The 57671-nt window shown below is 63.0% G+C and carries 47 protein-coding genes (2 of these 47 cut by a window edge); 10 read left to right on the plus strand and 37 right to left on the minus strand.

Annotated elements, in window-relative coordinates:
- From J2S71_RS00250 to ptcA, 4 genes are all read right to left on the minus strand, one after another.
- Positions 1 to 1148, minus strand: partial view of an ATP-binding protein gene (locus J2S71_RS00250; RefSeq protein WP_307388016.1) — the 5' portion only. 262 nt of this gene lie to the left of the window's left edge; only the first 1148 of its 1410 coding nucleotides appear in the window; its start codon is at positions 1146 to 1148; its stop codon lies off the left edge, out of view.
- Positions 1149 to 1367: 219 nt separating this feature from the next.
- Entirely contained in the window at positions 1368 to 2582 is a 1215-nt protein-coding gene (locus tag J2S71_RS00255; protein ID WP_307388017.1) for an agmatine deiminase family protein, read from the minus strand.
- Between the two features lie 94 nt (positions 2583 to 2676).
- Positions 2677 to 4113, minus strand: a complete 1437-nt coding sequence (locus J2S71_RS00260) for an APC family permease (RefSeq protein WP_307388019.1) — start codon at positions 4111 to 4113, stop codon at positions 2677 to 2679.
- A 116-nt stretch (positions 4114 to 4229) separates the two neighbouring features.
- Complete coding sequence (gene ptcA / locus J2S71_RS00265; protein WP_307388020.1) at positions 4230 to 5288, minus strand: putrescine carbamoyltransferase; 1059 nt, start codon at positions 5286 to 5288, stop codon at positions 4230 to 4232.
- A 267-nt stretch (positions 5289 to 5555) separates the two neighbouring features.
- Between ptcA and J2S71_RS00270 the strand changes: the two genes are divergently transcribed.
- Positions 5556 to 6539 (plus strand): helix-turn-helix domain-containing protein, encoded by a 984-nt coding sequence (locus tag J2S71_RS00270; protein ID WP_307388021.1) that lies wholly within the window; start codon positions 5556 to 5558, stop codon positions 6537 to 6539.
- 72 nt (positions 6540 to 6611) lie between these two features.
- Here J2S71_RS00270 and arcC (J2S71_RS00275) read toward each other — a convergent pair whose 3' ends face one another.
- The 7 genes from arcC (J2S71_RS00275) to nifJ form a co-directional block, all read right to left on the minus strand.
- Positions 6612 to 7580, minus strand: a complete 969-nt coding sequence (gene arcC, locus J2S71_RS00275; protein ID WP_307388022.1) for a carbamate kinase — start codon at positions 7578 to 7580, stop codon at positions 6612 to 6614.
- Between the two features lie 16 nt (positions 7581 to 7596).
- Complete coding sequence (gene arcC, locus J2S71_RS00280; RefSeq protein ID WP_307388024.1) at positions 7597 to 8565, minus strand: carbamate kinase; 969 nt, start codon at positions 8563 to 8565, stop codon at positions 7597 to 7599.
- Positions 8566 to 8860: 295 nt separating this feature from the next.
- On the minus strand, positions 8861 to 9853 hold the full coding sequence (locus tag J2S71_RS00285; RefSeq protein WP_307388025.1) for a helix-turn-helix transcriptional regulator: 993 nt from the start codon (positions 9851 to 9853) through the stop codon (positions 8861 to 8863).
- A 181-nt stretch (positions 9854 to 10034) separates the two neighbouring features.
- Complete coding sequence (locus tag J2S71_RS00290; RefSeq protein ID WP_307388026.1) at positions 10035 to 11660, minus strand: amidohydrolase; 1626 nt, start codon at positions 11658 to 11660, stop codon at positions 10035 to 10037.
- A gap of 67 nt (positions 11661 to 11727) precedes the next feature.
- Entirely contained in the window at positions 11728 to 13122 is a 1395-nt protein-coding gene (locus J2S71_RS00295; protein WP_307388027.1) for an MATE family efflux transporter, read from the minus strand.
- Between the two features lie 164 nt (positions 13123 to 13286).
- Positions 13287 to 14669 carry an MATE family efflux transporter gene (locus J2S71_RS00300; RefSeq protein WP_307388028.1) on the minus strand — a complete coding sequence of 461 codons (1383 nt, stop codon included), beginning with the start codon at positions 14667 to 14669 and terminating at the stop codon, positions 13287 to 13289.
- Positions 14670 to 14945: 276 nt separating this feature from the next.
- Positions 14946 to 18503, minus strand: a complete 3558-nt coding sequence (nifJ, locus tag J2S71_RS00305; protein WP_307388029.1) for a pyruvate:ferredoxin (flavodoxin) oxidoreductase — start codon at positions 18501 to 18503, stop codon at positions 14946 to 14948.
- A gap of 475 nt (positions 18504 to 18978) precedes the next feature.
- On the opposite strand from nifJ, the gene J2S71_RS00310 reads away from it, so the two are divergent.
- Positions 18979 to 19602, plus strand: coding sequence for a histidine phosphatase family protein (locus tag J2S71_RS00310; protein WP_307388031.1), 624 nt, complete (start codon positions 18979 to 18981; stop codon positions 19600 to 19602).
- A gap of 113 nt (positions 19603 to 19715) precedes the next feature.
- Here J2S71_RS00310 and J2S71_RS00315 read toward each other — a convergent pair whose 3' ends face one another.
- From J2S71_RS00315 to J2S71_RS00360, 10 genes are all read right to left on the minus strand, one after another.
- Positions 19716 to 21428: a dihydroxyacetone kinase family protein gene (locus tag J2S71_RS00315; protein WP_307388032.1), complete on the minus strand. Its 1713-nt coding sequence runs from the start codon at positions 21426 to 21428 to the stop codon at positions 19716 to 19718.
- 82 nt (positions 21429 to 21510) lie between these two features.
- Positions 21511 to 22161: a dihydroxyacetone kinase family protein gene (locus J2S71_RS00320; protein WP_307388034.1), complete on the minus strand. Its 651-nt coding sequence runs from the start codon at positions 22159 to 22161 to the stop codon at positions 21511 to 21513.
- Between the two features lie 54 nt (positions 22162 to 22215).
- Positions 22216 to 23208 carry a dihydroxyacetone kinase subunit DhaK gene (locus tag J2S71_RS00325; protein ID WP_307388036.1) on the minus strand — a complete coding sequence of 331 codons (993 nt, stop codon included), beginning with the start codon at positions 23206 to 23208 and terminating at the stop codon, positions 22216 to 22218.
- 13 nt (positions 23209 to 23221) lie between these two features.
- Positions 23222 to 23812, minus strand: coding sequence for a hypothetical protein (locus J2S71_RS00330; protein ID WP_307388038.1), 591 nt, complete (start codon positions 23810 to 23812; stop codon positions 23222 to 23224).
- Between the two features lie 102 nt (positions 23813 to 23914).
- The gene (locus J2S71_RS00335; protein ID WP_307388041.1) at positions 23915 to 24583 is read right to left on the minus strand and encodes a class II aldolase/adducin family protein; all 669 of its coding nucleotides are present in this window, start codon (positions 24581 to 24583) and stop codon (positions 23915 to 23917) included.
- A 120-nt stretch (positions 24584 to 24703) separates the two neighbouring features.
- The gene (locus tag J2S71_RS00340) at positions 24704 to 26092 is read right to left on the minus strand and encodes a PTS galactitol transporter subunit IIC (protein WP_021726679.1); all 1389 of its coding nucleotides are present in this window, start codon (positions 26090 to 26092) and stop codon (positions 24704 to 24706) included.
- Between the two features lie 84 nt (positions 26093 to 26176).
- Positions 26177 to 26467 (minus strand): PTS sugar transporter subunit IIB, encoded by a 291-nt coding sequence (locus J2S71_RS00345; protein WP_021726642.1) that lies wholly within the window; start codon positions 26465 to 26467, stop codon positions 26177 to 26179.
- A gap of 66 nt (positions 26468 to 26533) precedes the next feature.
- A complete protein-coding gene (locus tag J2S71_RS00350; protein ID WP_232204502.1) occupies positions 26534 to 26986 on the minus strand; it encodes a PTS sugar transporter subunit IIA in 453 nt (150 codons plus the stop codon).
- Positions 26987 to 27422: 436 nt separating this feature from the next.
- Positions 27423 to 29528, minus strand: coding sequence for a BglG family transcription antiterminator (locus tag J2S71_RS00355; protein WP_307388044.1), 2106 nt, complete (start codon positions 29526 to 29528; stop codon positions 27423 to 27425).
- A gap of 231 nt (positions 29529 to 29759) precedes the next feature.
- Positions 29760 to 30629 (minus strand): HAD family hydrolase, encoded by an 870-nt coding sequence (locus J2S71_RS00360; RefSeq protein ID WP_307388045.1) that lies wholly within the window; start codon positions 30627 to 30629, stop codon positions 29760 to 29762.
- A 352-nt stretch (positions 30630 to 30981) separates the two neighbouring features.
- On the opposite strand from J2S71_RS00360, the gene J2S71_RS00365 reads away from it, so the two are divergent.
- The 3 genes from J2S71_RS00365 (at position 30982) to J2S71_RS00375 (ending at position 33898) form a co-directional block, all read left to right on the plus strand.
- Positions 30982 to 31965: an ABC transporter substrate-binding protein gene (locus J2S71_RS00365; protein ID WP_307388047.1), complete on the plus strand. Its 984-nt coding sequence runs from the start codon at positions 30982 to 30984 to the stop codon at positions 31963 to 31965.
- A gap of 170 nt (positions 31966 to 32135) precedes the next feature.
- The gene (locus tag J2S71_RS00370) at positions 32136 to 33104 is read left to right on the plus strand and encodes an ABC transporter permease (RefSeq protein WP_370873228.1); all 969 of its coding nucleotides are present in this window, start codon (positions 32136 to 32138) and stop codon (positions 33102 to 33104) included.
- A complete protein-coding gene (locus J2S71_RS00375; RefSeq protein ID WP_040652004.1) occupies positions 33104 to 33898 on the plus strand; it encodes an ABC transporter ATP-binding protein in 795 nt (264 codons plus the stop codon). The genes J2S71_RS00370 and J2S71_RS00375 overlap by 1 nt, the downstream gene beginning before the upstream one ends.
- A gap of 509 nt (positions 33899 to 34407) precedes the next feature.
- On the opposite strand, the gene J2S71_RS00380 is transcribed toward J2S71_RS00375, so the two are convergent.
- From J2S71_RS00380 to J2S71_RS00415, 8 genes are all read right to left on the minus strand, one after another.
- Positions 34408 to 34806 (minus strand): hypothetical protein, encoded by a 399-nt coding sequence (locus J2S71_RS00380; RefSeq protein WP_307388052.1) that lies wholly within the window; start codon positions 34804 to 34806, stop codon positions 34408 to 34410.
- Between the two features lie 8 nt (positions 34807 to 34814).
- Positions 34815 to 35087 (minus strand): hypothetical protein, encoded by a 273-nt coding sequence (locus J2S71_RS00385; protein ID WP_307388054.1) that lies wholly within the window; start codon positions 35085 to 35087, stop codon positions 34815 to 34817.
- 68 nt (positions 35088 to 35155) lie between these two features.
- Complete coding sequence (locus tag J2S71_RS00390; RefSeq protein WP_307388056.1) at positions 35156 to 36076, minus strand: hypothetical protein; 921 nt, start codon at positions 36074 to 36076, stop codon at positions 35156 to 35158.
- Positions 36069 to 36971 (minus strand): hypothetical protein, encoded by a 903-nt coding sequence (locus J2S71_RS00395; RefSeq protein WP_156901043.1) that lies wholly within the window; start codon positions 36969 to 36971, stop codon positions 36069 to 36071. Before J2S71_RS00395 ends, J2S71_RS00390 begins: the two co-directional genes overlap by 8 nt.
- Positions 36972 to 37831: 860 nt before the next feature.
- Positions 37832 to 38503 (minus strand): hypothetical protein, encoded by a 672-nt coding sequence (locus J2S71_RS00400; protein ID WP_307388058.1) that lies wholly within the window; start codon positions 38501 to 38503, stop codon positions 37832 to 37834.
- Positions 38504 to 38944: 441 nt separating this feature from the next.
- Positions 38945 to 39157 (minus strand): CsbD family protein, encoded by a 213-nt coding sequence (locus J2S71_RS00405; RefSeq protein WP_040652014.1) that lies wholly within the window; start codon positions 39155 to 39157, stop codon positions 38945 to 38947.
- A 211-nt stretch (positions 39158 to 39368) separates the two neighbouring features.
- Positions 39369 to 39881: a hypothetical protein gene (locus J2S71_RS00410; RefSeq protein WP_307388060.1), complete on the minus strand. Its 513-nt coding sequence runs from the start codon at positions 39879 to 39881 to the stop codon at positions 39369 to 39371.
- A gap of 779 nt (positions 39882 to 40660) precedes the next feature.
- Positions 40661 to 41905 (minus strand): alpha-amylase family protein, encoded by a 1245-nt coding sequence (locus J2S71_RS00415; protein WP_021726683.1) that lies wholly within the window; start codon positions 41903 to 41905, stop codon positions 40661 to 40663.
- Positions 41906 to 42094: 189 nt separating this feature from the next.
- Here J2S71_RS00415 and J2S71_RS00420 point away from each other — a divergent pair, with 189 nt between their 5' ends.
- Positions 42095 to 42694: a TetR/AcrR family transcriptional regulator gene (locus tag J2S71_RS00420; RefSeq protein WP_021726726.1), complete on the plus strand. Its 600-nt coding sequence runs from the start codon at positions 42095 to 42097 to the stop codon at positions 42692 to 42694.
- 384 nt (positions 42695 to 43078) lie between these two features.
- Here J2S71_RS00420 and feoB read toward each other — a convergent pair whose 3' ends face one another.
- From feoB to treP, 5 genes are all read right to left on the minus strand, one after another.
- Complete coding sequence (feoB, locus tag J2S71_RS00425; protein WP_021726696.1) at positions 43079 to 45751, minus strand: ferrous iron transporter B; 2673 nt, start codon at positions 45749 to 45751, stop codon at positions 43079 to 43081.
- Positions 45751 to 45987 (minus strand): FeoA family protein, encoded by a 237-nt coding sequence (locus tag J2S71_RS00430; protein WP_021726693.1) that lies wholly within the window; start codon positions 45985 to 45987, stop codon positions 45751 to 45753. Before J2S71_RS00430 ends, feoB begins: the two co-directional genes overlap by 1 nt.
- Before the next feature lie 104 nt (positions 45988 to 46091).
- Positions 46092 to 46379 carry a FeoA family protein gene (locus J2S71_RS00435; RefSeq protein WP_021726743.1) on the minus strand — a complete coding sequence of 96 codons (288 nt, stop codon included), beginning with the start codon at positions 46377 to 46379 and terminating at the stop codon, positions 46092 to 46094.
- 550 nt (positions 46380 to 46929) lie between these two features.
- Positions 46930 to 48606 (minus strand): alpha,alpha-phosphotrehalase, encoded by a 1677-nt coding sequence (locus tag J2S71_RS00440; protein WP_307388062.1) that lies wholly within the window; start codon positions 48604 to 48606, stop codon positions 46930 to 46932.
- Positions 48607 to 48688: 82 nt separating this feature from the next.
- Entirely contained in the window at positions 48689 to 50662 is a 1974-nt protein-coding gene (gene treP, locus J2S71_RS00445) for a PTS system trehalose-specific EIIBC component (RefSeq protein WP_307388064.1), read from the minus strand.
- Between the two features lie 229 nt (positions 50663 to 50891).
- Between treP and J2S71_RS00450 the strand changes: the two genes are divergently transcribed.
- The 4 genes from J2S71_RS00450 to J2S71_RS00465 all read left to right on the plus strand — a co-directional run bounded on the left by J2S71_RS00450 (position 50892) and on the right by J2S71_RS00465 (position 55656).
- Positions 50892 to 51611 carry a UTRA domain-containing protein gene (locus J2S71_RS00450; RefSeq protein ID WP_307388066.1) on the plus strand — a complete coding sequence of 240 codons (720 nt, stop codon included), beginning with the start codon at positions 50892 to 50894 and terminating at the stop codon, positions 51609 to 51611.
- A gap of 252 nt (positions 51612 to 51863) precedes the next feature.
- Positions 51864 to 52733, plus strand: a complete 870-nt coding sequence (locus tag J2S71_RS00455; RefSeq protein ID WP_307388068.1) for an Mrp/NBP35 family ATP-binding protein — start codon at positions 51864 to 51866, stop codon at positions 52731 to 52733.
- A gap of 3 nt (positions 52734 to 52736) precedes the next feature.
- Positions 52737 to 53987 carry an aminoacetone oxidase family FAD-binding enzyme gene (locus tag J2S71_RS00460; protein WP_307388071.1) on the plus strand — a complete coding sequence of 417 codons (1251 nt, stop codon included), beginning with the start codon at positions 52737 to 52739 and terminating at the stop codon, positions 53985 to 53987.
- Positions 53980 to 55656: an NAD(P)/FAD-dependent oxidoreductase gene (locus J2S71_RS00465; protein WP_307388072.1), complete on the plus strand. Its 1677-nt coding sequence runs from the start codon at positions 53980 to 53982 to the stop codon at positions 55654 to 55656. Before J2S71_RS00460 ends, J2S71_RS00465 begins: the two co-directional genes overlap by 8 nt.
- A gap of 223 nt (positions 55657 to 55879) precedes the next feature.
- Here J2S71_RS00465 and J2S71_RS00470 read toward each other — a convergent pair whose 3' ends face one another.
- The 3 genes in view from J2S71_RS00470 to accA are tightly spaced (each overlapping or abutting the next) and all read right to left on the minus strand, a layout consistent with a single transcriptional unit that may run on beyond the window.
- The gene (locus J2S71_RS00470) at positions 55880 to 56716 is read right to left on the minus strand and encodes a biotin--[acetyl-CoA-carboxylase] ligase (protein WP_307388075.1); all 837 of its coding nucleotides are present in this window, start codon (positions 56714 to 56716) and stop codon (positions 55880 to 55882) included.
- Positions 56706 to 57548, minus strand: a complete 843-nt coding sequence (locus J2S71_RS00475; protein ID WP_307388076.1) for a DegV family protein — start codon at positions 57546 to 57548, stop codon at positions 56706 to 56708. The genes J2S71_RS00470 and J2S71_RS00475 overlap by 11 nt, the downstream gene beginning before the upstream one ends.
- Positions 57542 to 57671, minus strand: partial view of an acetyl-CoA carboxylase carboxyl transferase subunit alpha gene (accA, locus tag J2S71_RS00480; protein WP_307388078.1) — the 3' end only. 1682 nt of this gene lie beyond the right edge of the window; only the last 130 of its 1812 coding nucleotides appear in the window; its start codon lies beyond the right edge, outside the window — the gene reads right to left on this strand; the stop codon is at positions 57542 to 57544. The genes J2S71_RS00475 and accA overlap by 7 nt, the downstream gene beginning before the upstream one ends.

A 57671-nucleotide genomic window follows, 5' to 3' on the forward strand; every position in this document is an offset into this window, starting at 1 on the left:
ACGGGGTCGGTCCTCCACCACGAGCCGACATTGGTCACCGTGAGGGGCAAGGCACCCTTTCGCGCCTGTCTCACCACCCATTCGCGACAGATCCGCTCGAAGACATGCCCCTCGTATTCGAGGCGTCGACTGCCCGAGAGCAGGCGCTCCGCCACCTGAGAGCCAAGGCCGTTCTCCACCGTCGTGACATAGGGCGCCACAAATCGGTACCAGAACGAGAACGCTGGGTCTGCTATGCGATAGATGCTGCGACGGCTCTTGGATGGTTCCCCGTGTGGCACGACCCGCTCCACTATCCCCAGGTCAATCAGCGTCTTGAGGTAGGCGGTTATGCTCGAGGGCGACACTGAGGCACGGTCTGCGATCTGGTTGGAGCGCGTGGCGCCATTCGCGAGGGCCCGCATGACCGAGCTGTACACCGCAGGATCACGCAGCTCCTGCCTCAGCAGCATGGACGGTTCCTCGAACATCAAGCCGGTACGATCAAAGAACAGCGCAGTCATGTTCTGCACATAGCCCTTGGTGGGGTCCAACGCCGCCAGATAGTAGGGTGTGCCGCCAAGACCTGCGTAATAGCTCATCCGCTCCTGTGGAGGGCAGGCAGGCATCATACGCGCGGCATCGAGATAGTCAAAGGGCAAGAGCTTGAGCTGAGCGCTGCGCCGGCCATAGAGGGGGCTCTTTTCGCCCAGGACCTTGCTTTTCATAAAGCCCTGATCGCTGCCGCACAGGACCATGAGGCAGTTGGTCCCCTTGAAGTCATGATCTATCGCCACCTGGAGGGCAGAAGGCAGGCTCGCGTCCGACGCCGCAGCATAGGGAAACTCGTCAAAGACGAGCAGCAGGTGATCACCTCTGGCCGCCTGTGCGACAAAGCGCAACGCATCACGCCAGCTGGCAAACGAGGGCATGGAGTCGGGCAGACCAACGTGGGCCGCCACTGCCGCCGTGAAGTCCCGAAGGTTGTCCACGTCGGACTGTATCTGGGCAGTGAAGAAGAGCGTCGGCTTATCGCCAGAGAAGCGCTCAAGCAAGGCGGTCTTCCCCACGCGTCGACGCCCATAGACCACCGCTAGCTGAAAGCCGCCCCGTGCCTTGTCGTACAGCTCCTGCAATATCCGCAGCTCTTCATCACGTCCGACGAACATCACGCACCTGCTAACATACTTACTGTAATAATACTTATCGCAACAAGTATGCTAGCACGAATACTTCTTTCTACGGTTCATCAGAGGTGCCATTCGTTCGGGCGGGCAGTCCTCCCTATCGTGCAGCGCGCAGGCCAACACAGAGCAAAGAAAGTAGGGGCCTCGCGTCGGAAAGGAGGAAAGGACGTAAGACCCCTTGAAGGCTGACGCAGAGCGCAGCTACTTGGTCTTGGAAGCGGGCTCCTGCTGCGTGATGCAGTGGACATTGCCACCACCGTAGACAATCTGCTCGGACTGGACGCCAACGACCTTGTAGGCACCTGCGCCCCAGGTCTCGTCATAAATCCTCTGCAGGGTCTCGACGGCGAGCGCGTCATTGGCGTCACTGTACTGTGGGGTGATGACGCCACCATTGGTAACGAGGTAGTTCATGTATGAAGCAATCAGCGGCTCATCGGCAACGCGAGGCTCGGCGTTCTCGTCGATGTCGATGGTGTCGCATGCCTCCTGGCTCATGTACAGCGGCTTAGCGGGCATCGGAAGCTTGTAGACCTTGAGCTTGCGGCCCTTGGCGTCAGTCGCATTGGAGAGGGTCTCGTACGCGGCATGGCACTGGCGGTAGAATGGATAGCTGAGATCGTCGGCCCAGATGACGGCAACGACGCCAGGGGCGATGAATGTGGCGACATCATCGATGTGGCCGTTGGTCTCCTCGGGATCGATGCCCTCCTTGACCCATATGACCTTCTCAACACCTAGATACTCCTTGAGGTGCTCGGTCATGTACGCGCGAAGCTCCTCGCTCCAGGGCTCGAACTTCAGCCGGTAGGTGGGCCAGATGGAATCAGGGTCCTCCTCCCTCTCGCGCACGGCAGAGGCGGTGCGGCCTGGGGAGAGCAGGCACTGGTCGGTGACGATGACCGTGCCCTCGCCGTCTACGGTGATGGAGCCGCCCTCTAGGATCATGTCATCGGGACGGTAGCGACGCACGCCGGAGAGCTCGGCCATCTTGAGCGCAATCTGCTCGTCCTTGTCCCAGGGGAAGTAGAGGCCGTCGACCATGCCGCCGTAGGCATTGAAGTGCCAGTGGTTGGCACGGACCTCGCCCTCGTCGTTGATGACGTAGGTGGCCCCCGTGTCTCGGAACCAGGCGTCATCGGTGGTCATCTCGATGACGGTGACGTTCTCATCCTCCTCGAAGACCGCCTTGCAGTTGGCGTAGTCGACCTGGTTGGCGCACATGTACACTGGAGTGAACGCAGCAATAGCGCGGGCGATGGCGGTATACTGCCTCTGTGCGGGCTTGGCGCCGTTCTGCCAGGTGTCGGTGCGGTGCGGCCAACCCATCCAGACGCGCCTCTGGGGAGAGAACTCCGCAGGCATGTAGAAACCATCGGACTTGGGGGTAGAGTCGGACTCGTAGATGGTGCGCATGGGATATTGCCTCCTTTTTGTGTGGGGTGGGAATGTCTTCCGCCCCAACCTATGGACAGCCAAGAACAGAATGCCTTCGAGGTAACGGGGCCGACTACCCTTGCGCCTCTGTGGCCGCCTCCTCGACCAAACGCCGCGCTGCAAGCTCAGGGGTGAGGCCCTTGTACTCTTCCTTGCGGTCGCGGGCAGACCAGATGCGAACGACCTCGCCGATGGCAAGCAGGACGAAGAAGCCAATGAGCATCGGAACCTTATCGCCAACCTCGCCGGCATTGAGCGGCACGATGGTCGCGACGATGGTGAGGACGAGAAGCACGGCGGGGACGATCAACGCCACCTTCATCATGGTGTCCTTGAAGGGGAACTCGAAGACGCGCTTGCGGCTTGGGTCGTTCTTGCGGAGGTTGATGAACGCCGGGAACATCGGGATGTAAGTCAGGAGCAGGAAGACCACGGAAAGGCCAAAGAGCATCCAGAAGATGTTGTTGGAGATGAACTCATTGGGGATGAGCTGGATGCAGAGAATCAGCGAGGAAACGACGCCATTGGTGATGGCGGCACCATCGGGCATGCCGGTCTTCTCGTTCATCTTGCCAAAGCACTTGGGCATGTTGCCGGTCTGGGCAGCGTAGGCTGCGACGGAGTTCACACCAAAGGACCATGAGGCCATGTTGGCAAAGAGCGTGATCAGGAACGCCACGCAGATGACCTTGAAGAGGACGGAGTCGCCCACCATGGTCTGGACTGCCACAATCATGCCATAGTCGGGGTCGATCTGATCAGCAGGGATGGCCGCACCGATGCCATAGCCTGTGAACAGGTAGATGATGGCAATGGTGGCGCCGCCTATGATGATAGCGCGGGGAATCTCAGTCTTGGGATTCCTCATGTCATCGGTCATAGTGCAGATGACCTCGAAGCCCATGAAGTTGAAGATGATGATCGAGAGGTATCCCAACGCCCCAAAGTTGGAGAGGTCGGGCAGGAAAGTCGCAGGGCTCATGTCAGTCGCGAAGCCGTGCTGGGTGGCATACCAGATGCCGAGGACACCAACGATGACGGCAACGGCTACCTTGATGATGGCGCCCCCATTGAGCACGATCTGGGAGTCGGATACCTTGGAGAAGGCCATGAAGGTAACGACCCAGGTGAAGGCAAGCTCCACGGCAATCGCGGCAAGGAGGTTGAACTCGATGCCAAACGCCATGTTGATGATGTCGGGGAACATGGTTGCTAGCGACGCAATCCAGAACGGGTAGTTGACCCAGTAGTAATAGGATGCGCGGGCGGCCCACTTGTCGCCAAGGCCGTCACGAATCCAGTCGATGATGCCACCCTCGCCATCGTAGGTGGTACCAAGCTCGGCGACAGCGAGGCCATAGGGCAGCAGGAAGGTGACGATCAAGAAGATCCACCAGAAGAACTGCTGGTTGCCGATGGCCGCGGCCGGCGCTGCTGCCTCGCACACAAAGACGACGCAGATGACGGTCGAGATGATGGTGAGAAACGAGAGTCCCTTCCTCTCACTCATGACGGCTCCTTTCCTTTACGGGTGCTGGGCCCTCCCAGCATAAGAACCTCCCCCGAGGCACTGGCCCACCGGGAGCACGCCACCTCAGGCTCTATCCAGCCCCATGCGCCATCCACCTAGGCCTGAAGAGCCTCGATGTGAGCGAGCGCGGCGTGCAGCTCCTCTTTGGAGGAGTAGTCCACGCCCTCGTCGTTGAGCGGGGTGCGCTTGCCAAAGGTGGCGAGAAGGGCACGGATGGAATGCTTGCGGTTCTCGGCCTCGTCCCAGCACAGCGAGCGCTCGGAGTCATCCATAACCTCGTCGGTTACCTCCTCGCCGCGGGTAGCGGGCAGACAGTGCATGAACTTAGAGTTGGGGCCGGCATAGTTCATGAGGTCCATGTTGACCTGGTACTTGGGATAGAAGACATCCATGTAGGACTCGCCACCCTCCTCGGCGTCGTAGAGGCCGTACCAGACGTCGGTGTAGACGAAGTCGGCACCCTTGATGCACTCGATGTCATCAGAAATCACGATGGTGCCACCGGACTCCTTGCAGTTGGCCTCGCCGATGGCAAGGAGGTCAACCTTGTTCTCAACCTGAAGGCCACCGTCGGTGATCTGGTGACCCTTGGGTCCGAACTGGACGAAGTGCATGCCGATCTTGGAGCAGATGAACATCAAGGACACGCAGACCTGGGTCGCGTCGCCGATGAAAGCGAGGGTGCAGTCCTCGATGCGTTTGCCCTCGGGGACATTCTCGAGCATAGTGAGAAGGTCGCCAATCTCCTGGGTTGGGTGGTTGTACTCGGACATGCCGTTGATGACGGCGACGGCAGAGCCCTCGGCCAGGCCCTGAACGTCCTTGTGACGGTTGACGCGGGCCATCATGATGTCAAGTAGGGACCCCATGACACGGGCTGTGTCGCCGAGGGACTCGTGGCCGCCGAGCTGGATGGTGCCGGGGCCGTAGAACTGGGCGTGGCCGCCGAGATCGGTCATGGCAGTCTCGAAGGAGAGACGGGTACGGGTGGAGACTTGCTGGAAGATCATGCCGAGGGACTTGTTGCGTAGGAGATGGGGGTAGTAGCCATTCTGCTTGATGGCCTTCTTCATTGCGATGGCGAGATCCTCGATCGCGAGAATCTGCTCCTTGGTAAAGTCGTTGGAATCAATGAAGTCCTTGACCATTGCCATGGCGCAACTCCTTTCCTGCCGGATCGCCCGGATCGCGTGGGGTGCGTCCTGCACCCCTCAAACGCCTTGGTGCACCCACTATCCAGAACTCCAGGGAACAGATCCAGCTTATTTGGGTTTAACGGGCATTTGTCGAAATACAACTCGGCTAAACTTGCGTATCGGTATTTTGGCCGCATAGCGTGCGCCTTGCTTCTCCCGATCACCCTATTATGGTAGGGGACAGGGAGCGTTCGAGACCGGTGCCGCTGTTTGGGAGGCAAGCGAGTGAGTGGCGTCATGTTCGCCTATACGATTGCATTGATCTTGGTCTGCGCCTGCGCAGCATTCCTGTCACTTGCCGCCTACTACGTCTCGCGCCGCCGCGCCCTCCTGGCACGCATCGGCTTTTTCGTCTTCTACATCCTCGACACAGTAGGCATCTTTGGTTCCGAGTGGATGATTCTCAGCCTCGAGCAAGACCCCTCCTTTTACTATGGCATCGAGAGTCCCGTGCTGAAGGTCCTTCTCTCGACGGGCGTGCTCCTGTGCTATTGGCTCATCGTCGCTCACGTCATCGACGAGCACGACCGTCGGGCACTCCTTGTCCCCACAGTGGCATATGTCGCCCTTGCCATCCTCGTCATCGCAGTCATGCCCTACGGCAAAGGCCGCCAGTGGTCGTACTACTCGCTGAGACAGGCCTTCCTCTACTTCACACAGGTCTATGCGTACCTCCGCTACCGCAGGTCCTGCGATGACGTCTATCGGACGCGCATGGCACGCCATTGCAGGACTTGGATCGTCATGTGGATCATCATCACGGCTATCCTCGTCGAAGACTCGTTGGTCATCCTTGTAGCGCCCATACCCAGCACCACGGACAGCTGGGCCATGTTCCTGTTCCTGTCCGCACGCAACGTCAGCGAGAACGTGATGGCGTGCTACGTGGCATATATCTGCACCAAAGACGCCGTCAAGCAGTTGAACCTCCGCGCGGAGAAGGCGCCCGAGGCCAGGCCTGACGCCACTGGCAAGGATGACCTCAAGTCCCACATCGACGAGCAGCTTCTGGGCTACGCGAGCGAGCACGGGCTCTCAAACCGGGAGTGCGAGATCTGCGCCATGGTCCTCGAGGGCAAGAACAACCGCAGCATCGCGCAGGAGCTCTACCTTTCCGAAGGCACCGTGAAGACGCACGTGCACAACATCATGAGGAAGACCCACACGGGCTCGCGCGACGAGCTCAAGAAATCGTTCTGGCAGCACTAGGGATACCGCCCCACACGTCTGTCGAAAGCTGCACCAAAGGTACGTGGTACCTTTGGTGCAGCTTTCATCTAGCTAGTAGTGGATACGGGTGCAGTTCCTGCCCTGGATGACGTCCTCGATGTCGTCAAGAAGGCCAATGTAGCACTCCCGGTCCGGGCGACACTCGAGGAAGCGCAGCGCCGAGCGGACCTTGGGTTCCATGGTGTCTTTCCCAAACTGACCCGCATCGGCGAGCCTGTGGAGTTTGGACACACTGATGTCACCGATGGCCTCCTGGTTCTTCCTGCCAAAGTTTTTGTAGACGTGGTCGACGTCGGAGAGGAAGACGAGAACGTCGGCATCGCAGTTGTCGCCAAGGAGCTCGGCGGCGTAGTCCTTCTCGATGACAGCTGGGATACCCTTGTAGCAGCCGTAGTCATCGGAGTCGCGGATGACGGGGATGCCACCGCCACCACAGGCGATGACAATGAAGTCGTTGTCGAGAAGGTTGAGGATGGACTCGGACTCCACAATCTTGCGGGGACGCGGCGAGGCCACGGTGCGACGGTAGCCACGCTCGTCCTTCGCGAACCTGAAGTCGGGGTGCTGCTTGGCCTGAGCATCCCTCTGGTCCTTGGTGAGGTGAGGACCCACACCCTTGGAGGGGTTGGCGAGTGAGGGATCATCGGGTTCCACCTCGATCTGGGTGACGACGGTGGCAACGTGCCATTTCTTGTCACCCTTGTGCATCTCGGCACCGAGGGCTTGCTGCAGGTGGTAGCCGATGTAGCTCTCGGTCATGGCGCCGCACTCAGGGAGGTCGGCGACGGGAACCTTGGGGTCCTCCGAGGCAGCAACGGAGAAAGCCCGCTGGATCATGTTGATCTGGTGGCCGTTGCCGTGGGTGATGATGACCTCCATGTCGTTGTTGATTGCCCTGAGCAGCGCGGGAGCTATCTCACGCATACGGGTGAGTTGGCGATCGAGCGCGTTGTCGAGGGCAAGACCTCCGAGGGAGATGACCACGCGCTTGAAACTGGTGCTCTTGTCAGTGACAGGCATGCTCTTCTCCCTGGGCCTAGTAGTGGATACGGGTGCCGGAGAGGCCACGAACAGCCTCGGGGGCCTTTTTGAGCGAGCCGATAATGGCCACGCGGTCGGGGCGGCCCTCGCAGAAGCGAATCGCCGCGCGCACCTTAGGCTCCATGGAACCCTTGCCGAACTGGCCCTCATCGGCATAGGAGTGGGCCTCGGAGACGGTGATGTCGATGAGGTCCTGCTGATCAGGTTTACCGAAGTTAATCGCCACATGGTCGACCGCAGTCAGGAGGACAAGCATGTCGGCGTCGCAGTCCTCTCCGAGAAGGGCGCCTGCCATGTCCTTGTCGATGACGGCGGGGACGCCCTTGTAGCAGCCGTAGTTGTCCGTGTCGCGGATGACGGGGATGCCACCGCCACCACAGGCGATGACGATGAAGTCGTTGTCGAGAAGGTTGAGGATGGACTCGGACTCCACAATCTTGCGGGGACGTGGCGAGGCAACAACGCGGCGGTATCCCCGGCCGGAGTCCTCGACGAACTTGAAGGAGGGATCCTGGGCGGCCTGGGATTCTGCCTGCTCCTTGGTGAGGAAGGGGCCGATAGGCTTGGTCGGAGCCTGGAAGGAGGGATCGTCGGCATCGACCTCAATCTGGGTGACGACCGTGGCAGCGTGATACTTCATGTTGGTCTTGTGCATCTGGGCACCGAGGGCCTGCTGCAGGTGATAGCCAATGTAGCCCTGGCTCATGGCACCACACTCCGGGAGGTCCATGACGGGGACCTTGGGATCCTTGGTCGAGGAGATGGCAAAAGCCTTCTGGATCATACCGACCTGAGGGCCGTTGCCATGGGTGATGATGATCTCAGTGTTCTCGTCAATCACGTCGAGAAGGGCGGGGGTGGCATGCCGGACGCGCTCGATCTGCTCCTTGGGCGTGTCGCCAAGGGCGTTGCCACCAAGGGCGATGACGACGCGCCTGCACCTACCTGGGAACTCTGCAGCCATATGACTCTCCTTGGTCCGTACCGCGTGACTTGGAACGCACGATATGAGTCGATGGTATTGCCCGGCAAGGGAAAACTGCACAACCAGGGTCAGCGGTCGAAGTTTCGCCGATTGTGGTAGATTTCCATATTTAGCTATATTTTTATAATTTTATGCCTAATATATATATTTATAGAGCTATATATGCTTATCCATCCATGCTAAACTGGGGCGGCAGGGATGGGGATTTTGGTTTATGGGACCCCTCGGATACTCACTCTGGCGCGAGGACGACCGGAAGTTGCTCCTTTTGGGCCTAGAATCGCCAGAAGGAGGTGACGAGGTCCTTGCGGGTACCTACGCCGGCCTTGGTGTAAATGCGGTGCAGATGTGCCTTGACCGTGCCAAGCGATATGTAGAGCTCGCTGGCGATCTGCTGAGAGCTCCTGTCCTGCAGGACGAGGCGGAGAACCTCCTTCTCACGCTCGCTCATCCCATGCTCGTCGCAGTAGCGCGGCAGGCGCGTGTCAATCGAGTCGGCGATTGCATGTTCCCGCATCTCGATCTTGTTCTCCGCAGGGTGGCGCGAGAAGACCTTGGCAAGCTCCCTGACATTCGTGACGAGGAAGTATGCGCAGGTGAAGACAATCACACACTCGGATATGTTACGCTGTGTGAGATGCCAGAAGAAGGCATGCCACAGGGAGTCCGCAGCAACGTGAGGGCGGAAGACCGCTATGAAGAAGACGTCCTCGAGGAGCATGACGCACATCATGACGAAGATGGTCCTGAGCCTACCTGCGCTACGCTCGATGTCGCTTCTCTCGATGTCGCTCGCACGTCTCGCGTACCACCAATGACCATAGACGAGGGCCCCGATGAGGAGAAGGTCCCTGCCGCCCCAGTAGAGCAGGTTGTGCGTGACGTCACCATTGGCGCTGCTGGGTGCGGCCACCACCAGGGCGACCGTGACCACGACCACGAAGGCGACGATGCGACGCGTGCCGAGCGGCGCATACACCCGCATGCAGACCCAGATCCACCAGAGGGTGACGAGGGCAACGCACAGGACAATCGACAAGGGTATGTAGGAGAGTCCCTGCTTGAAATAGTCGTCAAGATAGGGTTTGTCACCCGTGTACTCACTGAAGAAGATAATCGCCTGCTCGAAGGCATGCGCCACGAACGCCGCGGCCGAGACGAGCCACTGCCTGCGACCGGTCAGCGTCCAGGCCATGAGGCTCATTGAGCACGAGACGACATCCGCCACGAGGACAGCGATGGAGAACAGATACCATGCCAGACTCAAACCCTACCCCTCCTTACTCCTCGCGTCGATGCAAGCACCGATGATACGTTGGCGGAGCCGCGCGCTGGCGGGTCGTTCGGCAAGTTGGCGTTCCTGCCACACGATCGAGACAAGGTGCGGACGGCCATCACCGTCCGCACCCCCCAAAAAAGGCAATCGCCCATCTGTTCAACTTCGACCCCTAGGCCTCGTAGACGACCTCGCCACCGATGATAGTAAGTGCGGCCTTGGTCTCAAGCACCTCGGCAGGAGTGCAATCGAAGAGGTTATGGTCGAGGACGGTGATGTCGGCCAGCTTACCGGCAGACAGGGTGCCCAGACGATCCTCGACACCCATGGCGTACGCCGAGCCATAGGTATAGCCCCTCAAGGCCTCCGCCATCGTTATCCGCTCTTCGGGGAACCAGCCATCAGGGTTGGACTGATCCTCGAGCATGCGGTAGACGGCACCGTAGATCTCCTCGGTGGGGTCGATGCCCACGACGGGAAAGTCGGAACCAAGGTGCACGTTGGCCCCCGAGGCCGCAAGGCTGTGAAGCGGCCAGGAGAGGGCGGCACGCTCGGGGCCGACGGCTGCGTCCTTGGCAAGGTCGGCCATGTCGAGAAGCATGTGCCACGGCTGCATGGCAGGGCTCACGCCCAGGCGGGCGTAGCGCAGCAGGTCCTCGGGCTGGATGGTCTCGTTGTGCTCGATGCAGTGGCGCAGGCCCTGCCTGCCGTAGAGCCTCTCCCCCTCCTCGAAGCAGTCGAGCACGTGACGTATGGCCCTGTCTCCTATCGCATGGAGACGGACGGGCACCCCTTGCTTGCAGGCCTCAAGGATGTTCTTGCGAACGCGCTCGGGATCTTCGGCGGGCTCGCCCGTGGTCGAGGGATCGTTGGCGTAGGGCTCGATCATCCAGGCGGTGTGGTCGGAGCAGACGCCATCGAGGAACTGCTTGAGGCCACGCCATTCGATGGTGGTGTCGGGAAAGTCGTACTCCGCCCTGATCTGGTCGAGCGTCTTGGTCTCCAGGTCGAAGAGGTCAGTGTACATGAAGACGCGCAGGGGGAAGTTGCCCTCACGGCACATGTCCGCAAAGACGGCGTAGGGGTTCTTGAGACTCACGAAGGTGGGGTGCACGGCACCAACCGAGGTGATGCCGCACCTGTTGGCGTATCTGACGGTCTTCTCAAACGACTCCCGCGCACGCTCCAGGGGCGGGTTGTAGATGGCCTCCATGAAGACACCGGCGGCGTTGTTGGAGAGGACGCCGGTGAGGTCACCATTCTCGTCGCGGAGGAACCTGCCGCCCGAGGGGTCCTGGACGTCTCGGGTGATACCCATCTTCTCCAGGGCGCGGGTGTTGACGCTGAAGGTATGGAGATCCACCTGCTGGAGAAAGACCGGCCGATCGGCGATGTAGGCGTCGATCATAGCCGCAGTCGGCATCTCGGGTGTGGCCCACTGGAACTGGATGACCTGGACGCCGAGAATCCACTCGTTGTCGGGATGAGCGTCCGCGAAGGCCACGACACGTTCCATGCACTGCTCGAAGCTCGTGCAGTCGATGAGGTTGACGCAGAAGTCGGCGTCGGTCGTCATCGAACCCTGCGCGAAGTGGGTGTGAGAGTCAATGATGCCGGGCATGACGAGCTTGTCGCCAAACTCGCGGACCTCGGTGTCCGTTCCGATGAAGGGGGCGAGGTGACGCTCGTCACCACACGTCAGGATCTTGCCATCCGCAATGGCGACACCACCCTTGAAGGGGGGCATGCCGGTGCCGGTGAAGACGTTGTCGGACCTTACGACCAGCTCTGCGAACATGAAGATACTCCTTCCTTGCCAGAGGGACCCACACCAGGAAGGACCAGGCATGGGCCCGAGGGACTTCCTAGGCAGATGAGAGGGTGGCGAGGCGCCTGTTCTCGACGGCCACGATCGCAAGGCAGATGGCACCACAGGCGATGTCGGTGATGAGGAGGCCATACCAGACGCCATCGGCATTGCCTACCATGTTGCCGACGAGGGTCATGATCGGGCAAGCGAGAATGACATAGCGCAGCAGCGAGACAACCGTCGCGAAAAAAATCTTCTCGACCGCCTGGAGGTAGGAGCTGACCATGGTGGCCATGAAGCCGAGGCAGGCAGCGAGGATGAAGATCCTCAGCGCCTGGGCAGAGATCTGGGTCAGGACAGGGTCACCGCCGTCGAAGAAGCTGGAGATGGGGGCACCGAGGGCGAAAACCGCGACCGAAAGGACCGCCGTGACGACGACCTGGACGATGACCGACCAGTTGAGAGCCTCCTTGAGACGGCCATAGCTCTTGGCGCCGTTGTTGACGGAAGCAAGGGGCTGCAGACCGTAGGAGAAGGCGTTCACGAACATCATGATGATGTAGACGATGTAGCCGTTGATGACGGCGAAGGCGCCGATGTAGCTGGAGCCGTTCTCGCCACCAAGGTTGCCGAGCAGGTTGTTGGCCACGGTGTTGTAGATGAAGGTACCGGCCTGCGTCAGGAAGAAGGGGAAGCCAATCTTGAAAATCTCACCATAAACGACGAGGTCGGGCACCATCTCGTCGGTGGTAATCCTGTATTCAGCCTTAGGGCCAACAAAGTAGATGAGACCTGCGGCCCAAATGCCGATAGAGAGGCCATAGTAGATGCCCGCACCGATGGTTCCCAGGTCAAGCACCAGGACCGAGACGGCAAGCCAGATGATGGCGATGACGGCCGAGATGGTCATGAGGTTGGCGGATTCCTGCGGCTTGCCGATGACGCGCAAGACGCCGGTGAGCATTTGGCCCATGATGGTGAAGACGAGAAGGACGCCAAAGGCCCGGATGCCGAGGACGGAGTCGATCAGGATGTCCTCGGTGGCCCCGAAGAAGATGGCAAGCGGCTCGGGGAAGACCTCGAAGACGATGGCGACGATGAGAGCAACATAGGTGGTGAACCAGAAGCCCTGGCCAAAGACGTGCTTAGCGGCCGTGGTGTCTCCAGCGCCAAGGCGGTTGCCGATGACGGTGGGAATGCCGGTACCGAAGAGGTTACCAAACGATAGGTTGATGTACTCGACGGACATGATGATCGAGACGCAGGCGAGCCCATGCGCGCCAAGGCCGATGCCCATGATGACGCCCTCAAGAACGACCATGATCACCTGGGCGAGCATGCCCTGCATGGTGACGAGCGCGTACTTGTTGAACGTCTTCTTGACAGGTGCGCTGAGTAGCTCAAGGTCCTCAGCAGACTGCTCTGCGGCTTGAGTCGCTTCCTCTGCCATGTTCCCTCCAGTTTGGCCCATATGCTTCTTCAGGTGCCATGTCGCCGGTCCTTGAGTCACATTGTGCAGCCAAGGTCTCGAGCTTGAGCAGTATCCAACGGGTTTACCGTACGCCAAGCGAGGGTTTAATGGTGATTACAAAGCGTTCACCTGCCCATCTTGCCCTACCCCAGGCCTCGAAGCTCCCTGAACCTCCGCAGCTCGCAAAGCATGAGCACCAGCACCAGCACGCCCGTGAGGAGGTTTGCCACGGGCTGAGCAAACCACACCCCCTCGACGCCCATGACGGGACCCAGCACATAGATGAGCGGTATGGTGAACATGAGGTAGAGGGCGCACCCGCAGACAACGGACTTGACTATGGCGCCTATGCACTCGAAGTAGCTGGAGAGAAGCTGCCCGAGGTATCCAAGGGCGCACAGGGAGACGACGATGCGGACGGGGGTGGCGGAAGCCTCCGCCAGTACAGGGTCGTCGAGGGCGAACAGCTGGCAGGCCGCCTCGGGGAACAGGCAGACGAGGGCCGACGCCACCACCATGAACGCCGTCTGGATGAGGGCCCCCTTCACAAGGAGCTCAGAGAGGCGATCATAGCGCCTAGCGCCGATGTTGAACGAGCTGATGGCCTGCATGGCGAAGCCGAATGCCATGACCACTAGCATGAGCACGTAGACGATGTATCCGTTGACGATGGCGAACGCCGCGATATCCATCGAGCTTCCCAGCACCCCAAGGCGGTTGTTCACGACCATCGTGTAGGCGGAACTCGCGACCTGCAGCACGAAGTATGGGAGGCCAATCTTGAGGACGCCGCCAACGACCTTGGCACCCAGCCTCATGTCCTCGCGGCGGATTCGCAGCACCGAGGTGCCACCGGGGAGAAAATGCCTCACCCCGAGCGCCCAAAGCCCGATGGTGAACCCAAAGTAGATGCCTGCGCCGGTGACACCCCACCCAAGCACGAGCACAGTAAGTGCCAGGATGACGATGGCGACCACCGATGACAGAATCTGCAGATTGGCTGCCACCTGGGGCTTCTCATCCACACGAAGGACCGCATTGGTAACCTGTCCGACAATCGTGAACGGGAAGAACGCCACAAAGCACCTGACGCCAAGGAGTGCATCGGCATAGATGTCATCCGTTGCCCCCAGCAGATGGACGAGATGGGGAGAGAGGAGCTCAATGGCCACCGTCATCCCTGCGGCAACATAGACCGTAAGCCAAAAGCCCTGGCCAAAGGCCCTCTGCGCACCGTTGTCATCGCCCGCGCCAAAGCGGGTGCCAACAAGCGCGGAAATGCCGATGCCCAGGGCACCTCCCGTGGCCAGGTTGAGGAACTCGACCGAGATGATGATGCTGACACACGCAAGGCCATGGGACCCGAGCCCGTATCCCATGATGATTCCCTCGAGTATGACCATGACTATCTGGGCCACCATACCGGACAACGAGATGAGGCTGTACTTCACAAACAGCTTGCCTATTGGCAGCGTACCAAGCTCGCGCCCCTCTTTGGCGCGTCCTGCTTCGACCACATCGCCCATGTGACCCCCACTTACTTGTATTCGACGTTCCCCAAAACATACGGCTCTGTCCACCCCCGCTAAGGTTTATTCGGGTTTATGCCAGCCTGCTTTCGGCATGTGGTGCGCCTCGGCTGACACGCGGACCCACTTGCCCGTGTTTTTGCGTCTGTGATAGGTGGTACCATCCGAGCCTCGGGGAGACAGGAGACGCCGTTGGCGTCGCAAAAAAGAGGCGCCCACCTGATGTGGACGCCTCAGCCGTACGTGGTTTGAGACAGGAGTACTGTGTGAGCCTTACGCGTCGGCGTACATGGCCTTCAGCTTGAGGAGGTGCTGGTAGCGATCCATGGCCGCCTGCTCGCTCTCGGCGAAGAGCTCCTCGGCGCGATCGGGGAAGCTCTGGGTGAGGCTGGCGTAGCGGGCCTCGTTCATGAGGAAGTCGCGGTAGCCGCCCTTCGGCTCCTTGGAGTCCAGCGTGAACTTCTTGCCCTCCGCGGCCTCGGGGTTGAAGCGGAAGAGGTTCCAGTAGCCGCACTCGACGGCCTTCTTCATCTCCTCCTGGCAGTGGATCATGCCACCCTTCTTGATGGAGTGCATCTCGCAGGGGCTGTAGCCGATGATGAGGGACGGGCCGTCGTAGGCCTCGGCCTCGGCGATGGCCTTGAGCGTCTGGGGCATGTTGGCACCCATCGCAACCTGGGTGACGTAGACGTAACCATAGGACATCGCGATCTCGGCGAGGGACTTCTTCTTGGTCGTCTTGCCGGACGCCGCGAACTGGGCCACCTGACCGAGGTTGGACGCCTTGGAGGCCTGGCCGCCGGTGTTGGAGTAGACCTCGGTGTCGAACACGAAGACGTTGACGTCGTTGTTAGACGCCAGGACGTGGTCGAGACCACCAAAGCCGATGTCATAGGCCCAGCCGTCGCCGCCGAAGATCCAGAAGGACTTCTTGGAGAGGTAGGACCTGTCGGCCAGGATGGACTTGGCAGCGTCGGAGCCGTCCTCCTGGAGCGCTTGGACATAGGCGGCGGAGACGTTCTGGGAGACGCCGCTCTGGTTGCGGCCATCCAGCCAGGCCTGGGCGGCCTCCTTGAGGGAGTCGCTCACGTTGCCGGAATCGATGAGCTGCTGGGTAGCGGTGGCAAGCCTGTTCTGCTCGGCCTCATAGCCCAGGAACAGACCCAGGCCGTGCTCGGCGTTGTCCTCGAAGAGGGAGTTGTTCCACGCGGGACCGTGGCCCTCGGCGTTCACGGTGTAGGGCGCGGTGGCCGCGGGGTTGCCCCAGATGGAGGAGCAGCCGGTGGCGTTGGAGATGTACATGCGGTCACCGAAGAGCTGGGTCACGAGACGCGCGTAGCTGGTCTCGGCGCAGCCGGCGCAGGAGCCGGAGAACTCGAGCAGCGGCTTGTGGAACTGGCTGCCCTTGACGTTCTTGTCGCTGATGAGGTCCTTCTTCTCGGAGACCTCGTTGACTGCGTAGTCCCAGACCTCAGCCTGCGCGGCCTCTTCCTCCTGCGGAACCATGGTGAGCGCACCGCCGTCGGCCTGCGTGCTCTTGGGACACGCGGTGAGGCAGTTGTAGCAACCCATGCAGTCCAGCGGGGAGACGGCGATGGTGAAGGTGTAGCCCGTGCCCTTGGGGACCTTGAGCTCCGTGGTCTTCATGGCAGCGGGCGCCGCGGTGGCCTCCTCGGGGGTCATCGCAACCGGGCGGATCGTGGCGTGCGGGCACACGTAGGCGCAGCTGTTGCACTGGATGCAGAGGTCCGGGTTCCAACGGGGCACCATGACCGCCGTGCCGCGCTTCTCGTACGCGGAGGCACCCAGCTCCCACTGGCCGTCCGGGTTGTCCTTGAAGACGGAGACGGGCAGGCTGTCGCCCTCCATGAGGTTGATGGGACCAAGCAGCTCCCTCACCTGCCTGACGATGGCGTCGCGACCCTTGAGGTCGGGCACCTTGGGCTTGTCCTCGGCCGTTGCCCAGTCGGCAGGCACCTCGAACTTGTGGAACGCGGTGGCGCCGGCATCGATGGCCTTCCAGTTGGACTCGACGATGGCCTGGCCCTTCTTGGCGTAGGACTTCTCGGCGGCATCCTTCATGTACTGGATGGCCTCCTCGGCGGGAAGCACCTTGGCCAGCGCGAAGAACGCGGACTGCAGCACCGTGTTGGTGCGCTTGCCCATGCCCACCTTGGCGGCGAGGCCGATGGCGTCGATCAGGTAGACGTTGATGCCGTTCTTGGCGATGTAGCGCTTGGCGACCGCCGGCAGGTGGTTGGCGAACTCCTCGTCGGACCACTGGCAGTTGACCAGGAAGGTGCCGCCCGGCTTGAGGTCGCGGGCCATGGCGAAGCCCTTGATGATGTAGCTGGGGTTGTGGCAGGCCACGAAGTCGGCCTTGGCCACATAGTAGGGCGAGCGGATGGGAGAGTCACCGAAGCGCAGGTGCGAGATCGTGACGCCACCCGTCTTCTTGGAGTCATACTGGAAGTAGGCCTGGACGTACTTGTCCGTGTGGTCGCCGATGATCTTGATCGAGTTCTTGTTGGCGCCCACCGTGCCGTCGCCACCAAGACCCCAGAACTTGCACTCGATGGTGCCGGGGGCAGAGGTGTTGGGGGCATCGGGATCCATGGGCAGCGACAGGTTGGTGAGGTCGTCCACGATGCCGATGGTGAACTCGCGCTTGGGGGCATCCTTCTTGAGCTCCTCGAACACGGAGAAGGCTGCCGCGGGCGGCTCGTCCTTGGAGCCGAGGCCGTAGCGGCCGCCGGTGACGGTGAGGTCGGACGCGCCGGACTCGAACAGAGAGCTCACGACGTCCTGGTAGAGGGGCTCACCGATGGAGCCGGGCTCCTTGGTGCGGTCGAGCACGGCGACCTTCTTGACCGTCTTGGGCAGCGCCGCCATGAAGTCCTCCACGGACCAGGGGCGGTACAGGCGCACCTTGACGAGGCCGACCCTCTCGCCGTGGGCGTTGAGGTAGTCGACAACCTCCTCGAGCGTGTCACAGAAGGAGCCCATGCAGACGACGACGCGATCGGCGTCATCGGCACCGTAGTAGTCAAACAGGTGATAGTCGGTGCCCAGCTTGGCATTGACCTTGTCCATGTAGGACTGCACGATGGCGGGCAGTGCCGTGTAGCGGGCGTTGCAGGCCTCGCGGTGCTGGAAGAAGATGTCGCCGTTCTCATGGGAGCCGCGGGCGCTGGGATGCTCGGGATTGAGTGCGTGGTCGCGGAACCTCTGGAGGGCCTCGGTGTCCACCATGTCGGCGAGATCATCGAAGTCCCAGGTGGCAACCTTCTGGATCTCGTGCGAGGTGCGGAAGCCGTCGAAGAAGTTGAGGAACGGCGTGCTGCCGGCGAGGGCCGCCAGGTGCGCCACGGGCGAGAGGTCCATGACCTCCTGCACGTTGCCCTCGGCGAGCATGGCGAAGCCGGTCTGACGGCAGGCCATGACGTCGGAGTGGTCGCCGAAGATGTTGAGCGACTGCGTGGCCACGGTGCGCGCGGACACGTGGAAGACGCCGGGCAGGCCCTCGGCGGCGATCTTGTACATGTTGGGGATCATGAGGAGCAGGCCCTGTGACGCCGTGTAGGTGGTGGTGAGGGCACCGGCACCGAGGGAGCCGTGCACGGTGCCGGAGGCGCCGCCCTCGGACTCCATCTCGACGATCTTGACGGGGTTGCCAAAGACGTTCTTGACACCCTGCGCGGCCCACTGGTCGACGTGGTCTGCCATGGGACTTGACGGGGTGATGGGATAGATGCCCGCCACCTCGGTGAACGCATACGAGACCCAGCCTGCGGCCTCGTTGCCATCCATGGACTTGAACTTTCTCGCCATATCCTCTCCTTAGAAAAGCGATACGGTCCGTAGGCGTCTGTCTACGGCTGATACCTATAGACAAGCGTGGGCCGCGCCGGCTCCCTTGTGTCCCCGCAGGGCGCGTCCCCGCCACCTCAATAGTACCGCAACGGGACGTCATCGCAGGGCTGGTCGCCGTGCGGTGGCCATAGCCTGTGGGGCGGAGCCACCGAGAATCCCTAGAGACGTAGGCGTAGGCGCCCCATCAATCCAGCTGCATCAGGTTGCAACCGCGGTGCATGTCCCGCATCCCGTAGTCGGCAAGGGCGACAGTTCGCTTCGCCCCCTTGAGGTACTGCAGGATGTCTCCAGCTGGAGGCGCAGCTCCTCGACTGAGTCGACAATCCGCTGCGCCACGAGCGCCGGCCTCATACTCGACCTTGTGCCCCAGACACGCAATCGCAAGTGCGATGATGAGTAGAATCGGGACGGGCAACGTCGCCACGGAGGACTTATGGGATGCAAGGTCATACTCATTCGCCATGGGCTCACCTACTGGAACGCCAGGAAGATGATGCAGGGTCAGGTCAACATTCCCCTCAACGACGTGGGAGTCCGACAGGCAAGGGGCCTTGCAAGGCAGATCTCTCCATTTCCGCTTGACGTCTGCTACGCCAGTCCCCTGGGACGTTCGCTCAAGACGGCACAGCTCGCCCTCGAAGACCGCGACATACCCATAATCAAGGACGAGCGCCTGATCGAGCATGGCTACGGTCTCCTCGAAAGCACCAGCTATCGCCGGACACCCTGGTTTCGGCTCACCTCACAGGCATATAACTACGAGTGCCACCCCGAACGCTACCGCGCGCCCATTGGCGGGGAGACCTTCGAGGACGTCTACGCCCGCGCACGCAGCTTCATAGACGAGGTGCTCCTGCCGGAGGCGGAACGACACGACGGCATCCTGGTGGCGGGACACGGCGGGATCAACTGCGCCATCATGGGATGCCTGTTTGACATACCTCTCAAGGACTTCTGGAGCGTCAAGCAGGCCAACTGCGGCTACACCGTCATCGATGTCGACAACGGAACCCCCGCCATCGAGTACTCGACTCCCGTGGAGGTTAATGCGAGGTAGGTCGAGGTGGGCCGGATGGCCCAGTCCAATGCCCCGTCGGTCTGCTGTCGGCCGGGCCCGGCGTGCACACGATTTCGAGACGCATGCACGCGATCCTCGTCACGCGCGCATTGTCAGGCAGAACGGCCTAAGCCTAGGACGGCCCTTATGCAGAGGGCCATGGAGACGGCACCTGCGTCGGGCGTGCCCAGGCTCCGCTCGGCTGCGGGACGGGCGCGGCCGACCTTCGGGACCAGGTCCGCGGTCTCCTCAGCCGACTTCTGCGCAACCTCGGCAGCCACAGACCAGGCGTCCCTGAGGGACCTGCCCTCGACGGCCTGCGCCTCAAGCTCCTCGCCAAACGGAATCAACACATCGAGCATGGTCTTGTCGCCACGATGGGCACCACCTAGGGAGAGCATCCTCTCGTAGGCGGCCTTGACGGCCTTTGCGGCCAGACTTGCGTCGTAGGACTCGGCCTGGTCACCCACGACCTCGCCGGCAGCCTCGAGGGCAGAGCCCCACAGGACGCCAGAGGTGCCACCGGCCTTGGCTGCCCAGGCCCTGCCAGCCTCCTCGAGCACGGAACCTGCGGCAGCGCCCCTTTCGCGCGCGGCCTTGGCGGCGTCGGCGGCGAAGGTGGAGCCCTTCACCATGCCACGGCCGTGGTCACCATCACCGGCGACGCCATCTATCCTGGCAAGGTCGTCCTCGGCATCGACAATGGCGGCCTGCATGCGCGCGAACGCGTCGACGATGCAGTCCGCTGCGGCGTTCGAGGCCTCGGAGCCCTCCTCGAAGGTCTCGGCAGCCTCGACAGACTCGGCATAGACCTTGCGCTCGCCAGCAGCCATGGAGCTTGCGCCCTTGCGGAACGAGGCGGTGTCACAGGGGGCGCTCCAAAAGGTCTCGAGCTCATCGTCCAGAAACTCGACGGCAAGGGCGATACCCTCCATGTCGAGGGATGTCACGTATTCGCCCACCAGCGGCTCGACCAGCGTGTAGCCCCTGTCCTCGAGGAGCCCGCGCACGGTACCCCAGACCACGAAGAGCTCCTCGTACTTGGTGGAGCCCAGGCCATCCAGGATGACGGCGATGCGCTTCGAGTCGTCGGCAGGCGCCTCGGCCAGGACGCGGTCGACCAGGATCCGGGCAACCTCGGCGGCAGGCCTCAGGTCATCCTCGCCTACGCCAGGCTCCCCGTGGATACCCTGGCCGATCTCCATCTTGCCCTCGGGAACGTGGAACAGCGGTGCCGCCTCGCCAGGCAGCGTGCAGCCACGGAAGCCCATGGACATGGTGCGCGTGCGCTCGTTGGCCTTCTCGGTGATGCGGACGAGGTCGTCGAACGAGACGCCGGCTGCCGCAGCGGCACCGGCGGCCTTGAAGACCATGAAGGTGCCCACGTTGCCGCGACGCTTCTCCTTCTCTTCGGCCTTGGCGGCCGCGACGTCATCGGTGATGTAGAAGGAGCGGCAATCGACGCCCTCCCCAACAAGGCGGTCGCGGGCCATGTTGAAGTTCATCTTGTCGCCCGCATAGTTACCGCCGACGATGAAGATGCCCCTACCGTTGTCGACGGAGCGAGCGACCCCCAGGACGTCCTCGGTGGAAGGAGAGGTGAACACGTTGCCCACCACGGTCCCGTCCATGAAGCCATCGCCCACGATGCCGCAGAACGCGGGATAGTGGCCGGAACCACCACCGTTGATGACGGCGATCTTGCCTTCGGGCATCTTGGTCGCACGGGCGACCCCACCGGGGACCTCGACGACATAGTCAGGATACGCAGCGACATAACCCCTGAGCATGTCCTCGCGGAAGGTCTTGGGATCGTTGTAGAGCATGCGAGTCTCCTTTCGACTGGCTGAGAAGCGGTAGAACGGCACAGGGAGACGCTATCCCACCTACGCCGCTAGGGTTGGTACGCTACTGTTGGTCGGCGAAGTAGTTCTTCAGGCCCTCAAGCATGTACTTGCCTGCAAGGGCACCCTGGTCGACGATACCCTTGGCCTTGGCTGAATGGACGGCCGCCTTGCCGAACTTCGGGAGCATACCCTTAGTGGCCTCACAGCCCTCTTCGGCACCTTCGACGGCGGCGGTCAAAACATCTAGGAAACTGGCCGAGGCATCGGACTCAACCAAGGCAGCTGCCCGCTTCGCCCCCGCATCGACGGAATCTAGGATGGTGCGGTCGCCAAGCTCGCATTTGCCACGCTTCCTGATGCCGATGGCAAACTGGGTTACGTACGTGACCATGTCAGCAGGGACAAGCTCGGTCTTGCCCCTGAATGCCTTGCCAGCCTCCATGATGCCCGAAGACATCAGAGTTCCCATGGTAGAGGGTACGGTGTTCTGCATCTTCATGGCACCCTTGAGCATCATCTTGCCGATGTCACCCTCTCCCGTAAGGTCACGCAGGAAGGCAGGAAGAGCACCATAGCCCTTGCTCATCGTGAGACCGAGGTCACCGTCACCCATGACAGCATCCATCGCGCAAAGCTCGTCTCTTTTCTCGGCAAAGAGGATGCCGACATAGTCAAACATCTGCGGAATGTTTTCAATCGTAAGCTTATCCATCACTCAAGCCCTCCAAGCTCAGTGCCCACCAACCCCTTTGCGAGCGCACAAAGACTACTTCTGGCACAGGAAGGGGGTATCGATGGGGTAGTCAAAGTAACCCTTGAGCTCATCGTCGACCTTGCAGATGGAGATGGAGGCACCCATCATCTCCATGGAGGTGGCGTACTCTCCGGTCCAGGAGCGATAGACACCGATGCCCTTGGCCTCGAGCTGCTTGCGAACCGAGTTGTTGAGGATGTAGAGCTCCTCGACAGAGGTGGCTCCAAGGCCATTGACGAGCAGCGCGACCTCATCACCGTCAGCGAGAGGCATGTCGGTCAGAATCTCGTCCACAGACTCATCGGCAAGCTCATCTGCGGTCTTGACGGGGCCGTTCCAGACACCGGGCTCACCATGGATGCCCATACCGAATGCCATCTCGTCCTCGGCGAGCTCGAAGTTGGCATGACCGACCTCGGGGACGATGCAGGGGGTGAGCGCAAAGCCAACGGTGCGGACGTTATCGCCAGCCTTCTTGGCTGCAGCAAGGACCTCGCCTAGGGTGCCCATCTGGTCAGCCCTGGCGCCAGCCGCCTTGTACATGAAGAAGATCCCAGCGACACCACGGCGAGCCTCGGGATTCTTGTTCGAGAGGACGTCATCAGCGCCCACTATGGACCTGGCCTCGATATCGTCCATCTCGAGCATCTCGGCAGCCATATCGAAGTTCATGATGTCACCAGTGTAATTGCCGTACAGGAAGAGGACGCCGGCACCAGCCTCGACCTCAGTGGCGATGTTGTAAATCTGCTCGGCCGAGGGAGACTGGAACACACCGCCCACACCACAGCCGTCAAGCAGCCCCTCGCCAACATAGCCAAGGAAGAGGGGCAGATGGCCCGTGCCTCCACCAGTGATGATGGCGACCTTGCCCTCCTTCTTCTTGGCGGTACAGTAGCAGCGCAGGTCATTGGCCGCATACGTTACCTGATCCGGATGTGCGGCGTAGATGCCAGAGAGCATCTCGCCCACGTAGCTCTCGGAACTGTTGATGATTTTCTTCATGCTTGCAGTCCTCTCAACCAAGGAAGTAAACGATGTAGTTGGTGACCACGGTCAGAAAGAGGTAGACGGTCTCCATGTACTGGAAGGGCAGGTGCTCCTCTCCCTTGTACTTGGCCGTCCAGATATATCCGAGATAGAAAGCCGTCGCGATATCAATACCAACCATGTCAAAGTTCGGGCTCGGGAAGAGCCAGCGCATGACAACGAACACCGCGAAGAACGACATTCCTATGTAGAGGGACCACTTCTGGTCTCCCTTGATCATCTGGTTGTAATAGAGCAGCGCGTCCTTGTCGGTCCTGCCGTAGCGCCGTTTGGCCTCAAGCGCTGCGCGGACCACATACATGGAGAGTGCCCCCACAAAATACAGGACGGCAACAAGAGCTGTCGTGAGCAGAGTCCCTCCCACGAAGAGAACGCGGGCCGCCAGAACCCAGACGGCGCAGACGGCCGCGAGCTCAACAAGTGATGCAACACGTGATCCCGCGGACACCGGCTCCGGATGCCTGCGCTCAGAAACCTTAGGGAGCGAAAAGCCCTTGCGGTTGGCCTGATTCGGGGCGTTGCCCTCTGCCGACTTCTTCCTTGGATTCTTCTTACTCATCTCACAGCTTCATTCTTCTTGGCCGTCCATGTGTATCCGTCATCCAATCATGTTGTCAGAGGGCTCACCCCCCAAGGGGGTGAGCCATGATCATGAAGACGATTACGCATTGGGGAACTTGATCTCCTTCGGGTACTCCCACTTCTGAAGCTCCTCGACGGGGAAGGACTTGGGCTCCTGGCCGCCATTTGCAGTAAGGGCGTGGTAGTAGAGCTCGGCAAGCTCCTCGATGTAGCAGACCTTGAGATAGGCCTCGTCGATGTTGCCCTCATCAACGGCGACGGATCCATGCCCCTGGAGAAGGAGGACGTCAGCTTCCTTGACAGAGTCGACAACGGAGTCCGCAAGGGCGGGGGTGCCGGGACGGCCATAGGGAGCGACCGGGATACGAGCCTTGGAGCAGTTCAGGTTTGCGATCTCATAGACGACCGCAGGGATGGGCTTCTCGAGGACGGCGAAGGTTGTCGCAAACTGGGAGTGGGTGTGGGCGATTGCCCTTACGTCCGGACGGGTCTGGTAGATCTTGAGGTGCATCAGAGATTCCGAAGTCGGACGAAGTCCCGTCTGGTTCTCGACGACGTTGGCATCAAGATCCATGACGACCATATCGGGAACGACAAGGTCCTCGCGGTCAACGCTCGTCGGCGTGATGACCACGAGACCGGTCTCCTCATCACGGGCAGAGAAGTTCCCGGACTTATGCTTGCACATGCCTTCCCTCTGTGCCTGCTTTGCGACGTTCATGACCCTGAGCTTGAGATTCTCCAGCATTTGATACCTCCATCTAAAGGTGCTTCCCCTAAAAAAGGGACCGACAGGCGCACCCTGACACCTGCCGGCCTGGAACAGCTGCGCAGAGCGTTGTCCACGCCGGCCCGAACTGCCTTTCGCTTACTCGGCCTGTGCCTCGGCAGCGGCTTTCCTGGCCTTCCGCTCCTTGGTGAGGTCGTGATACATCAGAGCATAGCCGCCAATCCAGACAATCAGCATGCCCAGTGGCAGGACGTTTCCGTCCTGGACGGCAAGGAACTGGGAGAACGCGTAGGTAAACCAGGGGCCGTCAATCGAGGAGTTGGAGATGAGGCCGGAGGCACCCAGGGCGTCAGCGGCAACGGCACCCGTAGAGGTCGCGAGTTCGGAGATGAACGGGGCGAAAGCGGTGCCCACGAGCAGGAAGATGGGTACGCCGATGGTGGACAAGATGATCATGCGGGGCAAGTTGCCCTTAGTGACCAAGTAGGCAGGGACGGCCAGGGCGATGTTGACGATGCCGGCGAAGGGAAGAATCTGGTTCTGTGGGAGGATGAACGCAAAGAGGACGGTCACGGGGATGCCGTAGATGACCGCAAGCCAGATCTCGTTGGAGCCACCAAGGAACGGCCAGTCAAGACCAACGACCAGCTGACGACCCTCGAACTTGCCGTGCATGTAGTCTGAGACCGCCTCGGAGATCGGGGACAGCGACTCCATGAAGTACTTGGAGATAACGGGGAACAGCGTCAAGCACATGGCGCATTTGACGCCGAGGGTGAGGAGGGCGCCGAGGTCGTACTGGCCGAGGACGCCGAAGAAGCAGCCCAGAATGAAGCCGAGGACATGATTCTCCGCGAAGATACCGACCTTCTCATGCAAGGCCTCGGCATCGGCCTTGTGGTTGAGAGCCGGAATCTTACGGAGCAGCTTGTCGATCGGATAGTAGATTGCAGACAGGAAGACCATCTTGTGGGTGCAGGTGACACCAGGGATGCCGGTAAGCTCACAGATCTCGTCCGAGAAGAGGTCGGCTGTCTTAAGCTCGAAGGCAATCTGGATGGCGGCGATCACGAAGGCAAGAACGATGTTGCCGGTAAGTCCAACGACACCCACGGCCGTGAAGATCTTCCCCCAGACGTTCCAGAGGTCAGCGTTGAAGGTGTCGGTCTTGTTTGCGACGAGCATGATGATGTTGATGACGATCATCAGGGGGAACATCAGAATCGCATATGGCCAGGACCAGGCGATTGCCGCCATGGTTGTCCACCCACCGTCGAGGATTGGCAGGTTGATACCGATGTTCTTCAGCATTGCCTCGCCGACGGGCGAGATGATCTCACCCATATAGCTGATGAGCATCGACATGCCCGTGAAGGCCACGCCGAGCAAAATGCCGGAAGAGATTGCGTCCTTTGGCTTCATCCGGACGACGAGACCCATGACAATCATGATGATGGGCACAAAGACGGCTGCTCCCACCGAGCTTAGGAAGCCGTTAATCCATGCACTTGCGGCTGCGAAGTCCACGCTTCTCACTCTCCTTCAACCATGTTTCTTCTCGCTTGCCTACCTGTCGCGTCCACGGTCGCAAAAATCGACTCGAGAGAACACCTAGCCCCGGTAGCTCTTGATCGCATCGAGCAGCTTCTCGTACTGCTGCTTCTGGCCGACGCCAGTCAGAAACGCAATGCCATCGATGACAGGCAGGTCGTAGGTCTTCTTGTCCCTCACGATGGTGATGTAGGCGGCAGCATCCTTGAGATGGCGGTCGACGGACTTGAGGTCAACGGCCTCGACCTTTGCGTCGACCTTGTCGGCAGCAAGAAGACGATTGACCTTGGATGCAACCGTCTGGGAGGTGGCGACACCACTACCGCACGCAACGATCACCTTGACTGACATGTTCTCCTCCTTTTTGTGTTGCGGGCCCCTTTTGGCACGCACGGCTAAGCCAAGTGGTCAGACGCACTATTCGTGCGCCCATTCCATGCTGTTGAACGCTTCGAAGAATTCGTCCTCGGTCTTCGCAGAGAAGAGCGGATTGGCCCACTCGGACTTCTGGAAGTTGTGCATGAGAATCTGGAGCAGCTCGATATGCTCACCAGGGTCCTTGAACCCGAGCATGCAGACGAGCTTCACATCAAACTTGTTGTCTGGATCGGACATATCGCCCCACTTAACCGTATTCTTCAGGCGCACGGGGGCTATGAAGGGTTTGAGGATGGCGTCTGCCATGGTATGGGGAATGGCTATGGGATACGGCTCGACCGGAAGCGCGGTCGGATACTGCGCCTCACGCTCCTTGATGGTGGGAAGGTACCTCTCATTGACATAGCCCTTTTCCAGAAACCTGGCCCCCATGATGTCGAACACCTGCTCACAGCTCTTCGCGTCAAGATCGAGAGCGGTCAGGTCGCGCATGATGATTTCTTTTCCTAGCATGAAATGCTTCACACCCATTCCGCATCTACATGGTCATATGAACTGCTACGTGCTCAAGGACAGCCTATCGTCCACGAAACCGCCACACTAGCCAAAGGTCTTTCACGAGGAGGCGAAGCATATATACTGGTCGATTCTTTTTCATGTTCTTGTGAAGCCAGGTGGTCTAATGGTCCTCAGAGCCCCCACACCTGCGATCCGCGCGTCAGGACGGCAGACCCGCTCGATTCAACATCTTGGCAAGCTTCCAAAATGCGGGGCTACCTCTGTATGACGAGATACTCATAGCGTTCTATCAGGCTCGCGGCCTCAAGGGGATCGGCGGCCTTGCGCATGTCATCCAAAAACGAGTTCCTCGGCATCACAATCATGTCAAGGAGATCGGCAAACGCCTTCAGATGGGTCTTAACACATGCTACTGAATCACCCGATACTCGCAGCGCTCGATGACGGCCGCCATCTCCTCGGGCGTCTGGGCACGACGGAGCTGCGCGACGAAGTCGACCTCGGGCCTAAAGAGCATGTCCAGCAGGTCGGCAAAGGCCCTGAGATGCATCTTCGCATCCACGGCGCTCAGGGTGCACACGAACTCGATGGGGTCGTTCCCCTCGCTGCCAAAGGCCACGGGCGTCTCGAGCCGCACGAGGCTCATGCCCATCTTGATGGCGCCGTCCTCGGGCGAGCTGTGCGGGATGGCAAAGCCGGGGGCCAGCGCCATGTAGGGACCATGCTCCTCGGCTCCCCGTATCATCGCGTCCACATAGCGCGGCTCTATATAGCCCATCTCGAGCAGGGGCTGGGCTGAGGCGCGTATGGCCGAGCGCCAATTCTCGCACGCCACGCCCTTGCGTATGTGGCTCGCCGGCAGCAGCTGGTGCAGGTAGGGTGCGATGATCTGGTCTTCAAGCTGCTGGGCCTCCCGGAAGAAGCGTCGAACCTCAAGGCGCACCTCCTGCATCAGACAGTCATCGTCGGGCACGCGCCACCGCATGATGGGCTCCAGCCTGTCCAGCAGCTCCTGGGCAGAGAAGTGCTCCGGGTTGGTGTCGAGCAGCCGGACCGTGGACTCGATGGAGCTGAGCTTGGCATGGATCCCCTGGCACTCGCGATCGGTGAGAGGCAGCCGTATGACGATGTGTTCCACGGGGCAGTTGTCCAGGGGTACCGTCGAGATCACCAGATCCGCCTGGTACGTCTCTATATAGGGCACGTCATGGGCCGGCATCACCTTGACGATCCTGATGTCGAAGTGTCCCCGGAGATCCTCGGCGAGCAGCTGAGAGGTTCCTATGCCCCCGTCACACACCACCACGACACGAGGTCGCACTCCCCGATTCTTGCGTCGCTCCAAGGCGGCGCAGATGTGGAGCGCCACATACAGGATCTCGACATCCGTGATTGTGCGTCCCGCATACTCCTCGAGCGGACCGAGGTTGCGCCTCACCGCATCGATGACCTCGGGATAGTCGTTGATGACCTCCTCAAGGTCCGGACTCTGCGGGAAGCGGGACGGCTCGGTCGAGAACATCGACTCGAGATGGTTGGAGAGATACTCGAAGAGGTCGTAGTCGTGGTTGAGGTCGATGCCTATCTCGTGGGACATCCGCCGGATGAACGCGCGTGAGACCTTCTGAATCTGCATCGTATCGATGTTGATGTGCAGCTCGTTGTGGTACCTGAGCGTCCGCTTGAGCGCTGCGAGCGCCTCGACCTCACCCCTTCCCAGGCTGACGTTGCAGTACTGGGTGACAAGCTCTATGACGCTGCGCTCGAAGCCGTGGCCTGTCGCGCATGTCTTTGCCGTCTCGCCCGCGCATCCCTGGCGCCCCTCGAGAGCGGCACCCTTGCGTACCCTGTCCACGGCAATGCACAGATGGCTTGCAATGATGCCAAAGCTCTGATCAGGCATGTTGATGCCATGAGCATGGCACTGCTCGTTGAGGATCTTTCGGATGACGATGGCGTCTTCCTTGACATGCTCGTTCTCGGGGAAGTGCATCCACTGATCGACGACAGGGGTATGTCGGCAGATGAAGCCCGTCAGAAACACCCGTCTGAGCTCCTCTGGCCCCTCGACCATCAACCCGTGGCTCGACTTCGAAACCACCCGCAGGCCCGCCTTCACCACAAGGGCCTTTATGCCGTCAAGGTCATTGAGGACGGTCGCACGGCTCACCGAGAAACGCTCGGCGATCTCCGCCAGGGTCACATAGTCCATCGAACCCACGAGGATTGCGGTGCTGAGTTCCTTGCGCTCCTCGCTTGACATCTTGTAGGCAAAGGTGTCCCGCACGGGAAGCCGACCCATGGCCTGCGAGAAGTCCTCGGGCCGCCGAATGACACCGCCGCGCAGGAACTCGAGCTGGCCCAGCCCCTCCTTCCCGAGGAAGTGGTTCAGCGACTTGATGTCGTTGCGTATCGTCCGCTCAGATACGCCAAACTGCTTGGCCAGGCTCGCGAGGCTCCATTCGTCACCAGGGCGAGAAAGCCTCTGCACTATCAGAAACGTTCGCTCATTCACGACACGTCAGCCCTCCCCGAGACACGCGCGATGGCATCGCGACGAGAACAGGGGTCACAGACGCGCGGTGATGTAGAGCATGGGCGCCCTGCCGGTTGGTCGCCCTCGACCACTCGGGCGGTCAACCACCCTGTGGGTACCGCGCGCGGGCGCAAAGCGCTACACGCCCTGCGCTGCCCCTCCCTACCTACGGTAACCCATGGAATCAGCATCCGTTAAGCCAAAAGGGCTTCACTCATGTGTGAAGTCCTTTGACATGAAGGAGGGCCGACGCCCCTCGGCATTCGCCGCAAGGATGTCCTCGAACGCCTGTGCCACGGCATCGTCCCGCGAGAGGCCTATGTGCCAGGCGGCAGCCTGCTGCACGCTCTCGTCGGCATTGGCGACGGCAACGGAGTTGGGCAGGGCCCGAATCATCGAGAGGTCGTTCTCCGAGTCGCCGAAGGCGCAGGCTTCCGTGGGATCTATACCCAGCTCGTGCGCGATGAGCAGGACCGCGTCGGCCTTGCTCCAACCCAAAGCACTGACGTCGATGACCCTTGCCACCAGACTTGGCATGACAAAGCCCAGCTCTGGGACGCGCAACCGCAGGAGGTCGCGCACCTTCGTCATCTCCTGGCGGCTGCAGGAGCACTGGAGGTTTGCCTTCACGTAGCTGCCTGTGGGAACGCGGGGAAGGATGCACTGCGTGTGCCCGTCCCAGGTATCCGGTGGGTTTGCGAGGAGGCGGTCGGGATGGGGGCTCACCAGGCTCACATGGGCGGGGTCGGTAAGGCCATAGAGCGCGAGCCAGACGTTGAGGCACTCGCCATCGAGAACGTCCACCACCTGCTGCAGGAGCTCAGACTCGATGGCAACCCACTTCACGGTGCGCCCATCGACGCGCACGACCTGGCCGTTGGCGAAGGCCCCCGTCGCGTAGCATGTCTCATCGTCCCCGAACATCCAGCTCATCGCCGCCGGGACCCGTCCCGTCACCGGTGCAAAGTGCACACCCGCCACCTGCAGGGCACGGATGTCCTTGAGGGCGCGCGCACTGGCACGCGGTGCCCCAAAGGGAATGAGCGTGTCGTCGAGGTCGCTCAGCACAAGCTTGATCATGACATCATACCTTTCGACGACGAGTCCCTTCGATGGGCGAATGGGGCCATGCACATCCCAAGGGCATGGTAGCGGAACGGCCAGCACCCCACCATTCTGACGTACCTGTCCCTCTCGATATCATCCACCTGCGTGAAGCCTCCCAAGCCTAGTGCGACAACGAGAAGGGTGACCTGGAATCGCCCGACCCCGCAGCCCTATTAGACCGAGACAACACCTCGCCCGTTACAAAAGTGTAAGCAAGCGGCCACACCGCTCCGCTCTTACGAGCCAACCCATAGTATGAGAAAGCATCCGCATCGCGCAGCGCTGTACCGCATTGCCGGACGGCATGCCGTTCTAAGGAGTTCTCATGAGCAAGAACATCACGCGCCGCGAGACCATGGGCCTCTTGGGACTGGCCACGTTCGGCCTTGCCGGCTGTTCGGGCGCCGGATCCACGAGCGGCACGGACAAGACCTACAAGATCGGCGTGCTCCAACTCACGGAGCACGACGCCCTCGACAACGCCAACAAGGGCTTCGTGAAGGCATTGGACGAGAGCGGCATCACGTACACCATCGACCAGCAGAACGCCCAGAACGACCAGTCCGCCTGCCAGACCATCGCCACCAAGCTCGTGAACGATGGCGACGACCTCATCCTGGCCATCGCCACGCCCGCCGCGCAGGCCGTGGCCGGTGCCACCACGGACATCCCCATCGTGGGCACCGCCATCACCGACTTTGCCGCCTCCGGCCTCGTGAGGGACAACGACAAGCCCGCCACCAACGTCACGGGCACCTCGGACCTCACGCCCGTCTCCGACCAGTTCGACCTGCTCGTGCAGCTCTTCCCCAACGCCCAGGACGTGGGCATCCTCTACTGCACCGCGGAGTCCAACTCCGACGTGCAGGTGCAGCTCGCCGAGGAGGCGGGAACCAGCCACAACCTCAGGACCAGCCGCTACTCCGTCTCCAGCTCCAATGAGATCCAGCAGGTGGTGGAGTCCATGGTCGGCAAGGTGGACGTGCTCTACTGCCCCACCGACAACACCGTCGCCGCGGGCATGCAGACCGTATCCATGGTCGCCAACGACAACAATCTCCCCACCATCGTGGGCGAGCAGGGCATGGTGGAGAACGGCGGCCTAGCCACCTACGGCATCGACTACGAGCAGCTGGGCAGGATGGCCGGCGAGATGGCCGCCAAGATCCTCAAGGGCGAGTCCAAGCCCCAGGACATGGCCATCGAGCACGAGGATGCCAGCGAGTGCGCCCTCGTCACCAACAAGGCGACGGCAGACAAGCTGGGCGTGGACCTCTCCGTGCTGGGGGACACGCAGACACAGGTCTAGCGAGCCGCCGCCGCAATGCAGAGTCCCTGGTGCCATAATCAGACAGGCCGACGGTCGCGCGCCCCTCGGCCTGTCCTCCTTTTTGAGGAACCACGACCAACACGCAACGGAGGGAACGCCATGTCACGGAGTATGCCATGTTGATGAGCCTGCTGACCGTCTTGCTAAGCCTGCTGACCGTCTTGCCGGGAGCCGTTTCCCAGGGAATCATCTGGGGCATCATGGTGCTGGGCGTCTTCATCACCTTCAGGATGCTCGACATCGCCGACCTCACCGTGGACGGCAGCTTTGCCCTGGGCGGCTCGGTGGCTGCCGTCGTCTCGGTCAATTTGGGGCTCGACCCGCTCGTGGCCATCCTGCTCGGCATGCTTGCGGGCGTCGCCGCCGGCTTGGTGACCGGCATCCTGCACTCCGTGCTCGACATCCCCGCCATCCTCGCGGGAATCCTCACGCAGATCGCCCTGTGGTCCATCAACCTGCGCGTCATGGGCAAGTCGAACACGCCGCTGCTCAACGTGGACACCGTGTTCACCCGCCTGGCGTCGCTGCTGGGCGTGTCGCAGGTGATGGCCACGCTCATCATCGGCATCGTGTGCGCCACCGTGGTCATCCTGCTCATGTACTGGTTCTTTGGCACCGAGATCGGCTCGGCGCTGCGCGCCACCGGCAACAACGAGGACATGTGCCGGGCCCTCGGCATCGACGTGCGCGTGACCAAGCTCATCGCGCTCGCCTTCTCCAACGGCCTCGTGGGCCTCTCCGGCGCCCTCATCTGCCAGAGCCAGAAGTATGCGGACATCAACATGGGCACGGGCGCCATCGTCATCGGCCTGGCGGCCATCGTGATCGGCGAGGTGCTGGGGTACTTTGCCAAGGCCTTCGGCAGCAAGCTGGTGGCCGTGGTGGGCGGCTCGGTCATATACTTCCTCATCCGCGCGCTCGTGCTGCAGATGGGCCTGGACGTCAACGACATGAAGCTGCTCTCCGCCGTGATCGTCGCCTTCGCCCTCGCCATCCCCGTCATCGCGAAGCGACACAGGATACGGAGCGGGTACCGAAGGGACACGGCGAGTGCCATGAGGGAAGCGCCCGACGCGCCCGCCATGCCCGAGCAGGCCGATGAGGGAGGTGAGCGGTGATGCTGGAGCTCAGGCACGTCACCAAGACGTTCAACCGCGGCACCGCCAGCGAGAAGCCCGCCCTCACGGGCGTGGACCTCACGCTCGACGACGGGGACTTCGTCACCATCATCGGTGGCAACGGTGCGGGCAAGTCAACGCTGCTCAACATGATCGCAGGCGTCTACCCGCTCGACAGCGGCCAGGTGATCCTAGGTGGCGTCGACATCAGCATGCTGCCCGAGCACGCGCGCGCGAAGTATCTGGGCCGCGTGTTCCAGGACCCCATGCGCGGGACCGCCGCCGACATGGAGATCGTGGAGAACCTGGCGCTCGCCAAACGTCGCGGCGCACGTCGCGGGCTGGCCTGGGGCATCACCAGGGAGGAGCAGGCGGAGTATCGCACGGCCCTCGCCTCGCTCGACCTGGGGCTCGAGGAGCGCCCGACGGCCAAGGTGGGCCTGCTCTCCGGCGGCCAGCGCCAGGCCGTCACGCTGCTCATGGCAACGCTCCAGAAGCCACGCCTCCTGCTGCTCGACGAGCACACGGCGGCGCTCGACCCCAAGACCGCCCAGAAGGTCCTCGACCTCACGCAGCGGCTCGTCGACGAGCACCACCTGACCACGCTCATGGTGACGCACAACATGAACGACGCCCTCCGCCTGGGCAACCGCCTCGTCATGATGAACGAGGGCACCATCATCTACGACGTCGCGGGTGCGGAGAAGGAGCGTCTCACAGTGGCCGACCTGCTGCAGAAGTTCGAGGATGTGGCGGGCAGCGAGTTCGCCAACGACCGCGTGCTGCTGTCGTAGCCACGCCGGGGCGGCTGTTGTGAGCTTGTGGGTGCCAATCGCACGCATGTGGGTGCCAATCGTCGCGTGTGGGTGCTTTTCTCCCGTTCTGGCTCCTCGCGACCTGGGATTTTGTCGGCCTCTTTCGGGAGAAAGACACCCACGCGAATCGATTGGCACCCACACGGTTTAAGCCGCATCGAATCTGAAGTCGTGCATGTTGAGACAGGTTTCCGATCTGCATGGCGGCAGGACCGTCATCACATCCCGACCGGCACGGCTGAGCCAACCGTTGGCCAGGACCGTCCCTCCCGAGCCACTCCTCTCAGGGAGTATGCTAGGTGTGGCGAAGCGTGGACGAGGGCACGGGCGCCATCCCTTACCCGGTCCTGACCACTCCTTACAAAGCGATTACACGTGTCGGATGCGTCTGGTGAGGGCGCACCACACGGACATGGCAGACAGCGAGTCCGCCGACGACCGCGTGCCGCCGTCCTAGCCACGCCAGCGCGTCGTGGCTGCGGGGAGGGTCACCACATCCCCTCGCGGCGTCCCCTGGCGAACTCGTCATCCAGTCGGGCGAGCCGTACGCGACAGTCGTCGATGACCTCCTGCAGGCGATCCTCCGCCTCGCGGCGCCGTATGTCGCGACTGCGCCCCTCGTCCTCGGCAGCGCCCTGGAACCATCTCAGTTGGGCAGCCGCGGCATCGACCTTTGCCATGAGGGAGGCCGGGAGCAGCCCGGAGGCGACGCGCTCGCTCACGCCGAAGAGCTCTTGGCCCGTGAGGGACGCGGCCTCCTCCACGCGCTCGGCAAGTCTCTTGTCCTCGTCGCGCATGGCGTCGAGCTCGCGCTCCAGCGTGCTGCGCCGTGCCACACCCTGCCGGCCGATGGCCTCCCGCCTGTGCCCATACTCCACTCTGTTCATCGGTGCCCCTAGAGCGTCCGCGCGCGTATGTCATCCACCACGTGGAGCGCGCCGTCTGCGGCGACAAGCGCCTTCGCGTCTGCCTCGACGAGCTCGGCGAGCTTGGCCGACGCCGCCTCGGCGACCTCAGCCAGACCGTCATGGTCGCTGCTGCCAGGAACCGGAGCGAGGGAGGAAAGGCGTGTCACTTTTGCCTGGGTTCTCCCCACCTCGGCCTGAAGCAGGTCGCCCGTCGCGGCCTCGGCGGCCGCCTCACTGGTGCGTATGGTCCCCTCTGCCATGAGGTCCCTCCGTTCCCGCTCGTGCGTCGCTAGTTGCCGGCAAGCTCCCTCTCGAACTCGTCGTTTTCCTATGTGGTCGTGGGATTATCGTGCAGGAATATCTTCACCGGATAGCCCAAAATGTCGGAAAACTTCTTCTCATAGGCAGGGATGACCTCGTTCTGGATGTAGAAGTGCCACTCGGTGTCGTCCCGTTCGTAGATCTCGTTCCTTTCCTCAACACTGAGCGACTCATCACTCAGTCTCCCATCCTGGAAGGTAAGCCACAGAACAAGACAGCGAGCCGGAGCCGGATCCGCCAAGTCATCCTTTACGTTGCCACTCCCGACATCATAGTACCAAGTCAAGGCAACCCCACTGCTACTCTGCCAAACGTGCTCGCCCTCGTAGCTCGTGAGCTCCTGGTAGGTACGCGCGGCGAGGACAGCGAGCGCCTGCCTGCCCTCATCCGTGTCGAGCGATTCGGTGCGCAGAGCCTCTATGTCCTCCTCCGATAGGCGCTCGATGCGCAGGTTGCTCCTCAGGTAGAGATAGGGGGAGGAGAGGTGCGAGCGGCTGCGGAACCACTCGCAGAGCGTGCGCGCCGGATCGCCGGACCTCACGTCGTAGCCCGGGATGCCCCTGACCTCGAGCTCGGCATCGAGGCTCTGCATGTCGAGCGCCTGCTCCAAGTAGAGCGACAGGGCCCGGTCGTACTTCCCCTGGAGCTCGAGATAGCCCAGGTCCGGTCCGTCGTCCCTCGAGCAGATGCCTCTCTCCTTCGCGAGCTTGAAGTCGTAGTCGTAATCACCGACTCCTCTCCCAAGGAGCGCAAAGCCCTCGAACTCATTGGTCTGACCATCCGTAGACCCTATGCGCATCGTCGTTTCCATGGAATCCTCCCCGCCCTCCGTGATGAGGAGCCTCACAAAGATGGCCCCCAAGACCACAACGGCACAGAGCACCAACGCAAGCAGCACGCGCCCGTGTTCTCTCCTCATGTTACTCATAGTCCACCGTCTCATACGCAATGGTGTCATCTGGCCCATAGTCCTGCGGATCCACGTAATAGCGCTTCCCCCAAGAGGAGACGATGATCCTACCCTTGTCGTCAACACCAAGCACCGTGACGGCATGACTGCCCTCTGGATTAGGGTACTTCTCTCCCGTCTCGCAGTCGTACATGTACAAAGGCGAAATTCTCAGAACAACATGCCGATGGGTAATCTTCCCGACTAAGAGAGTGAGCGCTATTGCAACTACGCCGAAAGAACCTTTCACACTTTTTGATTGAGACATGTGGACAGTGATTCCATACGTCTTCAACCAGCGAGTAAAGCGATACTTTCGGTCACCGGGTGAGGTACCCCTCCCTTGAGTGCTGGAGGGGTCCTCATTCGGATCCATCTCGTCCCCACCATTCGGCCCAGGGTTGTGGTTGTCTTGGCTCGCATAATAGTCGAGCAGTAGCCAATCCTTAACACATTCGTCCGGCACTTCGTCGGGAATGCCAAATTTGGTACGCAAGTCTGGGATCGAGTACTCCTGCATGAGCGTGTTGATATCGGCTACGTAGCCGCACCCCTCATCGCTAAGCTTCTCAAGATAGTCAGAAATCTGCTTGTCAGTCCAGTCCGGATGCTCCTTCCGTATGCGCTCCGATATCCATTTTCTTGCCCGTGCGCGCTTCTCGGGATCCTTATCCCACCACAGGTGATACAGCTCTGCCTGGTCGCCGTCCTCGCCCTCTGGGAGGTCCTGCATAATCCCGTTCGAGTCTTTCTGCGCGTCATCCACCACCGAGGCTGCGCCCACATAGAACGTCGAGGACTTGGCCGCATACTCCTCCACGAGGCGTATCTTGCGCTCGTACTCGGCTGCCTCCGCCTCCTTGAGCTGGCGCATGCTGTCGCACACACGCCGCCATGGCTCGCCGAGCGGCCCTGCCCAGGAGAGGTCGTCCGAGCGCTCGCCCCACTCCTCAGCGCCCCCCGAGCGTGCGAGAGCTCGTCGGCGAGGTGGTCGGTGTCCACGCTGCCGTCGGGCTCGGAGGGCTCGAGCAGCGCCGCGGCATCGAGTTTCCTCGCACAGCCCTCCGAAAGCGAGCGCAGAAGAGACGCCTGGGACCTGACTAACGGCGCGCGAGAGGCGATGCGCCCACGCAGGGCACTGTAGCCCTCGCCCTCCAGACCGAGGGGGGCTGGGTCGAAGGCCTCGAGGCGGGCCTCGAGACGCTCGGCCTCCTCGGCCTTGACCTCCCACACCCCCACGTTCCTCTCGAGGGCATCCTTGAGACCGACGATGTCAATCCTCATGCCGTGTCACTCCCTTGGATAGGCCTTGGACGTTGACCATGCATATATAGTCTATCACGGTGGCCGGCCTGCTGCAGGAGTCCAGGGACGTGATGGGCAGCGAGTCCGCCGACGACCGCGTGCCGCCGTCCCAGCCACGCCGGCGCGGCGCCTGGCCCGCAGGGTGGGTCAAGCTGCGGCCGCGCGACGTTGCGCCCCGCGGCTGCGTACTGTGGGTGCCAATCGCACGCATGTGGGTGCCAATCGTCGCGTGTGGGTGCTCTTCTCCCGTTCTGGTTCCTCGCGACCTGGGATTTTGTCGGCCTCTTTCGGGAGAAAGACACCCACACGAATCGATTGGCACCCACAGGGCCTGGACCTCAAAGGAAAGGAAAGGGACGCCGAGGCGCCCCCATGAAGCCGTATGGTGGCCTCCGCCACGATGCCCTCCTTGTTCCCTCTCGCATGTCGCTATGCGCCGGCAAGCTCCCTCTCGAACTCATCGTTTCCCTCCTTGGTCATGGGGTTGTCGTGCAGGAAGATGTGCACGTCGTAGCCAAGTGCGTCGGAGAACCTCCCCTGGTAGAGAGGAATGACCTCATTCTGGATGTAGAAGCGCCGGTCCAGGTTTCTGCCGTAGATGTCGTTCCTCTCTTCCACGCTGCGCGACATGTTGAGGATGACGTGCTTCCCCTTGCATAGGTCATCCTTCATTGCATCCATCCCTCCAGGAATGTTTACTGGACGGGGAAGCGACACACTGGCATTGATGCCATACCCCTCAAGCCAACGGTGAAGGCGATACTGCTCGTCAAAGAAGTTCATGCCCCTCCCGTCCGTCTCTTTGGGATCCTCGTGCTCGTCGTACGTGTCCTCCCCCCACGACCACGGCCAACGGCTGGGGTTGTGGTTGTCCCGGCTCGCGTAGTAGTCGAGCAGAAGCCAGTCCTTCACCTGGCTATCGGGCACGTCGTCCGGAATGCCGAACCTCTTGCGTAGATCCGTAATCGAGTACTGCTGCATCAGGGCATTGATGTCGGCCGCATAGTTGCAGCCTTCATCATTGAGCTTCCAAAGAAAGTCTTCAATCCTATTATCAATCTGGTCACTGCCCCAGTCCCACTCGGGATGGTATTTCCTCACAAGGTTGCGAATCCAGTCCAGCGTTGCCTGGGCTTGCTTCCGCCTTTCCTCATCCCTGCCATACCTAAGCGTGTTTTGCGCATTGACCCACAGGTGATGCAAGGGCCGTGAGATCAGCTGGAAGGCCCTGGAGCACTACAGAAGACACACAAGCGAAAAGAGACCATCCTCCCAGGTCATCACAGGGAAAATGGCCTCTTAAAGTGCAAAGGTCAGAATATGTCCACGGCACGTTCCACGGGCTGCCGAAGTCCCATGCGGACTCCTTCAGCTGGAGGTACAGCTACAAAGATTCTGCAGATGCATACACAGAGCACCTGCATGGGATGTGCCTCATGCAGGTGCCACTCTCCGGAATCGCCGCGATCGCCACGGTGCAGCTAAAGTTGCCTAAGCTACTTACAGTTCAGGAGACCTAACTATGCTGCAAATACTCAGCCATTAATTGCTATTCTCGCTCTTGGAGTCGAGTGCATCTTTTGCCTTTTCACCCAACTCACTTGCTGTGTCCTTTATATCCGATGCGATCTCTTTAGTTTTTCCGACTGCCTTATCCATGATTCCCTCTGCCTTCAGGGAATCATCACCTGTCGAATTTCCAACAGCCTCTTTTACCTTGCCTTTTACTTGATCTGTAAATCCTTTATCAGTCATCTTGTTCTCCTTAGGGGAATATATACTAACTTTATAGTTTTGCCTCTCCTTTCTCTAGGAAAACTCATTGTGTAATGGTACTGGAAGTAAATCGGACGATCAAGCTTTTCAAGTATATGGGACCTCGGACATTTTGCCGGACCAACCGTCTATGCCGCATAGCCCAGTTCCTGTCTGTGCCGTCTGATCGTCTTCCATCCTGTCGACTTCTTCAGCCTGGCGTCACGGTACTACTCGATGTAGGCGTCGAACTCCCTCGAGAACCTCTCGAAGGGGACGCCATCCAGCCCCCGCCCTCGAAGAGGTCGCTCTCGAGCGTGCCGGAGGACGGGCCAGGGGAGGGCGCATGTCCGGCACGGAGCAAAGGCGGGTGGCGGTAGAGGCCCTCGTCGAGTTCGGACCGAGCGCGCGAGAGCTCGTCGGAGAGGTGGTCGGTGTCCACGCTGCCGTCGGGCTCGAAGGGCTCGAGTAGCGCCGCGGCATCGAGGTTCCTCGCGCAGCCCTCCGAAAGCGAGCGCAGAAGCGACGCCTGAGACTTGGCAAACGGCGCGTGAGAGGTGACGCGCTCACGCAGGGCACTGTAGCCCTCGCCCTCCAGACCGAGAGAGGCTGGGTCGAAGGCCTCGAGGCGGGCGGCAAGACGCTCGGCCTCCTCGGCCCTGGCGTCCCACACCCCCACATTCTTCTCGAGGGCGTCCTTGAGACCGATGATGTCAATCCTCATGCCGTGCCGCCCCCTTGGACGAGCCCTGGACGTTGACCGCACATGTATAGTCTATCATGGTGGCTGGTCAATCGCAGCAGTTCTAGGGCATGACCGGCAACGAGTTCGCCAACGACCGCATGCTGCTGTCGTAGCCGAGCCGACGCGATGCCTTGTCAGTAGGGTCAACCTGCCGTCCCGCGACGTCGTGGGTCGCGGCTGTGGGTGCCAATCGCACAGCCAGAGGTCATGTGAGTGCCATTCCCCACCCGTGTGGGTGCCTTTCTCCCGCCAGGGGGCATGTGGGTGCGATTCGCTGCATGTGGGTGCGATTCGCATCCTGCCGCTTCCGCTGACCTGGGACTTTGTCGGCCGCGTCCGGAAGAATGACGCCCACACGAATCGATTCGCACCCACACGGGTGGAGAAAGGCACCCACACGGCTTAAGCCCCAAGAGAGGGAACGTCGTATGTGGCAGCGGCCTCCATTCCTTGGGCCGCCCCGGTATCTAGCCCTTGCAGACGTAGCCGGTCGCGCGGCCCGCGCCGACCTTCTCGACCCTGCCGTGCGCAAGCAGGTCGTGGCGCGCGCGTTCGATGATCATGAGCGAGATGTCGGGGCATTCGCGCGCGATGTCCGACTTCGCCGCCTTCGTTGTGTCATCGGGTCTGAAGCTGTGCGTGTCGTGTCCTCTCTATCATAAGCTAGGTAGCTGAGCCACCCCCTTGGACGTTAACCATGCATACACAGCCTACCAAGGTGACCGACCCCAAGTATGCCACTGACCACACGCAATGCCTCAGCGGCTCACCTCAAGGAGGGTCCTGCCGCCTTGGCTGATCGTTGCCTGCGGCGCCGGGTCGAGGCGCAGGTCCACATGCAGGGTCTCTCCCCCACGGCCCGTCGCGTCATAGGAGTAGCTGCGGTTTTTGAGATGAGTGGGCCGCGTGGTGGCATGGGTGAGCCAGGGGTTGCTCCGGCGCAGGCCGATGAGGCGCCGGCACAGGCCATACATCCGCTCCCCCTCTGCCGTCATCCAGGTTGGGGCGGCAGGAAAGGCGGGACGCACCGCATCGTCGCCGCCCAGGCCCTTCGTCTTGACGCCCTGCAGGGCCTGCTCGTCGCCGTAGTAGAGGCACGGGACGCCTCCCACGGTGAGCAGGATGGTCACCGCCAGGGCGGCCAGGTCGTCGCCGACCATGCTCGCTATGCGCGTCACGTCGTGGTTGCCCACGAAGGTGAGCGGTGCGAACGTCCCCATGCAGGCATTATGCCGCTTGAGGCACCAGTCGAGCTCGAAGAAGTTGCCATCCTTGAGCGAGCTCCAGATGGCCTTCCACAGCTCGTACTGCGTCACCGCGTCCATCCCGGAGCGCCGCACGATGGTTGCGTAGTCGCCATGGATGACCTCGCCCACGAACCAGGCGTCAGGAAATGCGCGCCGCACCTCGGGCAGGACGCGGGCCCAGAAGTCGGGCGGCACAGCATAGGCCGCATCGAGCCGCCATGCCGAGACACCACGGCGCATCCAGTGAAGCATGACGTCCCGTACGAGGTCCGCGACCTGCTGCGAGCTGTGGTCGAGCGCCGGGAGCTCGCGGAAGCCCTCGAACGTCGCATAGTCCGCGGACCCATCGGGACGGCGCGTGATGGAGAACAGGTCCTCGTGCCCCCGTCCGGCGAGGGCGTCCTGGAACAGCGGGTGGCTGCGCCCCACGTGGTTGAACACGCCGTCGAGCATCACGCGCAGGCCCCGCTCATGACAGGCGGCGACAAGGCGGTCGAAGGTCGCGTCATCGCCGAGGCGCGGGTCAATGTGGAAGTAGTCGGTGGTGTCGTACCCATGGGTCTCGGAGGCGAACACCGGGTTGAGCATCAGGCCGCTCACGCCCATGTCGGCGGCATAGTCCACCCATGCGGCCAGCCGGTCGAGCCGGGGTGTCAGTGCGCGCTCCCCCTCCGAGGCCGGGCGCACGGGCGCGCCGCAGAAGCCCAGCGGATACACCTGCCACCAGATGGTGCCCTCGTTGATGTCGTTGCCCATGGATGCCTCCCGATGTCCCTCGCCAGCCTGGTGCATCCGCTCGAATGGCCAGGCCGTCATGTATACCGTTCGGTAGATACTATACCGTACGGTATAGACAAGGGCAAGTGGAAATCATGCGATTCCCCGCCGGTCGACTCGGCCGCTGGCGGGACGGACCTGCAGCCCCTCTCGATATATACTGCTCCCATGGGAAACGAGACCAACAGCAGAGACGCCATCCTCGGCCGCGCCCTGGAGCTGTTCGCACGGCGGGGCTATGACGGCGTTGGCGTCGCACAGGTCGCCGAGGCGGCAGGCGTCACCAAGCCGACGCTGTACTACTTCTTCCACAGCAAGGAGGGGCTGCTTGCAGCCGTCCTCGAGGAGCAGTACGCCTCGTTCAACCATGCCTTGGCCGAGGCGTGCGTCTATGAGCCGCACCCGCATGAGTATGGGCGCGACGTGCGCCCGGCCCTGCTGCGCGTGGCACAGCTCTACTACTCAGCCGCCAGGACGAACACCGACTTCTACCTCCTCAGGCTGTCCCTGTCCTTTGCCCCGCCCGACTCCGCGATCACCAGGATGGCGGAGCCGTACATGCACGAGCAGTACGCCATCGTCACCCGGCTGTTTCACGACATCGGCGCGTGTCATGGGGGTGTGCGTGGCCGGGAGCTGTCCTGTGCGGCCCACCTCGTCGCCATGCTCAACGCCGACGTCGCGTTCTGGCACCAGGGCAGGGGGAGCCTGGATGACGACCAGGCCGAGGCAACCGTGCGCCAGTTCATGCACGGCATCTTCTCGTAGGTCGGAAAGACTCGCATCATGCGGACGACGTCAGGATGGCCTGTCCGAATATCATGATGGGCACCATTGCTTGACTGACTGCCTCCCAAATTTGCGAGGCAGGTATAGAAGACGAGGTCATGAGCGGCCGGCGAGGCAGACGGGCGGGCCGGTCGCATTCTCCCTGCGCTTCCCCCATACCCGTACGCTCGTCGTGGGATCTGCCACGTGCAGCGTGGAGAGCTTCCTTGCCGGAGAGCACGAGCTCTTCGCCATCTGATGGTGCAGACGCCTGCCCCAAGGGTCTGGACCCTCTTGCCGTGCGCAAAAGGGGACAAGGGGGCCGGACCGACGCTCGTCTGCGCCAGCCCAGCCCCCTCGAAGACACGCGCACTGTCAGACGCCCTATGCCACCTCACGAGCGTCCGACAGGCTATCCAGGATCCTCTCGTCCTTCCGCTCCCACTTGGGCATCGGACGGAAGAGCTGGAAGAGCATGGCGGCCAGGAGCACGAAGGCCACGACCGTCCAGAGGCCAAAGCTCCCGAAGGCGACGAGCTCATAGAGCTGGTTTATGAGCAGGCCGATCACCCAGCCGAACACGCACTCGTAGCCGATGGCGAAGGCCGTCCACCTGCCGGAGTCCATCTGCCGGCGGATGGTGCCCATGGCGGCAAAGCACGGTGCGCAGAGCATGTTGAACGCCACGAACGCGCACATGGCGCCCACGTGCAGCGTACCGCCCACAGTGAACATGTTGGCAAAGCCCTGCCACATGGTGACGGCGTTCTCGCTGGCGTCGGAACCTATGCCGTACAGCACGCCGAACGTGGAGACGAGGTTCTCCTTGGCGATGAGGGCCGAGACGGACGAGGCCGTCGCCTGCCAGCTGCCAAAGCCCAGGGGCACGAAGATCCAAGCCAGGGCGTTGCCCACACCGGCGAGGAGGGAGTAGTCCATGAACTCCTTGGGCACGCCCTCCATACCTGGCAGGAAGCCAAAGGTTCCCGGACCACCATCCCAGCCGCCGATGCCGAAGTTGGACAGGAACCAGATGCCCACGGCTGCCGCGAAGATGATGGTCCCGGCCTTCTTGACGTAGGCAGAGACGCGCTCCCACACGTGCAGGAACCAGGAGCGGACGGAGGGGACGTGGTAGTCTGGCAGCTCCATCACGAAGGGCACGGGCTCGCCCGCGAAGGGCCTGGTCTTCTTGAGCATGACGGCGCTCACGATGATGGCGACGATGCCCATGAAGTAGAAGAGCGGGGCCACCCACCAGGCACCGTTGTCCGCACCGATGAGCACGCCCATGACCAGGGCAATGATGGGCAGCTTGGCCGAACAGGGGATCATGGTGGTGAGCATGGCGGTCATGCGGCGGTCACGCTCGTTCTCGATGGTCTTGGTGGCCAGCACGCCCGGCACGCCGCAGCCCGAGGAGACGATCATGGGAATGAACGACTTGCCCGAGAGGCCGAAGCGGCGGAACACGCGATCCATGACGAAGGCCACGCGGCTCATGTAGCCACAGTCCTCAAGGAGGCACAGGGCGACGAAGAGCACGAAGATCTGTGGGATGAAGCCCAGGACGGAACCCACACCGCCGATGATGCCGTCAACGACGAGCGACTGCACGACGTCGGACGCGCCGGCCTCGGTGAGCCAGCCCCTCACGGCGTTGGGCACGGAGTCCACCCAGCCCTCGTAGTCGTGCTGGTCGGGCTCGGGCGTGTCGAGCGCGGTCTCGAAGTCGTCGAGCGTGACCGAAGGAATGGTGTCGAGCTCCTGTCCCGCGGCGAGGACGGGGTTGCCGTCGGCATCCTCCTTGTCGATGATGTTGCCCTCGGTGTCGAGGAAATTGCCGTCATCGTCCGTTATGGGGACGTCGGTCGCGGTGATGCCCGCCTCCTCGGCGGCAGCCTCGAAGTCCTCGATGGTAGCCTGGTCATCGTCTGTCTGGGGATCGGCGTTGATGGCGTCCTGGACGCCCTCGGTGTCCACGCCCGCGTCGGCCGCGGCGGCAAGGTAGCCCGAGATCTGGTCGGCGTAGTGGTTGTCCTTCCAGGCGTCATCGGCCTCCTGCCATTGCGCGGAACCGCTGGCGCTCACGAAGAAGCCGTCGGAGAACAGGTTGTCGTTGACCCAGTCGGTCGCCGGCGTGCCCACGGCCATGAGGGCGAACCAGTACACGAAGACCATCACCGCGATGAAGATGGGCAGGCCGAGGATGCGGTTGGTGACCACCCGATCGATCCGCTGCGAGCGCGTGAGCTGCTTGGGGGCCTTCTTGACGCAGGCGTCCATGACCGTGGCGATCCAGTCGTAGCGATCGGAGGTGACGATGGACTCGGCGTCGTCATCGCGATCCTCCTCGACGGCGGCGATGAGGGGCTCGATCTGGTCAAGCTGCCGTTGGGAGAGCTTGAGGGGCCTCATGGCCTCCACGTCGCGCTCGAACACCTTGACGGCAAACCATGTGAGGTGCTCGGCATCACAGGAACCCTTGATGATGTCGGCAATGCGGTCGAGGGCAGCCTGGACCTCGGGCGAGAAGCACCTGACGCCCTTGGGCGCGACACCCTTCGCGCCCGCCGTGACGGCAGCCCTCACGAGGGCGTCGAGGTTCCTGCTGTGCAGCGCGGAGACCTCGAGCACGGGGACGCCCAACATCTGGGAGAGTCGCTTGGCGTCGATGACGTCGCCACGCTCCGTGAGCAGATCGCACATGTTGAGGCCCACGACCACGGGAGCTCCCGCCTCCAACACTTGCGTCGTGAGGTAGAGGCTGCGTTCCAGGTTAGTGACGTCGACGAGGTTGATGACGGCGTCGGGACGGTCGTTCACGACATAGTCGCGCGAGACGACCTCCTCGGGCGAGTAGGGTGAGAGGGAGTAGATGCCCGGGAGGTCCACGAGGGTGACGTTGCGATCGGCACGCCAGCTGGCCATCTTCTTCTCGACGGTGACGCCAGGCCAGTTGCCTACGTAGCCGTTCGAGCCCGTGAGCTCGTTGAACAGGGTCGTCTTGCCACAGTTGGGGTTGCCCGCGAGAGCGATGTTGATCTGATCTGCCATTAGTCGCGCGTCACATCCTTCACGTCGATGCACCCGGCCTCGTCCTTGCGCAGGGAGAGCTCGTAGCCACGCACCGTGACCTCGATGGGGTCACCGAGCGGGGCTACCTTGTGCACCAGGACGCGCGTGCCCTTGGTGAGGCCCATGTCCATGATGCGGCGCTTGATGGCGCCGGCGCCATCAAGCCGTGCCACCGTGGCACTCTCCCCCACCCTCACGTCTCTCAGAGTTGCCATTGTTCAACTTCACCCTTCATTCATGCCGTAGATAGACTCTCGGCCCGTTACAGAACGCCTGTGTGACGCCACGTGAGTCACGTCAGTATAACCAATCGTCCGGCCTAGGTCGTCACGATGCGCATGGCCATGTCGCGGCCGATGCCAAACGTGGCGCCCTTGACGCTCACGACCATGTCGCCCGAGACGCGCGAAACCACCTTGACGGGTGCACCAGGAACAAATCCCAGCTCAAAGAGGTGCTGGCGGAGATCCTTGCCTCCGCGCACCTTGAGCACGGTCGCCGTCTCGCCTGCGCTCACCATGGCTAGCGGCAGCTGGGCGCCCTGTGCCTGCACGACCTTCTGTGTCGGCTCATGTGCCACATTGTCTACGACAGCCTCCATGGTCATCTTTCCCTCCCTACGACGCAGCAGTCATATGTAGTATAGAGCTAACTGTCTCGTTGAGGAGTGAGTTTAACAACTTCGGTAAACTTTCATGGAGAGATGGGGAGAGGACACACGGTTGCCGTGGGTGCGGTTCGCTACCCGTGAGTGCGACTTTCCTCGCGCGGCCTTACACAACCTGCACCTTTATCGACCCGAAAGAGGAGAAGGGCACCCACGGCAGGACGAGACCCACAAGGACAAGACCTCGTGCCGCATGGCATGGGTCACGTGCCTGGCGTCGTGTCCTGTGGCAAGCAACGTGGCCGCATGCGCATCGCCCTCACCTGCGACAGAGGCCGCAACGTGCCGGGTTGCCAGAGGACAGAGGCCTGGCGCGCCCCTGTCCCTCTCCTCTCGGCCCATCGTGCCACGGTCTCCCCTCTCCCCTCGGCATGGCCTTGCGCGACAGCCTGGGGTCGGAGATGGGATGGCCCTGCGCGTAGGGGCACAGGGGTAGGCAAGGCCTTCCCACGGCCATATGAGGAGGGGAGCGTGCCCTTACAGCATTCCCCTAGCACCAGACGTACGCCACAGCCTCCCATGGGCGTAGGGTGCCCGCGACGGGGGCGTCATCGTAGTTGCCCACAAGGACCTCCCCGCCCGTGACGAGTGCCACATCAATCGCAGGGGTCTTGTCTCCTGAGAAGTTGCATGCCACCACCAGGCGCTGGTCGCCCAAGGTCCGCTCGTACGCGATGACCTTCTCCGCCCCCGCCGGCACGTCCAGGAAGCGCACGTCCCCCCGCTGGACGAGGGGCAGCTCCTTGCGCAGCCGTATGAGCCGCCGATAGAACGACCACACGGACCCGGAGTCATCGACCTCCGCCCTGGCGTTGAGCCAGGTGTGGTTGGCGGCCACCTCGATCCAGGGTGTGCCCGTCGTGAAGCCTGTCGTCGCCGAGGCGTCCCACTGCACGGGCGTGCGCGCGTCGTCGCGCGAACGCTCGCGCACCACGGCCAGCGCCTCATCGGCAGAGAGGCCCCGCTCCTGCAGGATGTGGTAGTAGTTGACGCTCTCCACGTCACGGTACTGCTCGATGCGGTCGAAGCCGGGGTTGGTCATGCCCAGCTCCTCGCCCTGGTAGATGTAGGGCGTGCCGCGCATGAAGTGGGTGCAGACGGCCAAGAGCTCGCTGGAGCGCTGCCACAGCTCGCGCGTGGAAGTGTCACCGAAGCGGGAGTTGGGCCGCGGCTGGTCGTGGTTGGACCAGAAGAGCGCGTTCCAGCCGCCGCCCGCGCACATCCGCTCCTGCCAGTCGCGCAGGATGCGGCGCAGCTCGGGAATGTCGGGCTCCATGAGCGCCCACTTGTCCCCACCGGCGTAGTCCACCTTGAGGTGATGGAAGCTGAAGACCTGCGAGAGCTCATGGCGGCTGGGGTTGGTGTAGCGAACGCAGTTGTCAATGGAGGTTGAGCTCATCTCGCCCACCGTGGGCACGTCCTCGATGCCGCCTTCCCGCACGAGCTCCCGCAGGTACTCGTGGACGTGGGGGCCGTCGGTGTAGAGGCGCCTGCCATCGCCCTCGCTGTCGTCCTCCCAGGTGGCGGGCTTGGAGATGAGGTTGGCCACATCGAAGCGGAACCCCGAGACGCCCTTGGCCTTCCAGAAGCGCACGACGTCCGCCAGCTCCGTGCGCACTGCGGGGTTGTCCCAGTTGAGATCCGCCTGCGTGCGATCGAACAGGTGCAGGTACCACTTGTTGAGGCTGGGCAGGTAGGCCCAGGCGCTGCCGCCGAACTTGGACTCCCAGTTGGTAGGCGGCTCGCCGGGGTTCGTGGCCGTGGCACCGGGTACCGCATCCACAAACTTGTAGTAGGCCTGGTAGCGCGCGTCCCCTGCAAGCGCCCGCTGGAACCACGCGTGCTCGGTGGACGTGTGGTTGAAGACCATGTCCAGCATGAGGCCGATGCCGCGCGCCCGCGCCTCGCGCGAGAGCTCCTCGAAGTCGGCCATGGTGCCAAAGAGGGGGTCGATGGCGCGGTAGTCCGCCACGTCGTAGCCGTTGTCGTGCTGAGGCGAGACGAAGAACGGCGTGATCCAGAGGTAGTCGACCCCCAGGCGCTGCAGGTAGTCCAGGCGCTGCGTGATGCCCCTGAGGTCACCGACGCCGTCGCCGTCGGAGTCGTTGAAGCTCCTGATGTAGACCTGGTACACGACCTTGTCGCCCAGCTGCGTCGCCCTGTCCATGCGTCCCCCGTGTCCTTCCGTCGGCTTGGTCGCAGGGGGCGGTGCGACGCGTCGCACCGCCCCCCGTTGCGTCCGTCCTGTCCTAGTACGTGATGACGGTGGTCTCGCCCGCCGTGGCGCTGCCCTGCTCCACCAGCTCGACCTTGCCGGCCTGGCCGGTGCCCGTCACGACCATCATAACGGTGTCCGGATGGTCGGCCGCCTTGATGGTGTCGTGGTCGAACGTGATGAGGCGCTGCCCGGCGTGGACCACGTCGCCCTGGCGCACGTGGGCGGTGAAGCCCTTCCCGTGCATGTCCACAGTGTCAAGGCCCACATGGACGAGCAGCTCGAGGTCGTTGGGAAGCTTGAGCCCCACCGCATGGCCCGACTCGGCCATCATGACCGTGACCTCGCCGTCGCACGGTGCCACGACCTCGCCCGCGCTGGGGTCGATGGCGATGCCGGGGCCCATCATGCCCGAGGAGAACACGCCGTCGTCCACGGAGGCGAGCGTGCGGATGGTGCCGCTCACAGCCGCCCTGATGGTGCCATCGGCCACGAGGTCGGAGGCGGCGGGCGCGGCGGCGGGCGCCTGGGTCGCGGGAAGGTCCTCGCCCTCGAGCGAGACGTTCTCGACGCCCTCGCCCCTGTCGATGCCCTTGCGCTTGCCCACGACGAAGGTGAGCGCGAACGGCACCACGATGGCGACGAGCATGCAGACGGCAAAGCTCAGGAAGTACTTGGAGTTGATGGAGAGGATGCCGGGCAGGCCACCGACGCCGATGGCGTTGGCTGCCGTGGAGGTGGCGGTGCAGAGGATGCCGGCAAGGGCGGAGCCGATCATGGCGCAGGCGAACGGGAAGACGTACTTGAGGTTGACGCCGAACATGGCGGGCTCGGTGACGCCCAGGTAGCAGGAGAGGCACGCGGGGATGTTGACCTGCTGCGCATCCTCGTCCCTGCGCTGGAGCACGATCATGGCGAGCACGGCGGAGCCCTGCGCGATGTTGGAGAGCGCGATCATGGGCCAGAGCATCGTGGTGCCGGTGTCGGCGATGAGCTGCAGGTCGATGGCGTTGGTCATGTGGTGCAGGCCGGTGATGACGAGCGGGGCGTAGAGGCCGCCGAAGAGGGCGCCGAAGATGACGCGGAGTTGGCCCGAGATGCCGGCCATGACCACGTTGCTGACCAAGGTGCCGAGCGTCCAGCCGATGGGGCCGACGATGAAGTGGGCCGTCATGACACCCAGCAGGATAGAACAGAAGGGAACCACGATCATCTGAACCACGGCCGGCGTGATCCTCTTGAAGAAGCGCTCGTAGTAGTTGAAGCAGACGGCAGCCAGGATGGCCGGGATGACCTGGGCCTGGTAGCCGATCATGTGCACTTGGGCGAAGCCGAAGTCCCAGGTGTGGGTGGCCCAGTCCTCCGCCGTGGCGCTGGCGACGCCATAGGCGTTCATGAGCTGGCCCGAGACGAGCGTGAGGCCCAGCACGATGCCCAGCATGGGCGTGCCACCCATCTTCTTGGTGATGGAGTAGCAGATGCCCACCGGGATGCCCAGATGGAACACGGCCTCGCCGATGAGCCACAGGAAGTTGTACACGCCCGTCCAGAACACGGAGAGCGATGCGAGCGTCTGCGTACCGTCGGGCCCGAAGTAGGGCATGTCACCCAGGACGTTGCGGAAGCCCAGGATGAGACCGCCGGTGATGATGGCGGGAATGAGTGGCGCGAAGACCTCCGCGATGGCGCCCATGGCCCGCTGGAAGGGGTTCTGGTTGCCGGCAGCGGCCTTCTTGACGTCGGCCTTGCTGACCTCCGACACGCCCGAGACGGCCGTGAAGTCGTCATAGAAGTCCGCCACGTCGTTGCCGATGATGACCTGGAACTGGCCGGCGTTGGTGAAGCTCCCCTTGACGGCCTTGAGCCTCTCGATGCCGGGGACGTCCGCCTTGCCGGGGTCGACCAGCGCAAAGCGCATGCGCGTCACACAGTGGGTCACCGCGACGATGTTCTCGCGGCCACCAACGAGCCGTAGCAGCTCCCTGGCGTCTGACTCGTATTTGCCCATCGCTCCTCCTGTCAGCTGACGGTCGCAGGGGCCGTCCCTCTCGTAACCTATTTGCATAGGTTGTTCACCCAATATCATGGCACGGCTATGTGCATAGGTATGTGAGAGCTGCGAGCGTTCCGCGAACGGTAGTATTCTTGGCGTGGGAGAAGACCGCGCGAGGCGGGGGCATCGTCTGGTGACCCCGACCACGCGCGGTCGGGACTGGAAGGAAGGTCACACTCGTCCCATGAAGGCGATCTATAACATCATCTACCAGGACCTCCTCGACCGCATCCAGACGGGCGAGTATCCCTACCAGTCCCTCATCCCGCCCGAGAGCGCGCTCACGGAGCGGTACGGCTGCTCCCACAACACCCTGCGGCGCGCCTTGGGGCTCCTGGCGCAGCAGGGCTACGTGCAGCCCATCAACGGCAAGGGCGTGCGCGTCATCTACCAGCCACGCGAGAGGACCCGCTTCGAGGCGGGCGGCATCGAGACGTTTGCGGAGGCTGCGCGGCGCAACCACCTCTCGTCCCAGACGGAGGTGACGACCTTCGAGCGGATCGCCTGCAGCCAACAGCTCGCCGCCCGCAGCGGCTTCACGGAGGGCACCCGCCTGGTCCACATCGATCGGGTGCGCGTGCTGGACGGCACCCCCACCATCCTCGACCACAACTACTTCCGGGAGGACCTGGTGCCGGGGCTCACCCCTGCCATCGCCGCGATGTCGATCTTCGACTACATCGAGCACACCCTGGGCATGCGCATCGCGACGAGCAAGCGCACCATCACGGCCGAGAAGGTCACGCGCCTCGACCGCGCCTGCCTCGACCTCGATGGCTTCGACTTCGTCACCGTCATGTGCAGCCAGACCTTCAACGGGGACGGCATCATGTTCGAGTACACACAGTCGCGCCATCGACCCGACAGCTTCTCGTTCAGCGCCGTGGCGCTGCGCAAGACGTAGTGCGGCGGCTCACGCGTGTGGGCGTAACGCTCCCGCGTGTGGGTGTCAATCGCATCCTGTCGATTCAGCCGACCTGGGATTCTGTCGGCTGCAATGTGGCGATAGGCACCCACATGACTGGATTGGCGCCCACACGGAAGCGTGTCGCACCCACATGACTCCCGTAACGGGACAGGCACCCAGACGCAGGGCAATCGCATCATCCCATCCGGGTAGAATCGAGGATGCCTGCATCCCGAGGAAAGGAATCCCATGGCACAGACGCCAGACATCGACACCGACGCCCTTCGCCGCGAGGTCGACGAGACGCTCGGACACGCCACACGTCAGCAGGACCAGGGGCCGCAGCGGTTCTCCCCCGCCACAGGCAGCTCCATCAGGCACGTCATCGGCGTGGTCTCCGGCAAGGGCGGCGTCGGCAAGTCGCTCGTCACCGGCGCCATCGCCGTCAGCCTGCGCCACGAGGGCAAGAGGGTGGCCATCCTCGACGCGGACATCACCGGCCCCTCCATTCCCAGGATGTTCGGCATGAGCGGCAGGCACGCCACGGCACGCAACGAGCAGCTCGTCCCCGTGACGTCCAAAGGCGGCATCGAGGTCATGAGCACCAACCTTGTGCTGGAGAGCGAGACCGACCCCGTACTGTGGCGCGGCCCCATGCTCATGGGCGCGCTGCGCCAGTTCTTCGAGGAGACGGCCTGGGGCAACGTGGACTACCTGCTCGTGGACATGCCCCCCGGAACGGGTGACGTGGCCCTCACGGTGTTCCAGAGCCTCCCCATCGAGGGCGTCGTGATCGTGAGCTCGCCCCAGGACCTCGTGCAGATGGTCGTGGGCAAGGCGCTCAACATGGCCGCCATGATGGACGTGCCCGTGGTGGGCCTCGTTGAGAACATGAGCTGGATGTTATGCCCGCACTGCGGCGAGCGCGTGGAGCCCTTTGGCCCCAGCCGCCTGATCGAGACGGCCGCGCACGTTGGCATCGAGGCGCTGGACGAGCTGCCCATCGACCCCACGCTCGCAGCCGCCTGCGATGCGGGCACCTTCGAGGACGCGCTGCCCGAGGGCTTTGCGGCCAAGACGGTCGAGCAGATCCTGGCACACGAGACGTTGGCAGGGTAACCCATGACCCGGGGAAGGGCGGGCACCCGCAGCGCCCGACAGGCCGCCCTCATGCGGGCCGCCGCATCCGTGACGATGCCTCCCTCGATGGACGTCTGCATCGTCGGTGGCGGGGCGGCAGGCCTCGCGGCCGCCATCTGCGCGGCGGAGGCGGGTGCCCATGTGGTGGTGTTGGAGTCCGCTCTCGAGTGCGGGCGCACCATCCTGGCAACGGGCAACGGCCGCTGCAACTTTGCCAACGAGCGGCTTGATCCCGCGCGCTACAACGACCCCGCCTTCGTGGGTGCCACCATGGGCGCATGCCCCCTCGATGACATCCTGTCCTTCCTCCGCGACAGCAGGTTGCGATGGTGTGTGGAGGAGGGCCGGCTCTACCCCCTCTCGCGACGGGCGGCAAGCGTGCGCAACGTGCTGCTCGCACGAGCGGTCCACGCTGGGGCGACGCTGGCGCCCGCGCGCACGGTGCGAGGGATGGGACGCACGGATACAGGCTTTGAGCTGGACATATGCCAGGGCTTTGCATCTGGCGAGGTCACGCGCCTCAATACGGGACGCGTCGTGCTCGCACTGGGGGGCGGCGCCGAGGCAACCGCCACGATCGCCGCGCGCCTGGGGCTTGCCCTCGTGCCGGGCCATCCCGTGCTCTGCCCCGTGGCCACAGGGCCCTCCCCACTCTTGGCCTGTGACGGAAGGCGCGTCTTGGCGCGCGTCTCGCTCGTGCCGCAGGGTGCCGATGCCCCCCTGTGGCACGAGCAGGGCGAGGTGCTGATCAGGGGCTATGGCCTCTCGGGCATCGTGGTATTCGACCTCTCGCGCCGGTGTCGGCCCGGTGACGTCGTGAGGCTCGACCTCGCACCCGAGGTCTCGCACCAGGAGCTCGCCAGGCTGGCGGACCCCACGGGCAGGGGCACGTTCGTGCCCGGGTGCCTGGACGGCGTGCTCGACCCCGACATCGCCACCGTGCTCGAGCGGGAGGCACGGGGCAGCTCCCGCAGCCTGGTCGGCCTCGTCAAGGGCCAGCGGCTCGTCGTGCGCGGGCGCGCGGACGAGTCGCATGCGCAGGTGATGGCAGGGGGGCTCGCCACCACGCAGTTCTCCCCCACCACGCTCGAGGCGCGGGAGGTCCCGGGACTCTTTGCCTGCGGCGAGGTGCTTGACGTGGACGGTGACTGCGGTGGCTTCAACCTCGCCTGGGCGTGGAGGAGCGGCATGGTGGCCGGTATGGCGGCAGCGAGGGGAATCTCCCATGCTTGACATCTCTGACCTGCGCATACCACTCGACGCCCTCGACGGAACCGAGCGCACCGAGGGGCGCGCCCTGCGCGCCGCCATCCTGAGGCGCCTGCACCTCCCGCCCGATGACCTCGTCGCGCTGGAGCCCCGCAGGCGCTCCATCGACGCGCGCCGGAAGGACGATGTGCACTATACCTACAGCGTGCGCATCCAGCTGCGCGGCGCGGCCAATGCGGAGCGCGCACTCCTGCGGCGGCTGGCCAGGAGGCATCGGGCCAGGAACGTGCGCGTCGCCCAGGAGGAGGACCCCCAGCCGCCCATCCATGTGGACACGCGTCCCGTTGGCCGACCGGTGGTCATCGGCGCCGGATGCGCCGGGCTCTTCTGTGCGCTCGCCCTGGCGGAGACGGGCCTGGAGCCCCTGCTCGTGGAGCGCGGGCGCGACGCAGCGCGCCGCACGGTGGACATCGAGCGCTTCAACGCCACAGGCGAGTTGAATCCCGAGGACAACATCCAGTTTGGCCTGGGTGGGGCTGGCGCCTTCTCCGACGGCAAGCTGGGGACGGGCACCAGGGGCGTGGCCCATCGCCGCATCCTGGAGACCTTCGTGGAGGCGGGTGCCCCACGGCAGATCCTGTGGGATGCCAGGCCCCATGTGGGAAGTGACGTCCTGCCCACCGTGGTGACCAACGTGCTGGCACGCATCCGCCAGGCTGGCGGCGAGGTGCGCCTGGACACCAGGCTCACGGGACTGGGCGTCGCAGGCGGGCGCATGACGAGCGTGACCCTCTCGCACGCGGATGGAAGCGGCGGGGCCGTCGAGGAGCGCCTACCGGCCCGCAACGTGGTCCTTGCCTGCGGGCATTCGGCGCGTGACGTGTTTGGGCTGCTGCACCGCGAGGGCATCGCCCTCGAGCGCAAGACGTTCGCCATGGGCGTGCGCATCGAGCATCTACAGGCCATGATAGACCGTGCGCAGTACGGTCCCTTCGCGGGACATCCCGCCCTCGGAGCCGCCCCCTACAAGCTGGTGGCTCACCTCGACGAGGATGCGGGCACCGCCTCGGGCCGCAGCGCGTTCTCGTTCTGCATGTGTCCCGGCGGCTCTGTGGTGGCGGCGGCGAGCGAGCCAGGTGGTGTGGTCACCAACGGTATGAGCCTCTCGGCGCGCGCGGGCACGAACGCCAACGCCGGACTGCTGGCCAACGTGTTTCCTTCGGACCTGCCAGGTGACGATCCGCTCGCGGGCGTGGCGCTGCAGCGCTCGTGCGAGCAGGCGGCGTTTGCGGCGGGTGGTGGGGCGTTCGTGGCGCCCGCGCAGCTTGTGGGCGACTTCCTGCAGGGCACCCCCTCCACTGCGGGTGGCGCCATCGAGCCCACGTACCCGCGCGGCGTGACCTGGGGCAGCGTCGAGAGGTGCCTGCCGCCCTATGTGACGGAGACGCTCCGCGCCGCCATCCCGTTGATGGGACATCGGCTGCACGGCTTTGCCGCGGCGGACGCCGTGCTCACGGGCGTGGAGACCCGCTCCAGCTCTCCCGTGCGCATCGCGCGCGACAAGGGACTGCAGTCCGTCTCCACACGTGGCCTATGGCCCTGCGGCGAGGGCGCCGGCTATGCGGGCGGCATCATGAGCGCGGCGACGGATGGGCTGCGCGTGGCCGCGGCGCTGGCGGAGAGCCTGGGGTAGCTCACTGCGGCGGGCGCGACCTGACCGTGTGGGTGCCAATCGCATGCATGTGGGTGCCTATTGCTGCGTGTGGGTGTCAATCGCATCTTGCTGCTTCTACTGACCTGGGATTTTATCGACCGCGGCAGGGAGAATCGCACCCACATGGACCATACGGCACCCACACGGGGATGGGCGAGGGGAACGAGGGGTCAGAACGCGGAGGGAGACGCACGGCACACGCCTATCGCGAGAGGACGCCCACGTCACCGGCCGTCACGACGACACGCGACCCATCGTCCAGCTTGACGACGAGGGCCATGTCACGCCGGATGTCCACCGCGCGCCCCACCACGCTCGTGCCGTCCGCGCGCCGCACCTCCACGCGATGCCCCAGCGTGCAGCTTGCCGCCTTCGTCCGCACGAGGAGGTCGTCACGCGCCGCGTCGCGCCGCGTCGCCAGCCGCCAGAGCATCTCGCCGATCCTCCCTGCGATGCCATCCACCAGCGCATCGCGCAGCACGGCATAGGTCGGCAGCCCCTCCACGTGCACCGCCAGCGACGTGGCCGCCTCCAGCGGCAGCCGCTCGGCAGGCGTCAGCAGGTTGATGCCGATGCCCACCACCACGCAGACGCACCCCTCGTCCATGCCCGCCGTCTCGCAGAGGATGCCGCCCAGCTTCCTGCCGCCCCAGAGGAGGTCGTTGGGCCACTTGAGGGAAAGACCCCCCAGCCGGTCGTCACAGGCGGCGCGCAGCGCATCCACGGCGGCGAGGCCGGCGCAGGCGGTGACCCAGCCCCCATCCCCCCGCTCGAGCACCACGCGCGGCAGCGGCACCACGAAGGACGCGCACAGTGCCTCGTCGACGCCGCTCTGCCAGATGCGCCCCAAGCGGCCGCGCCCCTGCGTCTGTTCGTCGGTCACGACGACGTCCACCGGCAGCGCGCCCTCGGTGGTCGCGGCATCGTGCAGCTCACGAAAGGCAGGCCCACCCGAGCGGTAGGCCTGCCTGGCATAGCTATTGGTGGAGCCCACCTGGGCAAGGTGCACGATCGCGCGGGCGGACGGCCTACTCCCCATCGACCCACACCAGCGAGACGCTGCCAATGCCCACGTTCACGGTGAGCACGGGGCCGGCGTCTTTGACCACCAGCTCGGCTGCGGGCAGCTGACGCTTGATGGCGGACACCAGGCGGTAGAGCGCCTTGGTGGGCTCACCGTAGTGGGCGACGTACAGCCTGCCCACGTCCTCGGGCACGCCCGCAAGCATGGCCTTGGTCATGCCCGCCGTGCCGCGGGCGATGGTCTCCACCTCGATGGTGCCGTGGCGCAGGCCGAAGACCGGGAAGCGGTCGAGCGTGGAGCTCACGGAGCGACGCGTGTTGGAGAGGCGCCCACTGCGGCGCAGCATGTGCATGTCGGCCACGGCAAAGCGCGAGTAGACGTGGCCACGAAGCTCCTTGACGGCCGCCACCACCTCGGCAAGGCCCCTACCCTCGTCCGCCGCCTCGCGGGCGCGGCGTGCGAGGATCTCCAGGCCGGCACCCGCCATGTGGGAGTCCACGACCTCGATGCGTCCCGCGTTCTCGGCGGTGCCCAGCAGCATGCTCCTGGCCACCTCGGCGCTGCGATGCCCCGCCGAGAGGCGCGAGGAGAGCGTGATGCAGAGCACGTCGTCGCCCTTGGCGAGCGCCTCGGAGAAGGCATCGAGGTACGCATCGGGGAAGGCGGGCTCGGTGTGCAGCATGGCATCGGAGCCGAGCTGGGGCTCATAGCCCGCGCACTCGTCCGCAAACCGCTCCTCGTTGGCGTGACCATCCACGCTGTAGTACGTGGGGACGACGGTCACGCCCAGCTCCTTGGCTTCGCTGCGGGTCAGCCCAGAGGTCGAATCGATAACGATGGCTAGCATAGGGCACTCTCCCCCATTCGGCGGAATCGGTCATAGCGGTCCTGCTCCAGCTCGGCGGCGGAGGCGTCCTGGTAGCGTGCGAGCTCGGCCGAGAGCGCATCGGCAAGGCGCCGGGCGAACGCG

It is taken from the genome of Olsenella profusa DSM 13989 (assembly GCF_030811115.1).
GTDB lineage: Bacteria > Actinomycetota > Coriobacteriia > Coriobacteriales > Atopobiaceae > Olsenella_F > Olsenella_F profusa.

Excerpts from the sequence above, each read along its gene's own strand:
- J2S71_RS00255 (WP_307388017.1), bottom strand. The coding sequence starts at position 2,582 with ATGCGCACCATCTACGAGTCCGACTCTACCCCCAAGTCCGATGGTTTC.
- J2S71_RS00260 (WP_307388019.1), bottom strand. The coding sequence starts at position 4,113 with ATGAGTGAGAGGAAGGGACTCTCGTTTCTCACCATCATCTCGACCGTC.
- ptcA (WP_307388020.1), bottom strand. The coding sequence starts at position 5,288 with ATGGCAATGGTCAAGGACTTCATTGATTCCAACGACTTTACCAAGGAG.
- arcC (WP_307388022.1), bottom strand. The coding sequence starts at position 7,580 with ATGCCTGTCACTGACAAGAGCACCAGTTTCAAGCGCGTGGTCATCTCC.
- arcC (WP_307388024.1), bottom strand. The coding sequence starts at position 8,565 with ATGGCTGCAGAGTTCCCAGGTAGGTGCAGGCGCGTCGTCATCGCCCTT.
- J2S71_RS00290 (WP_307388026.1), bottom strand. The coding sequence starts at position 11,660 with ATGTTCGCAGAGCTGGTCGTAAGGTCCGACAACGTCTTCACCGGCACC.
- J2S71_RS00295 (WP_307388027.1), bottom strand. The coding sequence starts at position 13,122 with ATGGCAGAGGAAGCGACTCAAGCCGCAGAGCAGTCTGCTGAGGACCTT.
- J2S71_RS00300 (WP_307388028.1), bottom strand. The coding sequence starts at position 14,669 with ATGGGCGATGTGGTCGAAGCAGGACGCGCCAAAGAGGGGCGCGAGCTT.
- nifJ (WP_307388029.1), bottom strand. The coding sequence starts at position 18,503 with ATGGCGAGAAAGTTCAAGTCCATGGATGGCAACGAGGCCGCAGGCTGG.
- J2S71_RS00310 (WP_307388031.1), top strand. The coding sequence starts at position 18,979 with ATGGGATGCAAGGTCATACTCATTCGCCATGGGCTCACCTACTGGAAC.
- J2S71_RS00315 (WP_307388032.1), bottom strand. The coding sequence starts at position 21,428 with ATGCTCTACAACGATCCCAAGACCTTCCGCGAGGACATGCTCAGGGGT.
- J2S71_RS00320 (WP_307388034.1), bottom strand. The coding sequence starts at position 22,161 with ATGGATAAGCTTACGATTGAAAACATTCCGCAGATGTTTGACTATGTC.
- J2S71_RS00325 (WP_307388036.1), bottom strand. The coding sequence starts at position 23,208 with ATGAAGAAAATCATCAACAGTTCCGAGAGCTACGTGGGCGAGATGCTC.
- J2S71_RS00330 (WP_307388038.1), bottom strand. The coding sequence starts at position 23,812 with ATGAGTAAGAAGAATCCAAGGAAGAAGTCGGCAGAGGGCAACGCCCCG.
- J2S71_RS00335 (WP_307388041.1), bottom strand. The coding sequence starts at position 24,583 with ATGCTGGAGAATCTCAAGCTCAGGGTCATGAACGTCGCAAAGCAGGCA.
- J2S71_RS00345 (WP_021726642.1), bottom strand. The coding sequence starts at position 26,467 with ATGTCAGTCAAGGTGATCGTTGCGTGCGGTAGTGGTGTCGCCACCTCC.
- J2S71_RS00350 (WP_232204502.1), bottom strand. The coding sequence starts at position 26,986 with ATGCGCGACCTGACCGCTCTCGATCTTGACGCGAAGAGCTGTGAGCAG.
- J2S71_RS00360 (WP_307388045.1), bottom strand. The coding sequence starts at position 30,629 with ATGATCAAGCTTGTGCTGAGCGACCTCGACGACACGCTCATTCCCTTT.
- J2S71_RS00365 (WP_307388047.1), top strand. The coding sequence starts at position 30,982 with ATGAGCAAGAACATCACGCGCCGCGAGACCATGGGCCTCTTGGGACTG.
- J2S71_RS00375 (WP_040652004.1), top strand. The coding sequence starts at position 33,104 with ATGCTGGAGCTCAGGCACGTCACCAAGACGTTCAACCGCGGCACCGCC.
- J2S71_RS00380 (WP_307388052.1), bottom strand. The coding sequence starts at position 34,806 with ATGAACAGAGTGGAGTATGGGCACAGGCGGGAGGCCATCGGCCGGCAG.
- J2S71_RS00385 (WP_307388054.1), bottom strand. The coding sequence starts at position 35,087 with ATGGCAGAGGGGACCATACGCACCAGTGAGGCGGCCGCCGAGGCCGCG.
- J2S71_RS00390 (WP_307388056.1), bottom strand. The coding sequence starts at position 36,076 with ATGAGTAACATGAGGAGAGAACACGGGCGCGTGCTGCTTGCGTTGGTG.
- J2S71_RS00395 (WP_156901043.1), bottom strand. The coding sequence starts at position 36,971 with ATGCGCCAGCTCAAGGAGGCGGAGGCAGCCGAGTACGAGCGCAAGATA.
- J2S71_RS00405 (WP_040652014.1), bottom strand. The coding sequence starts at position 39,157 with ATGACTGATAAAGGATTTACAGATCAAGTAAAAGGCAAGGTAAAAGAG.
- J2S71_RS00410 (WP_307388060.1), bottom strand. The coding sequence starts at position 39,881 with ATGAGGATTGACATCATCGGTCTCAAGGACGCCCTCGAGAAGAATGTG.
- J2S71_RS00415 (WP_021726683.1), bottom strand. The coding sequence starts at position 41,905 with ATGGGCAACGACATCAACGAGGGCACCATCTGGTGGCAGGTGTATCCG.
- J2S71_RS00420 (WP_021726726.1), top strand. The coding sequence starts at position 42,095 with ATGGGAAACGAGACCAACAGCAGAGACGCCATCCTCGGCCGCGCCCTG.
- feoB (WP_021726696.1), bottom strand. The coding sequence starts at position 45,751 with ATGGCAGATCAGATCAACATCGCTCTCGCGGGCAACCCCAACTGTGGC.
- J2S71_RS00430 (WP_021726693.1), bottom strand. The coding sequence starts at position 45,987 with ATGGCAACTCTGAGAGACGTGAGGGTGGGGGAGAGTGCCACGGTGGCA.
- J2S71_RS00435 (WP_021726743.1), bottom strand. The coding sequence starts at position 46,379 with ATGACCATGGAGGCTGTCGTAGACAATGTGGCACATGAGCCGACACAG.
- J2S71_RS00440 (WP_307388062.1), bottom strand. The coding sequence starts at position 48,606 with ATGGACAGGGCGACGCAGCTGGGCGACAAGGTCGTGTACCAGGTCTAC.
- treP (WP_307388064.1), bottom strand. The coding sequence starts at position 50,662 with ATGGGCAAATACGAGTCAGACGCCAGGGAGCTGCTACGGCTCGTTGGT.
- J2S71_RS00450 (WP_307388066.1), top strand. The coding sequence starts at position 50,892 with ATGAAGGCGATCTATAACATCATCTACCAGGACCTCCTCGACCGCATC.
- J2S71_RS00455 (WP_307388068.1), top strand. The coding sequence starts at position 51,864 with ATGGCACAGACGCCAGACATCGACACCGACGCCCTTCGCCGCGAGGTC.
- J2S71_RS00460 (WP_307388071.1), top strand. The coding sequence starts at position 52,737 with ATGACCCGGGGAAGGGCGGGCACCCGCAGCGCCCGACAGGCCGCCCTC.
- J2S71_RS00465 (WP_307388072.1), top strand. The coding sequence starts at position 53,980 with ATGCTTGACATCTCTGACCTGCGCATACCACTCGACGCCCTCGACGGA.
- J2S71_RS00470 (WP_307388075.1), bottom strand. The coding sequence starts at position 56,716 with ATGGGGAGTAGGCCGTCCGCCCGCGCGATCGTGCACCTTGCCCAGGTG.
- J2S71_RS00475 (WP_307388076.1), bottom strand. The coding sequence starts at position 57,548 with ATGCTAGCCATCGTTATCGATTCGACCTCTGGGCTGACCCGCAGCGAA.